The organism is Paenibacillus sp. Leaf72 (assembly GCF_001422685.1).
Lineage (GTDB): Bacteria > Bacillota > Bacilli > Paenibacillales > Paenibacillaceae > Pristimantibacillus.
Genome location: NZ_LMLV01000032.1, coordinates 346,029 through 403,699 on the forward strand (window position 1 = coordinate 346,029; position 57,671 = coordinate 403,699).

At 48.8% G+C, this 57,671-nt stretch carries 52 protein-coding genes (2 of these 52 cut by a window edge); 36 read left to right on the forward strand and 16 right to left on the reverse strand.

What is annotated here, in order from left to right:
• Positions 1 to 149: the 3' end of a DUF6382 domain-containing protein gene (locus ASF12_RS26945; RefSeq protein WP_056041339.1), read on the forward strand. The gene continues 1,477 nt to the left of window position 1, outside the view; the window shows 149 of its 1,626 coding nt (coding positions 1,478-1,626); its start codon lies off the left edge, out of view; its stop codon occupies positions 147 to 149.
• 14 nt (positions 150 to 163) lie between these two features.
• Here ASF12_RS26945 and ASF12_RS26950 read toward each other — a convergent pair whose 3' ends face one another.
• The 3 genes from ASF12_RS26950 to ASF12_RS26960 form a co-directional block, all read right to left on the reverse strand.
• Entirely contained in the window at positions 164 to 1,069 is a 906-nt protein-coding gene (locus tag ASF12_RS26950; protein WP_056041340.1) for a TIGR01777 family oxidoreductase, read from the reverse strand.
• 18 nt (positions 1,070 to 1,087) lie between these two features.
• Complete coding sequence (locus ASF12_RS26955) at positions 1,088 to 1,579, reverse strand: hypothetical protein (protein WP_056041342.1); 492 nt, start codon at positions 1,577 to 1,579, stop codon at positions 1,088 to 1,090.
• Between the two features lie 268 nt (positions 1,580 to 1,847).
• The gene (locus ASF12_RS26960) at positions 1,848 to 2,285 is read right to left on the reverse strand and encodes a DUF2621 family protein (RefSeq protein WP_056041344.1); all 438 of its coding nucleotides are present in this window, start codon (positions 2,283 to 2,285) and stop codon (positions 1,848 to 1,850) included.
• A 102-nt stretch (positions 2,286 to 2,387) separates the two neighbouring features.
• Between ASF12_RS26960 and ASF12_RS26965 the strand changes: the two genes are divergently transcribed.
• The 10 genes from ASF12_RS26965 to ASF12_RS27010 all read left to right on the forward strand — a co-directional run bounded on the left by ASF12_RS26965 (position 2,388) and on the right by ASF12_RS27010 (position 15,603).
• Positions 2,388 to 3,506, forward strand: coding sequence for a deoxyribonuclease IV (locus tag ASF12_RS26965; protein ID WP_056041346.1), 1,119 nt, complete (start codon positions 2,388 to 2,390; stop codon positions 3,504 to 3,506).
• 65 nt (positions 3,507 to 3,571) lie between these two features.
• Positions 3,572 to 4,462 (forward strand): formyltetrahydrofolate deformylase, encoded by an 891-nt coding sequence (gene purU / locus ASF12_RS26970; RefSeq protein WP_056041348.1) that lies wholly within the window; start codon positions 3,572 to 3,574, stop codon positions 4,460 to 4,462.
• Between the two features lie 415 nt (positions 4,463 to 4,877).
• Positions 4,878 to 6,896 (forward strand): transketolase, encoded by a 2,019-nt coding sequence (tkt, locus tag ASF12_RS26975; RefSeq protein WP_056041349.1) that lies wholly within the window; start codon positions 4,878 to 4,880, stop codon positions 6,894 to 6,896.
• Positions 6,897 to 6,926: 30 nt separating this feature from the next.
• Positions 6,927 to 7,244, forward strand: a complete 318-nt coding sequence (ppnP, locus tag ASF12_RS26980; RefSeq protein WP_046233271.1) for a pyrimidine/purine nucleoside phosphorylase — start codon at positions 6,927 to 6,929, stop codon at positions 7,242 to 7,244.
• 321 nt (positions 7,245 to 7,565) lie between these two features.
• Entirely contained in the window at positions 7,566 to 8,495 is a 930-nt protein-coding gene (locus tag ASF12_RS26985) for an ABC transporter permease (RefSeq protein WP_056041351.1), read from the forward strand.
• 12 nt (positions 8,496 to 8,507) lie between these two features.
• Positions 8,508 to 9,389, forward strand: coding sequence for a carbohydrate ABC transporter permease (locus ASF12_RS26990; protein WP_056041352.1), 882 nt, complete (start codon positions 8,508 to 8,510; stop codon positions 9,387 to 9,389).
• 24 nt (positions 9,390 to 9,413) lie between these two features.
• Positions 9,414 to 11,117 carry an extracellular solute-binding protein gene (locus tag ASF12_RS26995; protein WP_056041353.1) on the forward strand — a complete coding sequence of 568 codons (1,704 nt, stop codon included), beginning with the start codon at positions 9,414 to 9,416 and terminating at the stop codon, positions 11,115 to 11,117.
• A gap of 98 nt (positions 11,118 to 11,215) precedes the next feature.
• Positions 11,216 to 12,985, forward strand: a complete 1,770-nt coding sequence (locus ASF12_RS27000) for a sensor histidine kinase (protein WP_056041355.1) — start codon at positions 11,216 to 11,218, stop codon at positions 12,983 to 12,985.
• Positions 12,986 to 13,048: 63 nt separating this feature from the next.
• Entirely contained in the window at positions 13,049 to 14,677 is a 1,629-nt protein-coding gene (locus ASF12_RS27005) for a response regulator (protein ID WP_056041357.1), read from the forward strand.
• A 368-nt stretch (positions 14,678 to 15,045) separates the two neighbouring features.
• On the forward strand, positions 15,046 to 15,603 hold the full coding sequence (locus ASF12_RS27010; protein WP_056041359.1) for a DUF420 domain-containing protein: 558 nt from the start codon (positions 15,046 to 15,048) through the stop codon (positions 15,601 to 15,603).
• 127 nt (positions 15,604 to 15,730) lie between these two features.
• On the opposite strand, the gene ASF12_RS27015 is transcribed toward ASF12_RS27010, so the two are convergent.
• Positions 15,731 to 16,627 carry an NAD(P)-dependent oxidoreductase gene (locus tag ASF12_RS27015; RefSeq protein WP_056041361.1) on the reverse strand — a complete coding sequence of 299 codons (897 nt, stop codon included), beginning with the start codon at positions 16,625 to 16,627 and terminating at the stop codon, positions 15,731 to 15,733.
• Positions 16,628 to 16,852: 225 nt separating this feature from the next.
• On the opposite strand from ASF12_RS27015, the gene ASF12_RS27020 reads away from it, so the two are divergent.
• Entirely contained in the window at positions 16,853 to 18,202 is a 1,350-nt protein-coding gene (locus tag ASF12_RS27020) for a glucose-6-phosphate isomerase (protein WP_056041363.1), read from the forward strand.
• 24 nt (positions 18,203 to 18,226) lie between these two features.
• A complete protein-coding gene (locus ASF12_RS27025; protein WP_056041365.1) occupies positions 18,227 to 18,862 on the forward strand; it encodes a YigZ family protein in 636 nt (211 codons plus the stop codon).
• A 199-nt stretch (positions 18,863 to 19,061) separates the two neighbouring features.
• On the opposite strand, the gene ASF12_RS27030 is transcribed toward ASF12_RS27025, so the two are convergent.
• Positions 19,062 to 20,420 (reverse strand): DJ-1/PfpI family protein, encoded by a 1,359-nt coding sequence (locus tag ASF12_RS27030; RefSeq protein ID WP_056041367.1) that lies wholly within the window; start codon positions 20,418 to 20,420, stop codon positions 19,062 to 19,064.
• A gap of 517 nt (positions 20,421 to 20,937) precedes the next feature.
• On the opposite strand from ASF12_RS27030, the gene cysT reads away from it, so the two are divergent.
• Genes cysT through ASF12_RS27050 form a run of 4 tightly spaced genes read left to right on the forward strand, consistent with a single transcriptional unit; the run spans position 20,938 to position 24,728 of the window.
• Entirely contained in the window at positions 20,938 to 21,753 is an 816-nt protein-coding gene (gene cysT, locus ASF12_RS27035) for a sulfate ABC transporter permease subunit CysT (protein WP_442952559.1), read from the forward strand.
• Positions 21,750 to 22,547 carry a sulfate ABC transporter permease subunit gene (locus tag ASF12_RS27040; protein WP_056041368.1) on the forward strand — a complete coding sequence of 266 codons (798 nt, stop codon included), beginning with the start codon at positions 21,750 to 21,752 and terminating at the stop codon, positions 22,545 to 22,547. The genes cysT and ASF12_RS27040 overlap by 4 nt, the downstream gene beginning before the upstream one ends.
• 3 nt (positions 22,548 to 22,550) lie before the next feature.
• Positions 22,551 to 23,615, forward strand: coding sequence for a sulfate/molybdate ABC transporter ATP-binding protein (locus ASF12_RS27045; protein WP_056041370.1), 1,065 nt, complete (start codon positions 22,551 to 22,553; stop codon positions 23,613 to 23,615).
• 45 nt (positions 23,616 to 23,660) lie between these two features.
• Positions 23,661 to 24,728 carry a sulfate ABC transporter substrate-binding protein gene (locus ASF12_RS27050; RefSeq protein WP_056041372.1) on the forward strand — a complete coding sequence of 356 codons (1,068 nt, stop codon included), beginning with the start codon at positions 23,661 to 23,663 and terminating at the stop codon, positions 24,726 to 24,728.
• 326 nt (positions 24,729 to 25,054) lie between these two features.
• On the opposite strand, the gene ASF12_RS27055 is transcribed toward ASF12_RS27050, so the two are convergent.
• Positions 25,055 to 25,852, reverse strand: coding sequence for a Cof-type HAD-IIB family hydrolase (locus ASF12_RS27055; RefSeq protein WP_056041373.1), 798 nt, complete (start codon positions 25,850 to 25,852; stop codon positions 25,055 to 25,057).
• 153 nt (positions 25,853 to 26,005) lie between these two features.
• Between ASF12_RS27055 and ASF12_RS27060 the strand changes: the two genes are divergently transcribed.
• The 4 genes from ASF12_RS27060 (at position 26,006) to ASF12_RS27075 (ending at position 29,437) form a co-directional block, all read left to right on the forward strand.
• Positions 26,006 to 26,992: a Gfo/Idh/MocA family protein gene (locus tag ASF12_RS27060; RefSeq protein ID WP_056041375.1), complete on the forward strand. Its 987-nt coding sequence runs from the start codon at positions 26,006 to 26,008 to the stop codon at positions 26,990 to 26,992.
• A gap of 74 nt (positions 26,993 to 27,066) precedes the next feature.
• Entirely contained in the window at positions 27,067 to 28,482 is a 1,416-nt protein-coding gene (locus ASF12_RS27065; protein ID WP_056041376.1) for a S41 family peptidase, read from the forward strand.
• A gap of 139 nt (positions 28,483 to 28,621) precedes the next feature.
• A complete protein-coding gene (locus ASF12_RS27070) occupies positions 28,622 to 28,852 on the forward strand; it encodes a DUF1450 domain-containing protein (protein ID WP_056041378.1) in 231 nt (76 codons plus the stop codon).
• A gap of 81 nt (positions 28,853 to 28,933) precedes the next feature.
• Complete coding sequence (locus ASF12_RS27075; RefSeq protein ID WP_056041379.1) at positions 28,934 to 29,437, forward strand: ferritin; 504 nt, start codon at positions 28,934 to 28,936, stop codon at positions 29,435 to 29,437.
• A 181-nt stretch (positions 29,438 to 29,618) separates the two neighbouring features.
• Here ASF12_RS27075 and ASF12_RS27080 read toward each other — a convergent pair whose 3' ends face one another.
• Together ASF12_RS27080 and ASF12_RS27085 are read right to left on the reverse strand one after the other, a co-directional pair.
• Entirely contained in the window at positions 29,619 to 30,623 is a 1,005-nt protein-coding gene (locus tag ASF12_RS27080) for an HD-GYP domain-containing protein (protein WP_056041381.1), read from the reverse strand.
• Between the two features lie 56 nt (positions 30,624 to 30,679).
• On the reverse strand, positions 30,680 to 32,743 hold the full coding sequence (locus ASF12_RS27085) for an ATP-dependent helicase (RefSeq protein WP_056041383.1): 2,064 nt from the start codon (positions 32,741 to 32,743) through the stop codon (positions 30,680 to 30,682).
• A gap of 85 nt (positions 32,744 to 32,828) precedes the next feature.
• Between ASF12_RS27085 and ASF12_RS27090 the strand changes: the two genes are divergently transcribed.
• The 3 genes from ASF12_RS27090 to ASF12_RS27100 all read left to right on the forward strand — a co-directional run bounded on the left by ASF12_RS27090 (position 32,829) and on the right by ASF12_RS27100 (position 34,579).
• Positions 32,829 to 33,392 carry a GNAT family N-acetyltransferase gene (locus ASF12_RS27090; protein ID WP_056041385.1) on the forward strand — a complete coding sequence of 188 codons (564 nt, stop codon included), beginning with the start codon at positions 32,829 to 32,831 and terminating at the stop codon, positions 33,390 to 33,392.
• Positions 33,393 to 33,489: 97 nt separating this feature from the next.
• Positions 33,490 to 33,954, forward strand: a complete 465-nt coding sequence (locus ASF12_RS27095; protein WP_056041387.1) for a GNAT family N-acetyltransferase — start codon at positions 33,490 to 33,492, stop codon at positions 33,952 to 33,954.
• A 13-nt stretch (positions 33,955 to 33,967) separates the two neighbouring features.
• Positions 33,968 to 34,579 (forward strand): DUF1349 domain-containing protein, encoded by a 612-nt coding sequence (locus tag ASF12_RS27100; RefSeq protein WP_235533292.1) that lies wholly within the window; start codon positions 33,968 to 33,970, stop codon positions 34,577 to 34,579.
• A 32-nt stretch (positions 34,580 to 34,611) separates the two neighbouring features.
• Here the strand turns inward: ASF12_RS27100 and ASF12_RS27105 are convergent, their stop codons facing one another.
• Genes ASF12_RS27105 through ASF12_RS27120 form a run of 4 tightly spaced genes read right to left on the reverse strand, consistent with a single transcriptional unit; the run spans position 34,612 to position 38,775 of the window.
• Entirely contained in the window at positions 34,612 to 34,827 is a 216-nt protein-coding gene (locus ASF12_RS27105; protein WP_056041389.1) for a hypothetical protein, read from the reverse strand.
• Positions 34,828 to 34,856: 29 nt separating this feature from the next.
• Positions 34,857 to 36,077 carry a Ger(x)C family spore germination protein gene (locus ASF12_RS27110; protein ID WP_056041391.1) on the reverse strand — a complete coding sequence of 407 codons (1,221 nt, stop codon included), beginning with the start codon at positions 36,075 to 36,077 and terminating at the stop codon, positions 34,857 to 34,859.
• Positions 36,074 to 37,180: a GerAB/ArcD/ProY family transporter gene (locus ASF12_RS27115; protein WP_056041393.1), complete on the reverse strand. Its 1,107-nt coding sequence runs from the start codon at positions 37,178 to 37,180 to the stop codon at positions 36,074 to 36,076. The genes ASF12_RS27110 and ASF12_RS27115 overlap by 4 nt, the downstream gene beginning before the upstream one ends.
• A gap of 53 nt (positions 37,181 to 37,233) precedes the next feature.
• Entirely contained in the window at positions 37,234 to 38,775 is a 1,542-nt protein-coding gene (locus tag ASF12_RS27120; protein WP_081419074.1) for a spore germination protein, read from the reverse strand.
• A gap of 216 nt (positions 38,776 to 38,991) precedes the next feature.
• Here ASF12_RS27120 and ASF12_RS27125 point away from each other — a divergent pair, with 216 nt between their 5' ends.
• Positions 38,992 to 39,411, forward strand: coding sequence for a helix-turn-helix domain-containing protein (locus tag ASF12_RS27125; protein ID WP_162241938.1), 420 nt, complete (start codon positions 38,992 to 38,994; stop codon positions 39,409 to 39,411).
• 160 nt (positions 39,412 to 39,571) lie between these two features.
• Positions 39,572 to 40,354 carry an SDR family NAD(P)-dependent oxidoreductase gene (locus ASF12_RS27130; protein ID WP_056041396.1) on the forward strand — a complete coding sequence of 261 codons (783 nt, stop codon included), beginning with the start codon at positions 39,572 to 39,574 and terminating at the stop codon, positions 40,352 to 40,354.
• 98 nt (positions 40,355 to 40,452) lie between these two features.
• On the opposite strand, the gene ASF12_RS27135 is transcribed toward ASF12_RS27130, so the two are convergent.
• Positions 40,453 to 42,054, reverse strand: coding sequence for a sensor domain-containing diguanylate cyclase (locus ASF12_RS27135; RefSeq protein WP_056041398.1), 1,602 nt, complete (start codon positions 42,052 to 42,054; stop codon positions 40,453 to 40,455).
• A gap of 587 nt (positions 42,055 to 42,641) precedes the next feature.
• On the opposite strand from ASF12_RS27135, the gene fur reads away from it, so the two are divergent.
• The 4 genes from fur to ASF12_RS27155 all read left to right on the forward strand — a co-directional run bounded on the left by fur (position 42,642) and on the right by ASF12_RS27155 (position 49,185).
• Complete coding sequence (gene fur / locus ASF12_RS27140; RefSeq protein ID WP_056041400.1) at positions 42,642 to 43,124, forward strand: ferric iron uptake transcriptional regulator; 483 nt, start codon at positions 42,642 to 42,644, stop codon at positions 43,122 to 43,124.
• A 196-nt stretch (positions 43,125 to 43,320) separates the two neighbouring features.
• The gene (locus ASF12_RS27145) at positions 43,321 to 44,472 is read left to right on the forward strand and encodes a response regulator (RefSeq protein WP_056041403.1); all 1,152 of its coding nucleotides are present in this window, start codon (positions 43,321 to 43,323) and stop codon (positions 44,470 to 44,472) included.
• 113 nt (positions 44,473 to 44,585) lie between these two features.
• A complete protein-coding gene (locus ASF12_RS27150) occupies positions 44,586 to 47,054 on the forward strand; it encodes a bifunctional diguanylate cyclase/phosphodiesterase (protein ID WP_056041404.1) in 2,469 nt (822 codons plus the stop codon).
• Positions 47,055 to 47,079: 25 nt separating this feature from the next.
• Positions 47,080 to 49,185, forward strand: coding sequence for a putative bifunctional diguanylate cyclase/phosphodiesterase (locus tag ASF12_RS27155; protein WP_056041406.1), 2,106 nt, complete (start codon positions 47,080 to 47,082; stop codon positions 49,183 to 49,185).
• A gap of 23 nt (positions 49,186 to 49,208) precedes the next feature.
• On the opposite strand, the gene ASF12_RS34070 is transcribed toward ASF12_RS27155, so the two are convergent.
• The 3 genes from ASF12_RS34070 to ASF12_RS27160 form a co-directional block, all read right to left on the reverse strand.
• A complete protein-coding gene (locus tag ASF12_RS34070) occupies positions 49,209 to 49,517 on the reverse strand; it encodes a cysteine-rich CWC family protein (RefSeq protein WP_327204952.1) in 309 nt (102 codons plus the stop codon).
• A gap of 8 nt (positions 49,518 to 49,525) precedes the next feature.
• A complete protein-coding gene (locus ASF12_RS34075; protein ID WP_074905010.1) occupies positions 49,526 to 49,678 on the reverse strand; it encodes a DUF1540 domain-containing protein in 153 nt (50 codons plus the stop codon).
• A gap of 162 nt (positions 49,679 to 49,840) precedes the next feature.
• Positions 49,841 to 50,176 (reverse strand): DUF1904 family protein, encoded by a 336-nt coding sequence (locus ASF12_RS27160; protein ID WP_056041408.1) that lies wholly within the window; start codon positions 50,174 to 50,176, stop codon positions 49,841 to 49,843.
• A gap of 132 nt (positions 50,177 to 50,308) precedes the next feature.
• On the opposite strand from ASF12_RS27160, the gene ASF12_RS27165 reads away from it, so the two are divergent.
• The 6 genes from ASF12_RS27165 to ASF12_RS27190 form a co-directional block, all read left to right on the forward strand.
• Complete coding sequence (locus ASF12_RS27165) at positions 50,309 to 51,682, forward strand: aldehyde dehydrogenase (protein WP_056041410.1); 1,374 nt, start codon at positions 50,309 to 50,311, stop codon at positions 51,680 to 51,682.
• A 375-nt stretch (positions 51,683 to 52,057) separates the two neighbouring features.
• Positions 52,058 to 53,839 carry a cache domain-containing sensor histidine kinase gene (locus ASF12_RS27170; protein ID WP_056041412.1) on the forward strand — a complete coding sequence of 594 codons (1,782 nt, stop codon included), beginning with the start codon at positions 52,058 to 52,060 and terminating at the stop codon, positions 53,837 to 53,839.
• Positions 53,814 to 54,602 (forward strand): response regulator transcription factor, encoded by a 789-nt coding sequence (locus ASF12_RS27175; RefSeq protein ID WP_056041414.1) that lies wholly within the window; start codon positions 53,814 to 53,816, stop codon positions 54,600 to 54,602. The genes ASF12_RS27170 and ASF12_RS27175 overlap by 26 nt, the downstream gene beginning before the upstream one ends.
• Positions 54,603 to 54,712: 110 nt before the next feature.
• Positions 54,713 to 56,038, forward strand: a complete 1,326-nt coding sequence (locus ASF12_RS27180; protein ID WP_056041415.1) for an ABC transporter substrate-binding protein — start codon at positions 54,713 to 54,715, stop codon at positions 56,036 to 56,038.
• Positions 56,039 to 56,133: 95 nt separating this feature from the next.
• Positions 56,134 to 57,015 (forward strand): carbohydrate ABC transporter permease, encoded by an 882-nt coding sequence (locus ASF12_RS27185; protein WP_056041507.1) that lies wholly within the window; start codon positions 56,134 to 56,136, stop codon positions 57,013 to 57,015.
• Between the two features lie 13 nt (positions 57,016 to 57,028).
• Positions 57,029 to 57,671: the 5' portion of a carbohydrate ABC transporter permease gene (locus ASF12_RS27190; protein ID WP_056041416.1), read on the forward strand. The gene runs 239 nt beyond the window's last position; the window shows 643 of its 882 coding nt (coding positions 1-643); it begins with the start codon at positions 57,029 to 57,031; its stop codon lies beyond the right edge, outside the window.

Consider the following 57,671-nt stretch of genomic DNA (forward strand, 5'->3'; position numbering starts at 1 on the left):
GCTTCATCAAAGATCTTGGCTCTCGGAATGGAAGCATGCTGAACGGGCAAACGATGATTGCTTACAAAACCTATCCTTTTTCAGTAGGGGACATCGTCCAGCTAGCTGGGGTAAATGGTCCTAAATATGAATTGAAGCAAGGCAACTGATGGAAGGCGCAGGCTTAGGACTTTTTATACATATGCTCCATGGCGCTCTCAACAGTCGGATAACGGAAAACAAATCCATTGTCCAAGGCGACACGTGGAAGTGCCCGCTGTCCATCAAGGAGCAGTGTTGCAAGCTCGCCGACCGCAGCCTTCATGACGAAAGCGGGAACCGGGAACCAGTGGGGCCGATGCATCGCTTTGCCAATCGCTCTTCCAAAGCTGTCATTCGTAACAGGCTCTGGAGCAGAAGCATTAACTGGGCCGTTCACATTTGGCTGATCTACGCAAAAGATGATGAGGCGGACAATGTCCTCCAGATGAATCCAAGATATCCATTGCTGCCCGCTGCCCATTCGTCCACCGCCAAATAACTTATAAGGCAGTGCCATTAATGGGAAAGCACCGCCGGTTTTGTTCAGGACGACGCCTACTCTTAGCTTAATGAGACGTTCTACCTTAATCGCATCAGCAGCTTTTTCCCATTGCTTGACCACTTCAGACAAAAAGTCTGTTACGGCAGTCGGACTGTACTCATCAAAGGTTTCGGTAGTTGACAGCCCATAGGCTGAAATGCCTGAAGCATTAACGACAACCTTCGGTTTGCCTTTTAGAGCTTGGACGATTTGGGCGATGCGTGCGGTAGCAGTTAGTCTGGAGCTTAGAATCCGCTGCTTAGCCTGGGCGGTCCATCTTTGATTAATGGATTCGCCAGCAAGGTTAATGATGGCGTCAATTCCCTCCAGCTTTTGAGGATGTTCGGCAAGTTCGCTCCATGTTACATAGTGTAGGCCTTTTCCTACAGGCGAGTTTTGGCTTCGTCCAGAGCGCGAAATGATCCATACTTCATCACGCCGCTCCAGAAGAGCCTTGACCAATGCTTGTCCGACAAAACCAGTACCACCAGCTACCGCGATCCGCATGCATCCACCAGCTTTCGATTATTGTTTCTCGATTTTCTCCGCCCACATTTGTGTGAAGCCGTCTAAATCTTTTTCAACATATTGGTATTTAATTTTACTTTTCTCTGGCAGCGAATTAATGACATCAAGCAGCTCATCATTAATTTGCAAAACGATGGTGCCGTTTGGCGTATCTACTTCAATGGAGTGGGTGTCGATAAGACCATTGAACACACCCTCACCGGTTTTCAAATCCGGGTTGGCGGTCGGTGTGTCTGTACCTGAGCTGCTTTCTGGCGACGCTTCGCCAGGCTCTGTTACGCTACCGCCATCACTCGGTGATGGTGCCGCGCTTTCCTCTGGTGTTGGGGATACAGTAGCTGGCTGCTCGTCTGTGGCAACCGGGCTGCTGGATGCAGCGGGAGCATTATTGCTATTGCTTGAGCAAGCGGCGGTTGCGAGCATAATTGCTACTAATAGGGAGCTCGTCACCATCAAGCTGCTTTTTTTGGTTTTATTATTTTTTGTCATTGTGAAGCACCTCCTGGCAATATAAACGAAATCTGATCGCAATAGGTTCCAAAAAAAAGAGATCAGAGCGAGCCGTCGCCGTGCTCGTACATGTTCTTACACGGACGAAAGACTCGTTAAACAGCCAGCGCCAGGCTAATCGTTTAATGATAGAACTAAGAGACTGCGACGAAATAAAGTACCGCTAATTTGTTGACAAAACTCCCAAAACCGTTGAGATTTTGTCAACAAAAGCGGGTACTAATTTCCCCGCAGCTCCTAAGAAACGCTATTTGTTGAGCAAATGCTTGAAAGGGCTGTAATCAATGCCTTGCTTCTCGAGAAAGGTAACGAGTACTTTGTAGTCTCTTTTGGGTGTAGCTCGTATGTATCCTTCTACACAATGTGCCCTTGTGACCTCTTTGGCTTCGTATTCAATAGCCACTTGACCGATTTTTGCAGCTATGGAGTGTTTCGCTATATCTCGGAACGCAGATGGGACAGGCGCGACCAGCTCATCAAGAAAAAGCTTCGACTCCTGGGTCCACATGCTGCGGCTTCTGTCCACCCAATAATTTTGCCAATCGAGCTTTGACTTGCCATCCCGCTGAGGGAGCACCTTCAAAAACTTGCGGAACATAAAGAAACCGCCAATTGCCATGAATACGACCATGACGATTGCCCAGAAAATGATGAAATACATAAACCAATCAGGAGCTGATTTCATATCCAATTTTCACCTCATGGATGAATTATAGCGTATTCCTAGATTTATTTCGACATTCCTTGTAAAATAGGTGTGATAAACCGAAAGGGGCGTTATATAACGATGTTGAAAATCGGTTCCCATGTTTCATTTTCGGACAAAGGGCTGCAGACCGCAGCAACGGAGGCCATTTCTTATGGCTCCAGCACATTCATGATTTATACCGGCGCACCGCAGAATACGCGAAGAAAGCCGATTGACACGCTATATATTGAAGAAGGCAAAGCTTTGATGCAAACAGCAGGTATTGATGAGATCGTTGTTCATGCACCGTATATCGTCAATCTCGGCTCCTACAAGGACAGCACTTATAATCTGGCTGTTGAATTTTTGCAGGAGGAAATCCGCCGTACCGCTGCCATTGGTGTGCAAAACATCGTGCTGCACCCAGGCGCTTATACCGACAAGGATGCTGAATATGGCATTGGCCGTATCGCCGAAGGGCTGAATGCGGTGCTGGAAGGCACGAAGGAAACGAATGTCAATATTGCGCTTGAGACGATGGCCGGCAAAGGCACGGAAATCGGCCGCAGCTTTGAAGAGCTGGCAGCGATTATTGATAAGGTGCAAAGCAACAACCGCTTGACCATTTGTATGGATACATGCCATATGCATGATGCGGGCTACGATCTTGTTGATGATTTGGACGGCGTGCTGGACAAGTTTGACAAGCTGGTAGGGCTTAACCGAGTTGCAGTAGTCCACGTGAATGACAGCAAAAATCCGCGTGGAGCGGCTAAGGACCGCCATACGCCGATAGGCTCGGGATATTTGGGCTATGATGCCATCCAATCCATTGTCCATCATGAGGCACTTAAAGGGCTTCCATTCGTATTGGAGACGCCATGGATTGGCAAGGATGCGAAAACGGAGCGTCCGATGTACGAAGTAGAAATCGCCTTGCTGCGCGGAGAAGTCCAGCAGCGGTTTGGCGACAGTTTTCTGGAGGATGTTGCGAAGCTCCAGCAGTTTTTTGCTCCGCAAGGCATTGACCGTGCATTCGTGCTATCGACATGGGAACTGCTCAAGGCGGATGCCAAAGCGAGAAAAGCTGATCCGCGCGAGCCAATGGAGCGGATTTACGACCTCATTATTGAAGGCGGCGTATTGTCGTCAGCACTGACGGAAGAGCAAATAAATCAACGGATTACAGCATGGTTTGCAGGCAAAGCTGTGCTCTAAATATAAAGATTTATAAATGATGAATAGTATGAAGATAATAGTTGAAGGAAGGAAGTTTGAAATACATGTCATCACCATCTATATCGCAGCAGCCGTCCGCCAAGAGCGGACGGGCTCGCATGCTCATTTCCTGCCCAGACCGTTCCGGAATCGTAGCAGCTGTTTCCCATTTTCTATATGAGCATGGAGCGAATATTGTGCAGTCCGACCAGTACACAATGAACCCGGAGGGCGGAATGTTTTTTATCCGCTTTGAGTTCGATTTGGCTGACCTCGACAAGGAGCTGCCCGTATTAGTAGAGGATTTTGCCCGCGTTGCCGACCGTTTCGATATGAAATGGCATACGTTCCGTGCAAGCCGCAAAAAGCGCCTGGCGATTTTCGTTTCCAAAGAAGATCATTGCCTGATGGAACTGCTGTGGCAGTGGAAAGCCGGCGATCTTGACGCCGATATTGCCATGGTTGTCAGCAATCATCCGGATATGCGCGAAATGGTTGAAGGCTTCGGCATTCCTTACCATCACATCCCAGTCACTGCGGATACGAAAGCCGAAGCGGAGCGCAAGCAGATGGAGGTCGTTGCGGATAAAGCAGACATTATTGTGCTTGCCCGTTACATGCAAATTATTTCGCCGAAATTTATCGAGCAATTTCCGAATCGCATTATTAATATCCATCATTCCTTTTTGCCTGCTTTCGTTGGCGGCAAGCCGTATGCGCAAGCTTACCAGCGCGGCGTGAAAATTATCGGCGCTACGGCGCATTATGTAACAGAGGAGCTGGATGGCGGTCCGATTATCGAGCAGGATGTGCAGCGGGTTAGCCACAGGGACAATGTGGACGACTTGAAGCGGATTGGCCGCACGATTGAGCGTGTCGTTCTTGCCCGTGCAGTAAAATGGCATATTGAGGACCGAATTATCGTTCATCATAATAAGACTGTCGTATTTAATTAGGTTTTTCGCGGTTATTTATCAATATTTTTTAATAGGCAAACTGCTCTGGCGGGTGTTACAATGTTCAAAGCCATTGTGTTCAATTGCGCACCACCTATAAGCATGTTGAAAAATGCAGGCTTTCCGCAGGAAAGTAGCTTTTTCAAAATATAAGAATTTATAAGTTTCACACTTATAAATGGGCTTATATTTCACCCTCGAAACGGAAGCTTTGCCGCCAGAGGGCGGCAAAGCCGTTTCACCTTGAAATATAGGAAAGGATATGATTTTCTCATCCTTTCTCTATATTTCTCGGAATGAAACGCGCCGCGCCGTCAGAGGACGGCGAAAGCCGTTTCACCTTGCCATGCTTCTAAAGAGAGAGAAACACTTAAAACAAGAAGACCAGAATGGATTTTTAGGAGGAAACAAGCTAATGACAGTTACTCAAAAATCAGTTGACCAGCTTTCGATTGATACGATCCGTACGCTTGCGATCGATGCGATTGAGAAAGCAAAATCTGGACACCCAGGCATGCCTATGGGTGCAGCTCCAATGGGTTATCAGCTTTTCGCTAAAAACATGGTTCACAATCCGGCTAACCCGACTTGGGTAAACCGCGACCGTTTCGTACTTTCCGCCGGACACGGCTCCATGCTGCTTTACAGCCTGCTGCACCTGTCGGGATATGATCTTCCAATTGAGGAACTGAAAAACTTCCGTCAATGGGGCTCCCTGACTCCGGGTCACCCTGAGTTTGGCCACACAGCTGGCGTTGACGCAACGACTGGTCCACTGGGACAAGGCGTGGCTATGGGCGTTGGTATGGCGCTTGCAGAAGCACAGCTTGCTGCTACTTACAATAAAGAAGGCTTTAACGTAATCGACCATTATACTTATGCCATTTGTGGCGACGGCGATTTGATGGAAGGTATTTCGCATGAAGCGGCTTCCATGGCTGGTCACATGCAGCTGGGCAAACTGGTTGTCCTATATGATTCAAATGATATTTCCCTTGATGGCGAACTGAGCCTGTCCTTCTCGGAGAGCGTTCAGAAGCGTTTTGAAGGTTACGGCTGGCAAGTGCTGCGCGTAGAAGACGGCAACGATCTGGATGCATTGTCCAAAGCGGTTGCAGAAGCGCAAACAGACCATGCTAAACCGACTTTGATCGAAGTTAAGACCGTTATCGGTTACGGCAGCCCGAACAAAGGCGGCAAAGGCGGACACGCAGGTCCTCACGGATCGCCGCTGGGTGCTGAAGAAACGAAGCTGACTAAGCAGTTCTACGGATGGGAAGAAGACAATCAATTTTTCGTACCAGACGAGGTTCGCGCACACTTCGCAGAAGTGAAGAAGCAAGGCGAAGAGTCCAATGCAAAATGGGATGCTTTGTTTGCTGAATACAAAAAAGCGAATCCTGAGCTTGCTGCTCAATTCGAAATCGCAACTTCCGGTTCTTTGCCAGCTGGCTGGGATGCAGACCTTCCGGTTTACACAACAGAAGACAAGCCTGTATCGACTCGCGTAGCTTCTGGTAATGCCCTGAACGGCCTAGCGAAAAATGTTCCTAGCCTTGTTGGCGGCTCCGCTGACCTTGAAAGCTCGACAATGACTCACCTGAAAGGCTTGCCAGTGTTCAAGCCAGGCAGCTACGATGGCCGCAATATTTATTTCGGCGTTCGTGAGTTTGGTATGGCTGCTGCAATGAACGGTATTGCCCTTCATACAGGTCTGAAAGTATTCGGCGGTACGTTCTTCGTATTTACCGACTACCTGCGTCCAGCTATTCGTCTGGCAGCTCTGATGAAGCTTCCTGTTGTATACGTACTGACGCATGACAGTATTGCTGTCGGCGAAGACGGTCCTACACATGAGCCAATCGAGCAGCTTGCTTCGATCCGCATCATTCCTGACCTGACGGTTATTCGTCCAGCTGACGGCAACGAAACTTCCGCAGCATGGGCTTATGCGCTGGAGAACACAAGCAATCCAGTAGCGCTTGTTCTGACTCGCCAAAACCTGCCGATTCTTGAAGGTTCTGTAGATAACGCTCGCGATGGCATTCGCCGCGGCGGATACGTTGTATCCGATGCAAAAGACGGCAAGCCACAAGCGCAAATCATTGCTACAGGCTCCGAGGTTCAACTGGCTGTTGCTGCTCAGAAAGCTCTTGCAGAAGAAGGCATTCAAGTTCGCGTTGTCAGCCTTCCGAGCTGGGATCTGTTCGAGAAGCAGGACAAAGCTTACAGAGATTCTGTATTGCTTCCTGAAGTTAAAGCTCGCGTTGCTATCGAAATGGCTTCCCCATTCGGCTGGGAGCGTTATGTTGGCGATCAAGGCACGATTATCGGTATCGACCGTTTCGGCGCTTCGGCACCTGGCGACCGCGTCATTGCTGAATATGGCTTCACGGTTGAGAACGTTGTAAGCAAAGTGAAATCCGTACTTTAATTTTCGAAATAGAAGGAGATTATACCCGCCATGTCTCAATTTGAAAATGTAACGGTCGTCAAAGAAGCTAACGTTTATTTTGACGGTAAAGTAACAAGCCGCGCTGTATTGTTCGCGGACGGAACGAAAAAAACGCTCGGTATTATGCTGCCAGGCGACTACGAGTTCGGTACGGACTGCGTAGAAATTATGGAAATTCTTGCTGGTGATTTGAAAGTGCTGCTTCCAGGCGAGACGGAGTGGCTGCACATTCAAGGCAAAGGCGAGTTCACTGTGCCTGCCAACACGAAATTCAAGCTTCAAGTTGCGACGGTAGCGGACTACTGCTGCTCGTACATTTACGAATAAGAATCACAAATCAAGGAAAGGGCTGCTTCGCATATGCGGAGCAGCCCTTTTCGTCGTACATTTTTCTTTATAGTCATTTATAGTCGTTCAAGGTCATTTATCGTCTTTCATGGACATTCATCGTCGTCGTTCATGATTGTCCATCACCGTTCCTCCATCCTCCTCCATCCTTTTCATTCCATCTTGCTCCTCATTATTATCCTCACTGGACGTTTCTTTAACTATGCAACATGAATCCTAAAACATTGTTATATCTCCGCGTTGCTCCAGAAAGCTACAATAGCTTCTGTAACCGCTAACAATAAACAAGAAGAAGGTTAAATGGAGGGGAAGCTATTGAAACAAAGAGCGATGCGGAGGTGGAATTTCAAGCTTGTTTGGCCGTTGCACGTCATGCTCATTCCGGGAATTGTCCTTGTTCTGATCTTTTCCTATTTGCCGATGCTCGGACTCGTTATGGCCTTTCAGGAATATAAGCCCCAGCTTGGATTTTTGGATTCCGAATGGATCGGCATGGAAAATTTCAAGCTGATGTTTGAATATCCGGATGCAAGGCAAGTGATATGGAATACGCTGCTGATCGCGGGCATCAAAATTGTAGCGCATCTCATTGTTCCATTCGTTTTTGCGCTGCTGCTCAATGAAGTGCGTAAAATGCTGTTTAAACGGTTTGTGCAAACGCTCGTCTATTTGCCCCACTTTTTATCCTGGGTCATTCTTGGGGGCATTTTGCTCGATATGCTCTCTACAGATGGCGGGCTTGTCAATCAGCTGCTTGCGGTGTTTGGGATCGAGCCGATTTTTTTCCTTGGAGATGGTAATTGGTTTAGATTTACGGTTATTGTCAGCGATGTATGGAAGGATTTCGGTTTCTCGACCATTATCTTTCTAGCGGCGCTTGCGGGTGTTAATCCCGAATATTATGAAGCGGCGCTTATAGATGGAGCGAATCGCTGGCGTCAGACCCTTTCGATAACGATCCCGTCTATTTTGCCCATTACGATTGTGGTTGGGATCTTATCGCTCGGTAACATTTTGAATGCCGGCTTCGATCAGATTTTTAATCTATACAACCCGCTTGTTTATGAAAAAGGAGATATTATCGACACCTATGTTTACAGAGTAGGCTTGCTAGGCGGCGATTTTGGCTTCGGCACAGCGGTAGGCGTGTTCAAGTCGCTAGTGAGTTTTATTTTGATTATTATTTCATACAGGCTTGCCTACAAGCTGGCCAATTATCGTATTTTTTAAGGGGGGAGCGGCATGTTTCATCGTTCAATTTCGTATCGTGTTTTCTCTACATTCAACGTTGCTTTTCTAGCCCTGTTGTCCTTCATGTGTATAGCCCCGCTCCTTCATGTGCTTGCGGTATCGTTCAGTACCGCGGCGGCAGCCGATGCCAATTTGGTAAAACTGTGGCCGATCGGTTTTTCCCTAGATGCTTATAAGTCTACATTGACGAATGTTTTTTTTATCGGCTCTTTTGGAAATTCAATCATCCGAACGGTGCTTGGCACAGCGATTGCGCTCTCCTTGTCGATTCTGATTGGCTACGCCTTGTCTAAAGAGAGCTCTGAATTCAGGGGCAGAAATATATATGCCTGGTTTTTCGTATTTACAATGCTGTTTAGCGGCGGATTGATTCCCGGTTATATCGTCGTACAAAAGCTGGGGCTGCTCAATACGGTATGGGCACTTGTGCTTCCGGGAGCCGTTAGCGTTTATAATACGATTTTATTGATGAATTTTTTCCGCACATCGGTGCCGAAAGCGCTGGAGGAAGCGGCGTTTATCGATGGAGCGGGCCACTTTCGCGCATTATGGCAAATTTATTTGCCGATATCGCTCCCATCACTGGCAACGATTGGCCTCTTTACAATGGTCGGTCACTGGAATGCTTGGTTTGATGGACTTATTTACATGACTCATGCCGAAAAGTATCCTATGTCTACGCTTTTGCAGACGATTGTAGTCCAGCGGGACTTAAGCAGCATGAGTGTCAATGCGGATGAAATGAAGGAGCTGTCGAACCGGACGGTGAAAACGGCGCAAATTTTTATTGCTACGCTGCCCATTATTATCGTATATCCGTTTCTGCAAAAATTTTTCGTTAAAGGGATTGTGCTCGGTTCCGTGAAGGAATAGAGCCATTAAATAGGGGGAGTATCTATGATGAATAAAAGCTGGAGAAAAACGACCGCCTTATTGAGCGCTTTAATGCTGGGTATGACTGCTTTGACCGCCTGCTCATCGGCAGTAAATGAGGAAGCGTCAAATAACGCATCGCAGCCGCAAGCTGTGGAAGCCGCAGCTGAAGCGATGAAAGCGGGCAAATACGAGGAGCCGCTTAAAATCAATATCGTTCGCCAGATGACCACTGATGTGAAGTTTCGCGCCGGGGAGGACATCAACAATAATCCTCATGTCCAGTGGGCCAAGGATACGTTCAATATCGATCTCAATTATTTATGGACGGCTGACAGCAGTGCGATTGATACGAAAATCCGCTTGATTTTGTCCGCAAACGAGGATCTTCCAGATATTATTCAATACCGGGGCTCCCAGGATGTTATTGACGCCTTAATTGATTCCGGCAAGTTCGCTGACGTTGGCGACCTGTTTGACAAGTATGCGGGCGATGCCTACAAATCAGCGATGGCGGAAGACGAAACAGTCTGGTATCCTTATGTTCGTGATGGCAAACGGTACGCAATTCCGATTCTCGATTACTCCAACAATAATGATACCGTTTTATGGATCAGGGATGATTGGATGAAAAAGCTTAATTTGAAGGCGCCGCAAACGATCGAAGAGATGGAAAAAATGATGGAGCTGTTCACGAATGCCGATCCAGACGGCAATGGCAAGAAGGACACCGTAGGGCTGGCTGTTGGCTTGAAAAATGGCATGAACACATGGGGACTCGCTGATGCGGATTTCCTGTTCGGAGCTTACGGTGCGATGCCGGGGCAGTGGAATTTGGACGCCGCGACAGGCAAGCTTGCATACGGCTCGATTGCGCCCGAAGTGAAGACGGTGCTTGCGAAGCTGAAGGAGTGGATGGAGAAGGGCTACATCCACAAGGAAGCGGGATTGCACGATGAGGGCAAGGCGGCTGAATTATTTTCATCAGGCAAGGCGGGAATCGTTGCTGCTCCGTATTGGGCAGGAGGCTGGCCGCTGCCAGCAGTTAAAGAGGTGGATAAAAATGCCGACTACAGCGCATATCCGCTGCCTGCGGGACCGGATGGGAAAATTGGCCGCAGCAAATCGGGTACGGGCAATGGCGTTATTTTAATTAATAAGGACTTCAAGCATCCGGAAGCTTTTTTTATGTATGCCAATCTGTTATATGAACAGCAGGGCAATCCGCAGCCGGGAAGTCCGTTTGAATACGGCTTTAAAGAAGGCTATGATTATATGCTTCAGGATGGGCAGCCAGTCTGGGATGAAGCTAAGTTTCCGGCAGACAAGCCGCTTATGAATGTTGAAAAGTATACCCTGCTGTTTGATGGGGCCCGCATCCCTTCTCTGGTTATGGAGACGATGAACGATTTGGCAAGCGGCAAGGAGCCGGTTACAGCGTTCGAGCAGAAGCAGTCCAGAGGGCTGGATAAAAACATTACCGCGGGTGCTGTCAACTACAGCCAGCGGGAATATGCGATGCCTAATCTGTACATTGGCTCTCCGACCAAAACCTACAAGAAGCGCTGGGATTTCCTGAGCAAAAGCGAGAAGGAAACGTTTAATAAAATCATTTATGGCGGCAGTCCGATTGATTCCTTTGACACGTTCGTCACACAGTGGAAGGCTTCTGCTGGGGACACCATTACCGAAGAGGTTAATGAATGGTATGCCGCTGTTCAAAAATAAGTCATCCAACAATCTAACATCAGGCAAACAACAGAAGCGTCCGTTCCCTTAAGGAGGGGAATAGGGCGCTTTTCTTGCTCAGGGAGGAAGGCTCCGTAATGGAGAAATCAAATATTTTCAAAAAAATATTAGCCATTATGGGGCTGCTGCTCATCCCTATTGTCGGTTTGTATTCCTATTCGAACCAAATAAGCATTCATGTTGTAGAAGAGCAGATCAGGCAAAACAGCGGGGACAAGCTTTCTTTTTTTGTACAGCAGATTGATGCTGAATTCGATCAATATATGATCTCCGTCAATAATTTAGGAATTGAGCCGCTAGTACGCACCTTTATATCGCTGACCCCCTCCAGCACGGATTCCGAGCTGTTTGAGGCAAAGCTGAGCGTGCAGGAGGATTTGGAGATTAAAGGGAAGGCAGGCATCCTGGAGCGTGCTTATACGTTATTTGCGCCCCTTTCAGGAGAAGTAGTCAGTACGCATAACTCGATTTCCTACAAGCAAAAATTCGTCAATATGGTGCACAGAGGCGGGCTCAAGCCTTTCATCTGGACTTATTCCGCAGAGGATAATAGCCGAATACCGAACGCTTTCGTTTATCGAATTGTGGAGCCGCTGTTCGTTTATGAGGATTTGGAGCAAGCTGATCTGGTAGGCGAGATTCGGGTCGATACGAGAGATATTACGGATATGCTGACCCGGTTTAAGGCGGACAGCCCCGGCGACCCGTTTTTATATCATGAAAATGAAGCACCCATCGTTGCGCGTACAGCGGACATGAAGCGAATTAATGAACTGCTGCCTCTGTTTGAGAAAAATAAGGAGGATGTCAAGCAAGGGACTTTTCTAGCCTCGCTGCAAAACGAACAGTATATGATTCTTTATGCCAAGTCGGAGGCTACAGGCTGGTATTTAATCGAATACATGCCGCTGGAGAACATTCTAACCCCGATAACCTCTAGCCGAAATTGGTTTTGGCTATCGCTGAGTTTAATCTTGCTTATTAGCGTGTTATCCGCGTTTTTGCTTTATCGTAATGTGCAGGTTCCGATCCGGGAGCTGTATTTGGCCGCCAAGCGACTGCGCAGGGGCGATTATTCCGTACGTGTTGGCAGCCGCAAGCATGATGAATTCGGTTATTTATTTGAACAGTTCAATTTGATGAGCGAGCAAATCCAGCATTTAATCAACAGCATCTATGCGGAGAAGCTGCATGCCAGAGAAGCTACGCTGAAGCAGCTGCAATCGCAAATTAATCCGCATTTTCTATACAATTGTTTATTTTTTATTAAAAATATGACGCGCATTGGCGAGCGGGACGCGGTAATGGCAATGGCGGTCAAGCTTGGCGACTATTACCGCTATACAACGCATGTAGATCAGCAGGAAACGACGCTGCGCGAGGAAATCAAGCTGATCCACAACTATTTGTCGATTCAAAATATGAGAATGGACCGCATCCATTTTCAAATAAAAATTCCGGATGCGATGCTGGAGCTCAATTTGCCGAGGCTAATCGTGCAGCCGATTATTGAGAATGCCATTATTCATGGCATAGAGCCGAGAGAAGGGGCAGGCATGATTAGGGTATTTGGCTTAATCGGCGAGCAGGGATATGAAATCGTATGTGAAGATGATGGTGTGGGTCTCAGTGAGCAGGAGCTGCGGCTGCTGCGGCAGAAAATCAGCTCTAATGCGGTGCTGGACGAGAGCTGCGGCCTGCGCAACGTCCACCAGCGGCTTGTTCATAAATACGGCGGAACGTCGGGCCTCACGCTGGAGCAGTCCGCTGAAGGGGGCCTTCGCGCAACGATACGGTGGGAGTGCCCTTCCAAGCGAACGCGAGTGAGAGCGAGCGGGAGTGTATGAGTGAGCGAATGAAGGCTGCACAGGACGCTGTAAGTATGTCGGGAGAAAAAAGGAGATTCGGCCATGTACCAGCTTTTGATCGTTGATGATGAGCGTTCCGTAGTTGAAGGAGTTGCGGCAACACTGCTTGAATACGGTATGGCCGACATTGAGATTCATAAAGCTTTTTCAGCTTCGGATGCGCTGGCCATTATGCGCAAATGCTCCATTGATCTGATGATTACGGATATACGGATGCCGGGCATTTCCGGCTTAGAACTGATGGAGCGCGTGCGCAAATCGTCAGGCTCGACCGCTGTCATTTTGCTGACAGGCTATGCCGAATTTGAATATGCAAAGCAAGCGCTGACTAGCGGCGCCTCTAATTATTTGCTCAAGCCGGTCAATGACGAGGATTTGATTAGCGCAGTTAAGAAGGTGCTGCTGGCTGTACAGAAGGAAAAGGAAGCAGCCATTTCGCGTGATAACACACAGCGGGCATTACGGGAAAATTTGCCGCTGCTGCAGCGGAATTTGCTGATTGATTTGCTCGAAAATCGGGCGATCACACCAGTTGCTTTAGAAAAGAGGCTCCAGAAGCTCGCGCTTCCTTTCTCGCTGGAGCATGCTGCCAGTTTGCTGCTCATCCGTTTGGAGGAGCCTTTTTTCCAATATGGGCACAATGATCGGGCTTTGCTCGAATATGCGGTCGGCAATATTGCCGAGGAGGTGCTCAGCGATTTTTATCAAATATGGATGTGCAGCGATTCACGTGACTATTTGGCCGTCGTGGTGCAGGCTTTGGATGGAAGCAGCAGCATCGCTGGCGCAATGGCGGAGCAGGAGCTTATGCGTCGCTGCCTATATTTACAGGAGCAGGTGCAGCGATATTTGAAGGGGTCAATCTCGATTGTCATTAGTGCTTGGGGGCCGTTTCCCGAGCATTTGTCATCCTCCTATCATCTGGCGCTGACGGCTTATCTCAAGCATATTGGCGCTGGCAGGGGATTGTTTCTCTCGCTCGGCGAGCAGCGTGTGCTGGCGCCGGTCCGTACATTCAAGCATTTGTATGAGCCGCCGCTGCTGCCAGATCTGCTGGAGTCGGGGAGATGGGATTCCTTTATGGAGAAGCTGGGCTTGATTTTCGATGAGCTTGAGACCGAGTTTGATGGCTCTGCGGAGCATTCATTGGAGGTTTATTGTGCCGTTACAGGCACACTTAGCTTTATTGCGCATAAAAGCGGGTATGGCTTGTTTGACTTTTTGGAAATAGAGGAACAGCACATGATGGCATTCGAGTCTTTAAGACAGCAGCGGATGCTGCGGGATAAGCTGCTGAGATTGGCGGAAAACATGCGCAGCGCGCTTGAGACTGAGGCAATGGGCAGCCAATCCAGGCTCATTAAGAAGGTGCAGCGATTCATTGACGAGCAGCTTGCACATACGATTTCCCTGACGATGATCGCAGAGCATGTTTTTTTGCATCCCGTGTATCTCTCTCAAGTGTATAAGGCGGCAACCGATGAAAGCTTGAGCGATTATATTCAGCGAATACGCATGGAGAAATCAGCCTATTGGCTCCGCAACTCAAAGCTGAAAATCTATGAAATCGGCAGTAAAGTCGGCTACCAGAATGCGCCTTATTTTATCAAAGTATTCAAGAAGGTGTACGGCATGACCCCGCAGGATTATCGGGAGCTTCATTCGGTATAAGCTGCGTTGTCCCCGGATCGAGCTTCATATGTGTCAACTTTTCTAATTCATGCCCAGAATTCGATTTTTTGTGACATAAACGTCTGAAAAATCTTCCTTTGGCATGGCATAATCGGAAAGGAAGCTGTTGTTTTCCGCTTGAAATATAGGAAAGTATATGATTTCACCATACTTTCTCTATATTTCGCGGACTGAAACGCGCTACGCCGCCAGAGGACAGCGATAGCCGTTTCACCTTGAAATATAGGAAAGTATATGATTTTTCATCCTTTCTCTATATTTCGCGGACTGAAGCGCGCTACGCCGCCAGAGGACGGCGATAGCCGTTTCACCTTGAAGATGAAGCATATTTGTAGGAGGAAGAAGCGATGAATAAAAGGGAACAGGAGCAGTCGCTTAAACTGCTGCCGGACAAAAACTATACGCCGCTGATTGCGATTTTGACCGTTGTGATCGTAGGGCTTGTGACGGTGCTGTTTTTTCTGCCGGCCTATGACGGGGAGCTTGGCTTCAATGTGAAGCTGCTGCCGCTGCTCAATGCGATTTTTAACTGCTTTACGTTTATTGCTCTGGTCGTCGCTTTAGTTGCGATAATCAAAAAGAACATCAAGCTGCATCGCCGTTTTATTGGAGCGGCATTCGTCTCGACGACCTTGTTTCTGGTGTCCTATGTGACCTACCACTACCTGACGGAATCGACGAAATACGGCGGTGAAGGGGCGTTGAAAAACATTTATTTCTTCGTGCTGATCACGCATATTTTACTGGCAATCGTCGTTGTGCCGCTGGCGCTCATATCTGTAGCCAGAGGCCTCTCGATGCAGGTGGAGCGCCACCGCAAAATCGCGAGATGGACGATGCCCATCTGGCTCTACGTCAGCTTTACGGGTGTTGTCGTGTATTTGATGATATCGCCATATTATTAAGGAGGAGCGAATGACCGCTTCGCCTTGCAAAAATAAAACCGGGTACGGCATGTCTCTTTAGAAGGACAAGCCGTACCCGGTTTTATAATCAAAGGAATATATAAGGCAAGCCTGGCACGCAAGAGGCCTACAGGCTGCCGCCGCCGAGCTTGCGCCCGATATACTGCTCGTAAGCTTGCGCTACGGCGCACATATCCAGCTCGCTCAGCCCCATCGATTCGCCGACCTGGAACATGCTCTTCGCCGACTCAAGCAGCGGGGTAGGCACACGCAGGCTGTCTGACAGCACGGAGGACAGCTTGAGATCCTTGAGCATCAGCTCCAGTGAAAATTGCACATCGTAGTTGGCATTGATCAGCTTAGGGCCTTTCAGCTCAGCGGATTTGCTCGATGCGCTGCCGGCCTGCACCAGCTCTAGAAACGCATTGCTGTCGAGCCCGCCGCTTGCTGCAATCGCCATGCCTTCTGTCAGGGCCACAACGTTGATGCCGACAATTGTATTATGCGCCAGCTTGGCGATGGAGCCGCTGCCGTTTAATCCCATATAGATGAGCTTGCCGCCCATTGCCAGCAAAATGTCGTCATTGGCGTCGAGCACCGCCTTGCTGCCGCCAATCATAAATACAAGCGTTCCCGCATCGGCTGCCGGCTTGCTGCCTGTAACCGGAGCATCGAGGAACGAGGCGCCTTTCTGCTCGGCGGTTGCCGCTAGCTCGCGCGCCAGGCTTGGCGAGATGGTGCTGCTGTCGATAAGTACAGTTCCGGAACGGACGGCGCTGAAAATCCCATTTTCACCATAATAAACGTCCCGCACTGCTTGATCATTGCTGATCATCGTAATGACAACGTCATTGCCAGCGGCTGCTTCAGCTGGAGTCAAGGCTTCTGTGGCGCCAAGCTCGATAAGCGCTGCCGCTTTTCCGGGTGTACGGTTGTACACGGTGACACTGTAGCCTTTGCGCAGCAGGTTCGCCGCCATTCCCATACCCATTACACCAAGTCCGATAAATGCTGCTGTTTTCATCAAAAGGTTCCTCCCATGGCTAGCGTTTTCCTTTCATTATACGGTTTCTTCACCAAGATTTCATTGTTATAAGCTTGTTTTTATAGTTTAAATCCGATATTGTAGATTTTGACGCTATATATGATGTTGATTATCAGTGGGGGAGCTTGAGCCTCGCCGTTAGTCGTACAATATTTTGAAAACGGCTGAGATGCTGTTTATATTCCTAAGGAGGCTTATTTGTTTATGAGTAAAACGGTACATTTCGATTACAGCAAAGCACTAACTTTTATTGGGCAAAATGAGATCGACAACTTGACGCAGCAAGTTCGCCTTGCGCATGACCAACTACATAACGGCACGGGTACAGGCTCTGACTACCTGGGCTGGATTGACCTTCCTGAAAATTATGACAAAGCAGAATTCGCCCGTATTAAGCAAGCGGCTGAAAAAATCAAATCGGACTCCGAAGTGCTGATCGTCATCGGCATCGGCGGTTCTTACCTGGGCGCGCGTGCAGCGATCGAAATGCTGTCGCATTCCTTCTATAACCTGCTGCCGCATGAGCAGCGCAAGACGCCGCAAGTGCTTTTTGCCGGCAACAACATCAGCTCCACTTACGTGACGCATTTGACGCAGCTGCTTGAAGGCCGCGACTGGTCAATCAACGTTATTTCCAAATCCGGCACAACGACTGAGCCAGCGATCGCTTTCCGTCTGTTCCGTGAACTGCTGGAGAAAAAATACGGCAAGGAAGCTGCCCGCAAGCGTATTTATGCAACGACGGACAAACAGCAAGGCGCGCTCAAGAAGCTCGCATCCGAAGAAGGCTACGAGTCGTTCATCATTCCTGATGACGTTGGCGGCCGTTATTCCGTATTGACAGCTGTAGGCTTGCTGCCAATCGCAGCAGCTGGCGTTGATATTGATGCAATCATGAAAGGTGCGGCTGACGCTGCCAAAGAATACAGCAACCCGAATCTGGCTGAAAATGAAGCCTACCAATACGCGGCTGCCCGCAACTCGCTGTATCGCAAAGGCAAAACAACTGAAATTCTCGTGAACTACGAGCCTTCGCTTCACTTCGTATCGGAGTGGTGGAAGCAGCTGTTTGGCGAGAGCGAAGGTAAAGACTACAAAGGGATTTACCCTTCCTCTGTTGATTTCTCGACAGACCTTCACTCGATGGGCCAGTTCATCCAAGAGGGCAACCGGAACATTTTCGAAACCGTTATTCAAGTGAAAGAAGTGTCCGAGCATATTTCGATCGGCCATGACGATGCGGATCTGGACGGCCTGAACTTCCTGACGGGCAAAACGATGGATTTCGTCAACAAAAAAGCATTTGAAGGCACGCTGCTTGCGCATACTGACGGACAAGTTCCTAACTTTATCGTCAACATTGCGGATTTCTCGCCATACACCTTCGGCTACCTCGTTTATTTCTTTGAGAAGGCTTGCGGCATCAGCGGCTACCTGCTCGGCGTAAATCCGTTTGACCAACCGGGCGTAGAAGCATACAAGAAAAACATGTTCGCGCTGCTGGGCAAACCGGGCTACGAGAAGGAGAAAGCGGAGCTGGAAGCGCGCCTGTAGGCGTCGTTTCAGGCAGCATTCCTGATGAAGCTTGAACGTTACCGAACGGTTAGGCAGCAGGCCCACGCCGAAATTGTCATCAAGCGCTCGCGATTTATTGGCTATGCAAAGCCGGTAGAGACCGAGGAAGAAGCGGTGCAGTTTATTGACGAAATCAAGCGGCTGCACAAAACCGCGACGCATAACTGCTCCGCCTATATGGTGGGGGAGCGCGACCAATTCCAGAAGCAGTCTGACGACGGCGAGCCTAGCGGCACGGCGGGCAAGCCGATTTTGGAGGTCATTAAGCACAAGGGTCTCAAAAATATCGCCGTCGTCGTCACCCGCTATTTTGGCGGGACGATGCTAGGCGCTGGTGGACTCGTCCGTGCTTACACGGACGGCGCAGTTGCCGGAATCGAAGCAGCCGATGAGATCGTCAACGTCCTGCACCGCGAGGTGCGGGTTTCCGTTGACTATACTTGGTATGGCAAGCTGGAGAACGAGCTGCACGGCCGTGGCATACGCGTAGGCGGCACGGCGTTTACCGACCGCGTCATCGTCAGCTGTTTGCCGGTGGAGCCGGAGGCGGAAGCTTTTATCGCGTGGATGACGGATTTGACGCAGGGCCAAGCCGAGATAGAAGCAGGCGATAGCGTCTATTATATTGAGGGCGAATAAAACAAAATCGCCTTGCTTTCAAATTTTTGAAAAAAGCGCCTTATTCATAAACCCATCTGATGGGGATAATGAATAAGGCGTTTTTGCCGTTATCTGAAGCGGTTCAAAGCCGAAATTTTTAGCGCTTAATGAAGTATATAACGAAGGCACAAAGCTTTGTAACAATCATGCTAATGAGATTTATTTCAATAGGGTGGGCTTATTTCTGCTGTCTTGTTTTCTTTGCAAAAAATCGTCTGTCTATATAATAAGCTGCCAGCAAGGAAAGAAGCATAATGAAGGCAGGGACGGCGAATGCCTCAAACGAAAAGGAAGCCCCTTGCAGGTTTAGATGCTCGGTCGCGCGGTATTCCAGACGTTTGGCGGCGAATTGGGCTGTACGCACATCTTCTTGCTTTGCCAAGTCTTCAAAGGCGGACTCCATAGCAAACTGTTCAGCTTTGCCTTCATGCAGCATGAGTAGTGGCGTGTCCTTGTTGCCGGAGCTCCAGAGTTCGATGTCCTGCTCCGCTTCAGTTTGGGCTTCCGATCCGACAACGATCATTTTATCCAGCTTCGGCGCACGATTTATTGCGTTTCTGGCAACCAGAGTCAAATGATGCTTGGAGATGATTGGATCATTAAAGCTGGATACCGTTATCGTCTTCGTCGTCCCGGATGCCGAATAAGTGTCGAATGCCGCTGACAATGCCAATTCATCAACACCGTTGTATAATAGGACGCCCGCTTTAACTTTATTCCACTGATAAGCATTGTTAACTACATATGTTAAATCACTAAGTCCTGTTGAGAAAGGATCCATTTCCGGATTTTGCACATAGGCGTAGGATGGATAATTCATTTCGGCAGCTACCTTTGCGGCTGCGGGCTCTCCCAATTGCTGCGAGATCACATACAACGTTGCATCGATACCGGATGTAAGACCTGCTGAGGACACGATATGATCGACAGGGACATAGCGCTGATCCTTCTTCCAGTCAATATCGGGATACGTCTTAATCAGCCTGCCAATATCACCCCAATGTGTCGTAGCAGATTTGCCACTCAGCAAGCCGGTGTCAGCCAAGTTCTCCGCTCCATTGCAGATGGATAGCAAGATCGTTTGGTCGCTTGCATGCTTTTTTATCCATTCGCGAACCGGGGCATATTTATTTTCGTCCAACATGGGCATGAATGGAATGACAATGATATCCGGACTTCCATTCAGCAAATGGTCCATTTCTTCGAATGAATAATGCGGCACAACATCAAGGCCCCCTGTTAATGATTTGATACCACGGTCGGGTGCAACTCCGTAAACGTTATAGGCTTCCGTCATCGCGAACATTTCATAGGGCACTAGGAAATCAAAAACCTCGGTAACTTCCGCAGCGAGAAGAACGGCTACTGTAGGCTTGCCCGAATCGTAAGGGAGGGCCTGAACATTTTGCAGAGAAGGAGTATTTTTATCGTAAAGCGACATGACATCATTCATTGTATACACATAGCCGGCAGCACCGGCAACTCCTACAGGTACAACTAACAAGCACAAGCAAACGATAATTCTCAGAACGACTATAGTCCAGACATCAAAATTGGCAATAACTCGAAGGAGCTATTTTCGGAGGAATCCTTTTGAGACATCGGAATCGAAGAAATCAAAGGGAACAGCGATCATAAGCCAAGCCTTTCACGCAGCGCAGACCCCATTTCCAGCAATCCATTGAACTCCACAAATAAAAGGCCAATTTAGCATTGACTTGGACTAATATGATCTGCTAAATTGATAATACCAAGTTTGTTAATAGGGATTATCTTTTTTTGAAATATAAGCATTTATAAGTTTCACAATTATAATGAGCTTATATTTCATCGTGAAACGGTAGCTTTGCCGCCAAAGGATGGCGATAGCCGTTTCACCTTGAAATATAGGAAAGGATGTCGTAACGCTATCCTTTCTCTATATTTCTCGGAATGAAACGCGCCGCGCCACCAAAGGATGGCGATAACCGTTTCACCTTGCAATTTTTACTTTTCGCTTTTCGTCTGTGGTTTCACCTACGACACGAGTCGATGGTCTGGAGGGTAATGTCAACGTGAATGCTATGTTTCGAAACAAATGGTGGAGCTTCGGCTTCCGAAGTACGGTTATGCTTTATTTTATTATCCTGATTATTATTCCGATATTCGGCATTTACACGCAATCGCTGTCGCTTGGCTGGCAGCCATTCTGGGATAGCGTAAGCGATCCTCTCGCGTGGAAAGCGGTGCTGCTCACCGTCAGGCTTGCCGTTATTGCGACGATAATCAACATTTTTCTCGGAACGATGATTGGCTGGGTGCTTATTCGCTACAAATTTCCCGGGAAAAGATTTCTCAACTCGCTCGTCGATTTGCCTTTTGCTTTGCCGACGGCGGTTGCTGGACTGATGATTTTGCTGCTGCTGGGCCCTCGCAGCTTTGTTGGAGGACTGGCGACGAAGCTGGGCTTCGATATCGTCTTTCATGAACCAGCGATTATTATCGCGATGGTGTTCGTCACCTTCCCATTCGTCATCCGCGCCGTACAGCCTTTGCTGGAGGAGCTGGATCGCTCGGAGGAAGAAGCGGCTTATACGATGGGAGCATCGAAGGCGCTGACGTTTTTTCGCATTATTTTACCATCGATGCTTCCGGGTATTATTAGCGGAGCGATGCTGGCGTTCTCGCGCGGCATAGCCGAGTTTGGGGCAGTTGTGCTTGTAGCGGGCAACATTCCTGGCAAAACGCTCATTGCATCGGTTTATATTTTTGGGGAAATCGAAAGCGATAATCCGCAAGGAGCGGCGGCGGTTTCCGTAATTTTGCTCACCTTGTCCTTCGTCATTTTGTGGACGGTTAACCTGATTCAATCCAGGAGGCCGGGCCAATGAGAAAACTTTGGATTACGCTCACTTATGTCGTATTTATACTTCTACTCATCATACCGCTTGTCGAAATTGTGCGCGGGTCCTGGGCAGAGGGTTGGAGCGGCTTTACTGAAGGGCTGCTAAGGCAGCAATCGCTTCATGCCCTTAAGATGACCGCATTAATCGTCGTTATTGTAACCGCATTAAATACGCTGTTTGGCGTTATGCTTGCGCTTTATCTGGTACGGGCAAAATGGATTGGGCCGCGCATCAAACGGCTGCTGAACAGCTTGGTCGATCTCCCTTTTGCGGTATCGCCTGTTATCGGCGGTTTAATGATTGTCCTTATTCTTGGGCCAAGTACAGTTATCGGAACTTTTTTTGAAGCGTCGGGCTTTAAAATCGTCTACGCCTTGCCAGGCATGGTGCTTGCAACGCTGTTCGTGACTTTCCCGCTCATGGTACGCGAGGTTCTGCCCGTATTGCAAGAAATTGGAGCTCAGCAGGAAGAGGCGGCGTCTACGCTTGGCGCATACTCGTGGTATACATTTTGGCAGGTGACATGGCCGTCGATTCGTTGGGGAGTCATTTACGGTGTTGTGCTTACCGTTGCCCGCTCGCTTGGCGAATTTGGCGCCGTACTCGTCGTATCCGGCAATATTATGAATAAGACGCAGACGGCAACGACGCTCGTGTATCAGGATGTGGAAAATTTTAATGTTGTAGCTGCGAACGGGGTTGCGCTCGTGCTTGCGGCGTTCTCGGTTGGATTGCTGCTATTAATGGAATGGGCCAAGAAACGAAAGGAAGTGCATTAAGCCATGCATATTGAAGTCCGTAATTTAAACAAAAGCTTCGGGGATTTTCATGCGGTGCAGGATGTCAGCTTCGATATTAAGAAAGGCCAGCTCATTGGCCTGCTCGGGCCGAGCGGCGGCGGCAAAACGTCGATTCTCCGCATGCTGGCAGGGCTTGAGTCGCCTTCCTCTGGCGATATCGTGTTCCATGGCAAGCGCGTCAATGATTTGCCGCCACAGGAGCGCGGAATCGGTTTTGTATTCCAGAATTATGCGTTGTTCAAGCATATGACCGTGTATGATAATATCGCTTTCGGGCTGAAGGTCAAAAAGCAAACCAAAGAACAAATCCGCGAGCGTGTTATGACGCTTGTTGAGCTTACAGGGCTGAAGGGCTTTGAGCACCGTTATGCTCATCAGCTATCGGGAGGTCAGCGCCAGCGTGTTGCTTTCGCTAGAGCGCTCGCGCCTGAGCCGCAGCTGCTGCTGCTCGACGAGCCATTCGCGGCGATTGATGCGAAAATCCGTACAGAGCTGCGCACTTGGCTCAAAGAAATGATTGAGCGCGTCGGCATTACGTCGATTTTCGTCACGCATGACCAGGATGAGGCGATTGAGGTTGCCGATGAAATTATGATTATCAGCAAGGGCAGGCTGGAGCAGAAAGGTTCGCCTTGGGCGATTTACAAGGACCCGCAGACGCCGTTTGTAGCGAGCTTTATCGGGGAATCGACAATTGTCGAGGATGTTGGCGCACTGAAGGGCTTTGACTCTGCCGCTGGCAAACCTGGTACGAAGGCTCTTATCCGTCCCGAATATATCGAAATCGGCAAGCCGGGAGAAATTCGCCTTGCATCTGCCGCGCTGGAAGCAAGCGTCAAGCATATTCATTTCCGCGGCAGCGAGTGGCTGGTCGAGCTAGAGGTAGGCTCGGTTAAGCTCGTCACCTACCGTTCGCTGGAGAAGGATGTGCTGCAGCCGGGCGACCGCGTACAAGTGCTGGTGCATCGGGCTTATTTGTTCAATGATCAAGAAAGCTGGATTCAGGAAAACAGCCTGAAGGAAGATCCAATGCCAATTCATATCTAATAGCTTGGGTTAGAAAACATCGAGCAGAAAGAGTTGTATGCCATTATGAATGCTATTCAGACAACAAGCCGCCGTTTGCTCGCCCTGCTGCTTGCCATCTCCCTGCTGCTTGTAGCTGCGGGCTGTGGCGACGCGCAGGACAGTGATCCGGCGGTGGAATCTTCCGTTCCAAACGGCGATGTCACGCTTGTCATTGGTGCATACTCCATAGTGAAGGATGCTTTCGCCGAAATTTTGCCGCAGTTCCAGGCTTACTGGCTGCAGCAAACGGGACAAAAGGTTGTATTTCAGGAATCCTATGAAGCCTCTGGAACGCAAGCGCGGGCCATTATAGGCGGATTTAATGCTGACGTTGCCGTGCTGGCGATGGAAGGCGACGTTAACAAAATCGCCGATGCAGGACTTATCAACCCGAATTGGAAGGAGCAAGCGGACGGCGAATTTGTGACCAAGTCGATTGTGGTGCTTGGCACACGTGAGGGCAATCCGCTGAACATTCAGGATTGGTCCGATCTCACTCGCAGCGGAGTGAAGGTCGTCTATCCGAACCCGAAAACATCTGGCGGCGCTCAATGGGACATTAATGCGATTTATGGAGCGGGATTAAAGCAGTCAGAGGTAGAGACAGGCACCAAGGACCCGGCCTATGCCAAAAACTTCCTCAAGGCTGTCCATGCCAACGTGGAATCGCTCGATAAAAGCGGCCGTGCTTCTATGGCGGCGTTCGAATACGGCGTAGGCGACGTTATCGTGACGTATGAGAACGAGCTGCTGGCCCGCATTAAGCAGGGCAAGGACTATCATATCGTCGTGCCGAAAAGCACAATCTTGATTGAAAACCCGGCAACGGTTGTAGACACAAATGTAGACAAGCACGGCACCCGCGAGGTGGCCGAAGCGTTCATCCATTATTTGCACAGCGATGAAGCCCAGCGTGTTCTTGTCGATTACGGCTTCCGTCCCGTAAATGAGACGGTAGCCAAGGAGTCAGCGAGTAAATACGTAGTTCCTGAGCAGTTGTTCGACATCAGCTACCTCGGCGGCTGGCCTGAGGTAAAGAAGACGCTCTATTCCAAAAAGGGCATCTGGTACCAAGTGCTCGCGGGTATTTAATTCCAATCAAAAGCTCAGTTGCACTTAACAATGGAATTAGACATTGTAATAAATCTTGTAACAACAAACAAACCGTGGATTTGGCTATTGAATGAGCCAGATTCACGGTTTGTTTTATTGCCCCAAAAAATCGGTAAACGCTTTAAGGTTGTATAGGTGAGCGGGTCGAAGCGGAGTGAAAAGGTGGGGGTGGAGAAACGGAGTGCTCGCTTTTGCTGTGGAATTTCAGCCGTTCACGGCTAATTCGAAGAAATTCAACTGCAATGGCGATCGTAACCCCCACCTTTTCACGCAGCGAAGAATCCCATTTCACCTATATCTATCCCTTACGAGTTTAAAACGAATTTTTCAAATACGTGACGAACACCCTCATCATTATTACTAAGCGTCACATAATTCGCAACCTCTTTCAGCGCCGGAATCGCATTAGCCATCGCTACGCCAAGTCCAGCCGCTTCGATCATCTCGTGATCATTCCACGCATCGCCGATTGCAATCGTTTGATCCATCGTGCAGCCAAGATGCTCAGCCATAAAGCGCAGCGCATGTCCTTTTGTTCCTTCTTTATGCATAAACTCTAAATAATGAGCTTTGGATTTCGTAATATGCACGCGGTCGCCGATAAGCGCCTTGAGCTGCTCAGCAATTTCATCGAGATAGTCCGGCTCATCGATAATCAGCATTTTCGTATTCGGCTGCTCCAGCAGCTCCTCGAAATCTGGTGCTACCGTATAAGGGATTTTGGATAGGCGCGAATACATTAGCGCCTTCTCATTTGCTTCCTTCACAAACAGCTGGTCATCGACATAAAGCTGCAAATGCAGGCCATGTTTTTCAGTAAAAGCATACAGCTCCTTGGCTGCATCGGTAGGCACGCTGCGCTCATACAGCACCTTGCCGTCCAGCAGCGTTTTTACAAGCGACCCCTGATACGTAATGATAGGCACATTGAGCTGGATTTGCTCAGCAATTTGTCTGGCGGAAGCGTACATTCTTCCGGTAGCCAGCGTCACCGTTACGCCTTTCGCGATAGCTTCCTCCATGGCGCGTTTCGTTCCTTCAGTCACAATGAGTTCATCGTTCAACAGCGTATCATCTACATCAATTGCAATTAATTTATACATAATGGCAATATGTTCCCCTCTCCAAGCCTCTTTATCGTGTACATAAGCTAGGTTGATTGTAGCGAAAAATCGCCATTCGTACAAGCGATCTACCGCTTTTCTTGTATAATAGAAAGGGCTGTTAAAGAATGGACAGGGAGAGGATGGGCAAGGATGAAGCTAAGATGGGGGATTTTAAGCGGTGCGAGCATTGCTATACATACGATGATTCCAGCCATTCAGCAGGCGGAGCGAGGCGAGGCAGTGGCGATTGCAAGCCGCAGCTTGGAACGGGCTGTTGAAGCAGCAGAGCGGTTAGGCATTGAAAAAGCGTACGGCTCCTACGAGGAGCTGCTCGCTGATCCAGATATCGATGCGGTCTACATTCCGCTGCCGAATCATTTACATAAGGAATGGGCCATTAAAGCGGCTAGAGCTGGCAAGCATGTGCTTTGCGAGAAGCCATTTGCGGTCACGGCAGCGGATGCCCGGGAAATGGCGGAGGCAGCCCAGACGGCAGGCATCGTTATGGCGGAAGCTTTCATGTATCGCCATCATCCGCGCTATGAGCAGATTAAGGCGATTATCGCGTCTGGCGAAATTGGCGAGCTTCGCGTCATGACAGGCTCGTTCACCTTCAATAATGCAGCAGACACAGGCAATGTTCGCTACAACGCGGAATGGGGCGGCGGCTCCTTGTATGACATCGGCTGCTACCTCATAAGTGCAGCGCGGCTTATTTTGGACGGTGAGCCGGTAGCAGCCAGCGTCCATGGTTTATTTTCCAAGGAGCATGGCGGGGTAGATATGATGGCTTCTGGCGTTTTGGAGTTCGGAAACGATGTAAGCCTCGTATTCGACTGCGGCATGTGGGCGGCTTACCGCAACCGCTTGGAAATTCTCGGAACGAAGGGGCGGATTGAGCTGCCGAACGCTTTTGGGCCGGGGGAAGAGGATTATTTTATCGTACATACGGAGGATGGCCAGCGTAAGGAAGGGCCTTTCAACCTGAACACTTATGTGATGCAAATCAACAGAATCGCACAGATTGCCGCGGGCGAGGCACAGCCGCTGTTTGGTCCTGAGGATGCGATAGCAGGAACAGCGGTTATTGAGGCCTGTCTCACCTCGGCACGTGAGAAGCGGCGGGTTCTTTTTTGAAAATTTGCTCCATCCCCCTTCAATAAGATACAGTAAAGAAAGCGGATGAGAGTTGAACCTGGGGAGATGACGAGTTGAGGTATTTTACACATGCTGCTGCACGGCGCAGAGTGCTGTTAATTGGCCTAGTTGGGGCTATTTTATTTATGGTTGCCGGGTTCGCAGTGGGATGGCTCTGGATGGGGCATCGGTATCCGATGCTGAAGGAGCCGGCATTTCAGAACTTTGCGGTATCCTACAATACCATTATGGATAAATATTTAAATGGAGCGGATGGCGAGGATTTGATCAATGGCGCCTCTGAGGGAATGGTAGCATCGCTGGAAGATCCGTACTCCCGCTATTTGATCGAGGAGCAGGGCGATGCCTATACGCAAGGGTATGAAGGCGAATTTTCCGGAATAGGGGCCGAGGTGCGCGAGCAGGATGGCCAATTCGTTATTTCTGGGCTGACGCCGGGTGCGCCAGCAGAGCGCGGAGGCGTCAAGTCTGGTGATATCATTATGGCGGTTGACGGCAAGGAATCGAAGGATTCTAAATTTCAGGATCTTATCGGGCTTATGCGCGGCAAGACGGGTACCGAGGTGACGCTGACGCTGCAGCGCCCGGGCCAGACGGAGCCTATCGAGATTACGCTTAAGCGTGAAGCGATTCCGGTTTACACCGTAACCTCGGAGATGCTGGAGGCTGGTATCGGCCATATTACGATTAGCCGCTTCGCCCAGAAGACGGCTACGGAGTTTGATGAAGCGGTAAAGAAGCTGAAGGCACAGGGCATGACGAAGCTGCTGCTGGATCTTCGTTCCAACCCGGGCGGCCTGCTGCAGCCGACGATTGCGATTGGCAGCAAGCTCATTCCGAAGGGGAAAGTGATTCTAGAGGTCGTATATAAGGAAGAAAGCAACCCGATTGTTTATAAATCGACGCAAAAAGAAGAGTGGACGATCCCTATCGTTGTGCTGGTGAACGGCCAGTCGGCAAGCGCCAGCGAGGTGTTGACCGCCGCGCTTAAGGAGTCGGCGGGAGCAACGGTCGTTGGCGAGAAAACGTATGGCAAAGGCGTCGTACAAGCATTTGAGCAATTTAGAGACGGCTCAGTGCTCAGCTTGACCGAGGCGCAGTGGAAAACGCCTGCTGGCACGTGGATTCACAAAGTTGGCGTCATGCCAAATGAGGTTGTCAGCCTGCCTGCATTTGCAAGCTTGCGTCCGCTTCCGGTCGGCAGCGAGCTGAAAAACGGCAGCTACGGCGAAGACGTCAAGACGCTGCAATCGATGCTGAAGGAGCTCGGCTATGCGCCCGTCGGCAAAGACGGCCTGTTCGATGATGAGACGGAGGCGGCGATGCGCGCTTTTCAGAAGGCAGAGAAGCTGGACGTTACCGGCTCGCTCAATGACAAGACGGCGTATCAAATCGTCGAGCTGCTCAAGGAAAAGCTGGAGAAGGAAGATACCCAGCTGCAGCGAGGCGTACAATTATTGAAAAAATAAGCTTGGCCGCCGCCCCGCGGCTATTGACAACGGTAATGATTATTACTATCATTTGATAGGGAGCCTTTTGGATTGAGCAGACGATTGCGTGTGTACACAAAAGTGCCAACCGTAATCATACGGCCATTGCGGCAGCGGGGTGACACACCTATTGAAGATCAAATATTGCACCAAAAATTTCAAAAACGGGACGAAGCCAGTTTACAAGGCGATGAAGGATAAGTTTCCCGACATCAAGATGAAGAAGTCCGATTGTCTCGGAAATTGCAAAACATGCAGGCATGAATGTTTTGCCGTGGTGAAGTCTAAGGTGGTCAGCGCTCCGTCAGCCGAGAAGCTTTATAAGGAATTGAAAAAATTAATTGGATAAATATAGGGAGGGCGGCTTTTGCCGCCCTCCTTTTTTGTGTTAAGATAGAGGCAACTCCGAAAAAGAAGAGGTGCATAAGTGATGAATGATCAATTAGCTGAAGCTTTAAACGAACAAATGAACTTTGAATTTTATTCGGCGCATGTGTATCTTGCAATGGCAGCCTACTGTTCTGGCGAAAGTCTGGACGGGTTTGCGAATTTCTTTATTATCCAGGCTGAGGAAGAGCGTTTCCATGGCATGAAAATATATAAATTCCTGAACGACCGCAACCGTCGTGCTACTTTGTCTGCTCTGCACGAGCCTAAGAACGAATATGCGTCGATGCTCGATGCATTCGAGCGTGCTTATGCGCATGAACAACAAAACACACGCAAGTTTTACAACCTTGCTGACCTTGCGCTCAGCGAGCGCGAGCATGCGACGATCTACTTCCTGAAATGGTTCATCGATGAGCAGGTAGAAGAGGAGTCCTTGTTCGACGGCATCATTTCGAAGCTGAAGCGCATTGATAAAGACAGCAACGCGTTTTATATGCTGGATGCTGAATTTGCGCAGCGCACGTTCACGCCTCCTGCGGAATAAGCGAAGCATGCTGCACGGTTAAAGGTTTCTAGCATTGTCCGCTGCACACCGTTTATAACGTACTGCACATGAAGAAGAGGGATTGGCACTTACGCCAATCCCTCTTTTTGCTGAAATATAGGAAAGGATATGATGATTTCATCCATTCTCTATATTTCTCGGAATGAAACGCGCCACGCCGTTAAAGGACGTCGACAGCCGTTTCACCTTGCCCAAACAGCTGAATAAATGAATCGACTAAGTCCGGGTCAAACTGGGTGCCGTGCATCTCTTTAATGTAAGCGAGCGCTTGCTCCACCGACCATTTTTCCTTGTAGGGGCGTTTGCTGGTAAGGGCGTCGAACACATCAACGATGCTTACGATGCGCGCTTCAATGGGAATAGCTTCTCCCGCAAGCTTATGCGGATAGCCCTGGCCATCCCACCGTTCATGATGGTACAAAATAATATGCTTGCTCGCCGTCAGCTCGCTAGTAAACAGCTCGTCATTAAACTCGTTGAAAATCTTCTCAATAATGTCGACACCAATAAACGTATGCATCTCAATAATGGTGCGTTCATAGTCAGCGAGCGGACCGGGCTTATATAAAATCCCCTCGGGAATGCCCGATTTTCCGATATCATGCAAAATGCTCGCCGAGGCGATGCGGCTGAGCCGTTCTTCGTTCCAGCCTAGCTGCATCCGCTCATTATGATAACGCACAAGCTCCTCCGTAAGATCTCTTACCCGCACAAGATGCGATTCAATGCCAGGATCGCGAATTTCGCAGGAAATGGCAAGCACCTTGAGCAGCGAGCTTTGAATATGCCCAATCCGTTCCTGAGGCATATAGAAGCCGCTAGGGAGCTGCTCCAATTCACGGAAAATACCGATATAATACCAGCTCTCCTCCATATATAAAGGTGTAATGGTAATGGAGGAATGCCAGAGCTGTCCATCCTTGCGGCGGTTAATGAATACGCCAGACCATGGCCGCTTTACCTTTAACGCGTCCTTCATGCTTTCATGAATATGCACGGGGGTAAGGCTGGTGCGAACAATACCGGCCTTTTTACCTAATATTTCTCTGCGGTTGTAGCCGGTTATCGCTTCATAGCTCGTATTGATTTCTAATATCTGATGCTGATCATCCGTAATAATAACGGCATCACCTAATTGTAAAAAGGTTCTAAGCTGATCGTTCATCCGGTAGACACCCCATTTATAGGCATATATTTATTTGAAATATTTATCTAAGGTATTTATTTAAAAGCATTGAGCAAAAAAGAAGATACGGGCGCCGGTTTGCCGCGATAATAGCCGGGCGAGCTGATGTACAGCTCTTCCTTGGCCCGCGTGACGGCGACATAAGCGAGCCGCCGCTCTTCCTCCAGCGCAGCCTCGGCGACGTCATCCCCGGTCTGGATGGCGCTCCGGTCGCTATTTTTGCTCGCGGACAGCGCGGAGCTGTGCGGCAAAATGCCATCGGATGCTCCGCTGACGAACACGACGGGAAATTCCAGCCCCTTTGATTTGTGGATCGTCATAAAATGAACGGCGTCAGCGCCGCGGCTCGCCAGCTTGAGCTGCCTCATCTCCTGCAGCTTCAGTGCGATTTCGTCCACGAATGCCAAAAACTCGGTGATCGTCGCAAAACGTTTGGCGGCGGTTTCGAGCTCGTCGAGCGTTTCCTTCAAAGCGTCCTTATGCTCGGTAAGCGTCTGGCTTTTATCGGCTTGAATGTAATTGTCATAAAAGCCGTCGCGCAGCAGGCGAATCGCCTGCTCGGGCTTTAGCTTAGGCAAGGAGCGAATGAGCCGCAGCCGCTCTTTGATTTTTTCCTGGTGAAACTCCTTAATGCCAGGGAAGCGGACGAGATGGATCAGCGGCCATTTTTTGGCTTGCTGCTTCTCTTCGTTCCAGATGAAAGCCATCGCCTGCTCCGGCTTGACATAAAGCGTTGCCAGAATGTTTTGCATCGCGTCAAAATGGCGCCGATCGATCGCCAGCCGCAAATGGGCAATGATTGGCTTCACAACCCACTGCTCATAAAAGGACTCGCCCCCGCCGTAATCAATAAACGGAATTTGGCGTATGACCAGTTGGTCGAAGATGGCGCGGCTGCTGCTCGCCGTACGAAACAGAATCGCGAAATCCTCATAGCTGCGTTTTCCTTGGCTCTGCGCTTCCGTAATTTTATTAACAATCAGCTGCGCTTCATCGTCGGTATTGCCCGGCCTTGCAAATGTTGGGGAGAGGCTTTGCGTCTTGGCTACTTTGAGCGATTTGGGACGGCGCTGCTTGTTGCTGCTAATAATCGCATTGCCCAGCCCGACAATGGCAGCTCCGGAGCGGTAGTTAATATCGAGCACGACATTTTTGCTGGTCGGAAATTGCTGCTCGAAATTTAATATATAATCGTTGCGCGCCCCGTTAAATGAATAGATCGTCTGGTCATCATCGCCAACGACCATCAAGTTGCCATGCTGCGAGACAAGCAGCTTAATCAGCTCATACTGCACCTTATTCGTATCCTGAAACTCATCGATCATGACGTAGCGGAAGCGGCGCTGGAGCATTTCGAGCAGATTCTGATCGGTCGTGAGCAGCCGATAAGCGGCAAGCAGCATATCATCATAGTCGATCAGCTGCTGCTCCGACTTCCACTGCTCGTAGCATTCAAAAAGAATTTTCAGCTGCTTGTCCTCTTCTGTTTTGGCCGGCAGCTCATGAAGCTCCAGCATTTCCAGCTTGTAGGCTGAAAATAACGTAATGAGCGTCTCCGGCTGATACGTCTCATGCAAATTCCGTTCGCGCAGCAGCCGTTTGAAAAAAATTTGCTTCCGGCCGCTATCGCCTAATATCGCCTGCCTCATGCCCCGCCTGCGCAGCAGCTGCAAGCAGAACGAATGGAACGTTCTGGCTTCTACCGCAGCTGCAGCACCAACAGATATGCCGGGCAGCGTGGCAATGCGGGACTTCATTTCCTCTGCCGCTTTTTTGGAAAATGTCATGAGCAGCAGTTGGGATGCCATTACGCTGCGGACAGACAGCAAATAAGCCGTTCGGCAGACGAGAACGGAGGTTTTGCCGGAGCCGGCTCCAGCGAGCGTGAGCAGCGGTCCCTCGGTATGGCGGACAGCGGCAATTTGCGCCTCATTGAGCTGAATGCCGTGCTGCTCCAGCGAGCGAAAAAAAACGGCATCGCTTTCGCCGCGTCCGACAAGCTGCTTGCTCGTATCAGCTGCCGCCTGATTGGCCCGTGGCATTATGTTTGTTGTTACGCCGTAAGGTCTGGGATAATATTTTGTACGTGTTTGTTCCATATGTATAATCACCTGTGCTTGATTATAGCATGGCTTAATGGATTAGGATAAACTAATTAAAGAATAACGATAGGAGTTGAGCTAGATGATTGTGCCAGCGAGAAAAGAAGATGTACAGCAAATTATGCCGCTTCTGCATGCAGCAATTGGCGATATCGCCTGTACGCTGACGGGCGCTAAAGACGAGCAGGAGGCGATGAATAGATTAGCGGATTTTTATGTGGAAAAAGGAAACAGAATCAGCTACGAGCATGTGCTTGTCGCCTGGGAGGGGGATGCCATCGCGGGCATGGCGCTCGGTTACGGCGGTGATGCAGCTGCGAAGCTTGATGCTCCGCTGCTTTCGCGCATCCGTCAGGAGCCAGCTCATGCCGGCTATCAAATTATGACGGAGGCAAGGCCCGGCGAATATTATTTGGATTCCGTGGCGGTAAATCCCGCCTATCAGGGGAAGGGGATAGCGCGGGCTTTGATCGGCGCGCTGGAGAATAAGGCGAAGGATGCGGGCTGGCCGCGCCTATCGCTCATTGCGCTGGATGATAACGAGAAGGCGACGGCGCTTTATTTTCGGATGGGCTATGCCGAGGATGGAGAGCTGGAGCTGGCAGGGCACCGCTACATTCGAATGGTAAAGCAGCTGACGCAATAATGGATTGCGAAGTAGAGAGCAAACAGGTACGATAGCCATATGGCAAATATTCCATTCATTTACTAACTTGCTAGAAGCAGCTATGGAGGCATAACAAATGAAAGACATCAGCATTCGTATAGTAGAGCCACTGGATGAAACCTTGCACCAACTGATTCAATTGCTAGACGAGGAGCTGCTGGAGCGATATCCGTCGGAAGAGGTGCACGGGCTGGATTTTACCGATCCAGGCATCCAAGACACTGTATTTATTGTCGCTTTTTCCGGGGACGAACCGGTCGGGTGCGGTGCCATCCGGCCGCTGGATGCCCAATATACGGAGCTGAAACGCTTTTTCGTGCATAAAGAAAGCCGGAAGCTCGGCATTGCTGCCGCTATGCTTTCCTTTTTGGAGAATGAGGCGCAGCTGCGCGGCTTTGCCGGCATCCGGCTGGAGACGGGGCCCGAGCAGCCCGAGTCGTTGAAGTTTTATGAAAAGCATGGCTACATATTTATCGGGAAATTTGGCGAATATGTCGATTATGAGCTGAGCATGTGTTATGAGAAGCGCTTCGGCGCATAAAGAAGGGGCGAACATGATGAACGTATTTGAAGGATGCAGCAGGCAAAGCTTAAGCAAGGAGCTGTCCTGGATTAATGAGCCGAAGAGCTGGGAAGTGAATGAGCACCAGCAGTTGGTCGTGCAAGCGCCGCCGATGGGCGATTTTTTCATCGATCCGGCAGGAGGCAACACGAAAAACTCCGCTCCTTTTCTTTACACATTAGTTGAAGGCGATTTCTATGCCGTCACTCGCGTTGCGGTTGATATGAAGCAGACGTACGATTCCGGCTGCTTGATGATTATGGCAGACGAAGATCACTGGGCCAAGCTTTGCTCGGAGTTTTTTGACGATATGCCGTCCATTCTCAGCGTTGTGACACGCGGCGCATCCGATGATTGTGTTTCCAGCGATGCCCAGATCGTTCGGCCTTTTTTGCGTATTGCCCGGGCTGGCAATAGCTTTGCGTTCCATTATTCAGTGGATGGCGTCAAATGGAAAATGGTCCGTTATTTTGGAATGGACATTCCCGCAACGATTAAAGTTGGCGTCGTCGCCCAATCGCCGATTGGAGAAGGCAGTACCGCAACATTTGATTATTTAAAAATCAGCACAAACGTAATTGGCGACATTCGCAGCGTTAATTAACGAATTGCAACTTGAGCAGCAAGCAGGAGGGGTTATTTCATGCCCATGCTGCTGAACAGGAAGGTAATAAGCTCGGTGGGGCCAGGCATGTCGGGGAAAAAAACGAGCAAAATAGCCAAAGCTGCCGTTAATGCTGTTATGGCGATTGCCGTAGTCATTTCCCGGCGCCCGTTGTCCTGCCCGCGAGTTTCTCCATATATAATAATGACGGAGACGAGCAGAATACCTGTAATAAACAGCACCTTCATCGAGAGTCCTCCTGTATGTTTTGTTGCATTTATTCATTGGATTGGCCCGGTATCCCTTGCGGATCACCGGATTTTCCTGTGCGCAAAATGCGAGCCTCTACATGGATTGTCGTTTTTATTTTTGGCAGGTCGCTTTCCCACTGGGCCCTTTTTGCTTTCCATTTGTGTGGGAAATGATTGCGGTACGCATTCGCATAGCCGAAAAAATCGGTTTTCAGCTTTTGCTGGGTTAATTGCAGTGCGGCTTCCGCTCGCTGCTTAAACTGTTCTTCAAACAAAGCCTGAATTTTTTCTACATTCGGCGGTGGCAGCAGCGACAGATCAGTTGTATTCAAGATGACGTCGCCCTTTGTTTTAATGTTGACCTTCATCGTCCAGTTTCCGTCAGCAAAGCCGGGAACAAACTCCGTACGAATGAATTGCGGTTTGATGGTGACAGCTGCTTGCTTGTTGGTTTTATCCGGGTTAACCGTCAAAACGATATTGTCCAGTTGATTCAGCATCATAAGTATGCCTAGGCTCATCGGCTCGGTTACGACGCGAATTTCCCGGTCATCCTTAATTAAGGCCAGTCCAAATACAAAGGGCATCGTAGCTTTCTTATTTTGTCCAGGCGCGGGTGGAGCAATTTTCAGCCTGGATAGTACGGCTGATTTGCTTAGACCTTCCAGCGCTTGGGCTAAATCAAGCACCGTCATTTTGGTACCCAGCTTCATATTGCCCATTTCACGCAAAGCTTCCGCCGAGCTTCGCTCAAGAGGAGGCAGCAGGGAGAGGATATCCTCTGCTTTAGTCTCGCTAATATAAACATAAGCATGTTCACGAAATTGGGAGAAGCGCAGCAAAAAGTCCATGTACTCGCGAATGCCGAGCTTTGCTGTCTTTTCTCCTATGACAATGGCCTCGCAATGTCCCCAGAAAACGTGGCGGGAAATTTTGCGCTGCAGCCGGGTCATTGCGTCTGCAATATTAAGCCCTTCTGCGGTTTGCACCATCGTAACGCCGCTCGGAGATCCTTCACTGCCACCGGTCCCTCCGGTCGCGCTGCTGCCGCTTTGGCGTGGAATGAAAATTTGAATCGAAAGATGGACTTTACCATCCTTGGTTCGGTCAATGCCGGTTGCAAGCACCATTGCCAAGTCATTAATTTCCACACGATCCCAGCAGCCTTGCAAAAGCGCCATGCTGCATGCCGCCAGAAGCAGGAGTGCGATTTTGCGCCGCAGGTTGTGCAGCTTGCTGCTTATCATGAGGATGCCTTCTTTTTGCGGGTCAGCTTGTTTTTAATGAGACTAACCAGCAGCAGCAGCAAGGGCAGGATGAACAGGCTGGCAATCGTATACGTATTGCCAGATACGCTGATCAAATTGGCGATATCCGCTTGGCTTCTGGCCGACCAGTAAGCAAAAACGGTGCAAAGAAAGGCAAGCGGCATAACGACGGAGCGATAGTGCTTTAATTTAAGCCAGTCGGCAACAGTAATCGAATAGACGTACAGAAAGACAGATATTTTCACAAAAATACCCGATATCCAAATAGCGATTACGAGAGCTTCCAAATGCTGCATAAAATCGGCAATGGTTATGTAACGGGCAGCAATCATCACCGGATAAATAAAGCTGGAGGTCAAATCGCCCATTAGGAATAAGCACACCAGATTGGTGACCACCATCGTGATGGTGACGAACAGTACCGATAGCATACTTTTTCGCATCGCTTTCTCACGGTCGTTAACGTAGGGGAGCAGAAACGCTATCAAAATATATTCGCTGAACCAGGCAGCCGGCGCGAGCGCGCCTTTAATAGAAGGGCCAATTCCATTCTCGGCAATGGGCAGCAGCTCGGAAGGATGGAGCTGGCCGATCAGCAGAACAAATATAAAGGCTGCGAGAAAAATAAAAACGGCTGTAAAAATCTGCGCGCTTCTCCCAATAACCTCGATGCCGAGGCGGGCATTGATTGCACAGACGAGCACCATCGATCCGGTTACAATGAACTGCGGTGTCATCGGCAGCGCATTGCTAATAATAAACTCGCCATATTGGCGAATAATGATGCCTGTTAAATGGGGCAAATAAAAAATATAAAACAAGCCTACCAGAAAACCCGGAACAGCTCCAAGCAGGCTGAAGCTCGTTCGAATCAGGGTGCTGTCTGGTTTCAGCCGATTGAGCTTGACCGCCACCCATACGGTCAGCATGCCAAACAAGCCTGCCCAAATCGGGGAGATCCACATGTCCTGATGGGCATGGGTCATCGTAATGCTGGGAACAGACAATATGGATGTGGCGAGAATCGACGGATAGAGCAAAATAGCCATCTGTGACGATGATATTTTTCCAGTTTCAAGCATGGGAGCTTCAGCCTCCTCCGTTATAATGTAGGGCAGGTTTTGGCCACTGCCGGCTATTTTTTGTTCCCGCTTGGGCTGCTGCGCCCGGAATGCCGTTCTTTTCGGGCTTCGTTCATCCAGGCAGGAGCACGCCAGATGACATCGCGAATAGTCCCCATCGAAGCTGGCGTTACAGGTGACAAGTAGGGAACGCCGAAGGAACGCAAACTTGATAAATGGATGACGATCAAAATCAGTCCAAGCATCATGCCGATCAGTCCCAGCGTTCCTGCCAGCAGCATGATTGGAAACCGCAGCAAACGGGAGGAAATGCCAGCCGCATAACGCGGAATCATAAACGATGCAATACCGGTTGTGGCCACGACAATAACCATTGGCGCAGAGACGATGCCTGCCGACGTGGCAGCTTGTCCGATGATGAGCGCGCCCACGATGCTGACAGCTGATCCGACCTGTCTTGGGAGCCTGACCCCAGCCTCGCGCAGCGCTTCGAAGGCGATTTCCATAATCAGCGCTTCAACTAGCGCTGGAAAAGGGATTTCTTCCCTTGCCTTGGCGATGCTGAGCAGCAGCACCGTCGGAATCATTTCCTGATGGTAGGTTGTAATCGCCACATAAGCTGATGGAAGAAGCAGGGACAGCAGAAAAAAAACATAACGCAGCCAGCGTACAAAGGTGCTCATAATAAAATGCTGATAGTAGTCCTCGACAGACTGCAGCATGGAAAATAAGGTCACGGGAGCGATGAGGGCAAACGGCGTCCCATCAATTAGAATAGCGAAGCGCCCTTCCAGCAAATTTGCGCAGACGACGTCCGGCCTTTCGGTTGCAATCATTTGTGGAAACGGCGAATAAGGCGAGTCGGCAATCCATTCCTCAATATATTCGCTTTCCAAAATGCCATCGGTGTCAATCGCGGCAAGCCGCTTCAACGCTTCATCGACGGTGGCGGGATTTGCGGCTCCCTCCAAGTAGAGAATAGCGATGTCGGTTCGTGTATACTCGCCGATCGTCATCGTGAGCAGCTTCATTTTCGGGCTTTTCATTTTACGGCGCAGCATTGACAGATTAATGGACAGCACTTCATTAAACGATTCGCGAGGGCCGCGAACGGTAGATTCCGCTGAAGGCTCCTCAATGCTGCGATGCTCGATTTTTTGCAAGCCGAACGATAGCGCCTCCTCGCTGCCATCGATGAAGAGCAGCGGCATGCCATTGCTAATGATATCGATAGCGTCCTCCAGCGTGCGTACTGTATTGGCAGCGGCGATGGGCAGAAGATTTAGCAGCTGTGCAGGGGTCGCAGCAGTCAAGCGGCCGGCATCGCTCGCAAGCGGCCGCAAAATGAACATATTCAGCTGCTCATCATCGCACATACTGATATGAAATACGAGCATGGCTTCAGCAAGCTCCCCGATCCGCAAGGAATGGAAGGAGAGGTCAGCGCAGTCTGCATACACACGCCGCAGCTCTGTTATATTTTCATCCAATCGCTGTGAAAGCGGCTGCTGCTCGTCGGGCTGGCGCTTGTCCGACTGCTGCCAATCGGCCCTCGCTGTTTTGTGATTCCAATTGCTGCGTTTGAATCCGCGCATGACAGTACCTCGCTTCCAGAAGATAGAACAAGTCCGTGCCATTAGCGTTTCCAGCACGTTCCTTTCCTATGTAAGGAAACAAATATTTTCAGAAGTGATGAATTATTATGGCGAGGTGTTGAAAAAAAAGCAGCCTTGAATTATAATTGATAATGATAATCATTATATATGGATGAGCGATCATTCAGCAGTGCCAATAGGCCGGGAAGGTGGGAAATGATAAAGCATATGAGAAACTCGATACGGATGGGCTTCCAAGAAGAGGATACACACTTTAGGCATAACACCGAATCTGTTGCAGGAGGAAGAAGCAAGCTTGGGCAGACGGTTGAATATATGAAACGCCATTATCACAAACCAATTACACGGGACATGCTCGCCAGCATGGTTGGCATTACGCCGGAGCATTACTCCCGCGCCTTCAAGAAGCATATGGGCATCAGCCCGATCGATTATTTAATCGCCATTCGCATTGACCGGGCTAAAGGTCTATTGAAGGAGACGAATGCGACGGTGCGCAGCATCGCTCGTCAGGTCGGCTACGAGGATCCGTATTATTTCAGCCGCCGCTTCAAGCAGGAGGTTGGTGTAGCGCCATCCGCCTACGCGGTGCCTGGATATAGCGCAGGATTATAATTCATAGATGAAACATGCCGGGGCTTAATAGACCCGGCATGTTTTTTTATACAGCCCAGCTTGTATAGTATAATGGAAAATAAGAGACAGCAGGTTTAGACTGAATGGGTTGCGGTAATAAGGATTGAGTTCGATTACTTCATGGACAGGAGGAATTAAGATGGATTTGGGTATGCAAGGGAAACGCGCCATTGTGACGGGGGGAAGCAAAGGAATTGGGCTTGCTACCGCGCTGCGGCTGGCGGCTGAGGGAGCAGAAGTAGCGATAGTTGCCAGACAGGAGGGACCGCTGCAAGAAGCAGCAGAACGGATTAAGCAAGCGACAGGCAGAAAGCCGTTGATCATCTCCGCCGATGTATCAGTTGAGGCTGACGTACAGCGGGCAGTTGCCAAGGTGGTCCAGCAGCTTGGCGGTGTTGATATTCTGGTAAACAATGCTGGAACGTCGGCAGCGCTTCCGTTCGATAAGGTTGTGCCGGATGCGTGGGCAGCTGATCTTGACCTTAAGCTGTATGCGGCCATTCATTTCGCGCGAGCGGCACTTCCTTATCTCCGCGAGGCAGGAGGCGGCGCCATCGTAAATGTGACGGCTATTGGCGGCAAGACGCCAGCAGGCTCCTCGCTGCCTACTTCGGTAAGCCGGGCGGCTGGCCTTGCGCTGACGAAAGCGATGAGCAAGGATTTGGCGGGCGATGGCATCCGTGTGAATGCTGTCTGCATCGGCCTCATCCGCAGCGATCAAATTGAGCGCAAGTGGAAACAGACCGCTCCCGATCTGTCGTGGGAGGAGTTCGCGGCGAGCCCGAAACATGATATTCCGCTTGGACGCATCGGCAATCCGGAGGAAGCCGCGAATGTCATCGCTTTTCTCGTCTCGGAAGCGGCTTCCTTCGTCACGGGAACTTCCGTCAATATTGACGGCGGCAAAGCAGCGGTGCTGTAGCTTCATTTGAAAAATAAACCCGGCATCCGCCATTTTCTTTCCTTTATGTATGCAAGCAGAGGCGTTAGCTGCGACTTGTTTTGTCGCAGCTGACGCCTCTATACCTCTGCTGCCGCTGCAATCGTCTGGTTGCGGCCCGCATTTTTTGCTTGATACAATGCTTGGTCCGCTTTCAGAAGCAGCTCCTCGGGGCTGGTGCCATGAAGCGGATACTGGGCAACCCCCTGTGAAATCGTTACGCGCCCAACGACCGGATCTACTCCTTCCTCCACAGCAATCCGCAGCTGCTCGGCGACTAAATATGCTTCGGGCAGCGCCGTCTGCTGAAGCAAAATAACAAGCTCCTCCCCACCGTAGCGGTAGCCAATATCCTCTGGCCGAATGGCATGAATGACCGTTTGCGCCAGCTGCCTGAGTACCGCATCGCCTGCTTGATGCCCAAATTTATCGTTGACCCGCTTGAAGCGGTCAATGTCGATAATAATAATGGAGAAGGGCAGCTTCTCTTCCATCCACAACGTCAAAAATTTGATTAAGGTGCGCCTATTCATGAGTCCCGTTAGCGGGTCCGTTTCCGCATCTTTCGTTAATTGATGATGCTGAGCCTGAATAAGCGATCCAACATTGATCGTTGATTTAATAAGCAGATCCGTTTCCCGAATCCAGTGGTTTTTGCGCCAGGAGCTAAGCTCGCCTGCGTCCCCGAGCTGGCTGACGAACTGCGAAAGCTTTAGAAACGGCTTGGCAATGCGCCGCGCCAATATAATGACCGCGAATATAAGCAGCAGCAGCGGGATGGCAATTGTGACGGCAGCATTTTTGAAATGGTAAACGAGCTGGTCCTTAATGCTTTGCATAGGAGTGGCTGCCACGATGCCCCAGCCATTTTCCTTAACACTGGCATATCCGACGAGCAGCTTGCTGCCGTTCAAGCTGGTAATCATTTCGCTGCCGCTTTGCCCAGCCATCAGCTTTTTCACTACCATATTTTTGCTTATGTTTTTGCCAATGAGCATGGGGTCGGGGTGAAAGAGCAGGTTGCCCTGCTGATCTACAATATAAAAATAAGACTCCAAAAAATCATTCGTATTTTTCTCAAAAATCGTATTCATAACATTATTTTTCTTCAAATAAATGCTGCCGCCAATAAAACCCTCGTATTGCTGGTTTTTGTCATATAGCGGCTCGCTCACCATAATAAATAAATTGCCTGTCCGTTCATCAAAAAAGGGGTCCGAAATGCTCGATCGCTTTGATGCCAGCGCTTGTTTCAAGGAAGCTGACGTAATCGGCTCATTGATTAAGCTGCTTATTTCCTCCGTAGCTCCTCTTATAATTCCGTGTTTATCCACGACTACGATAGAATTGAAAAAATTGCTGCTATGCTTCATTAAATTTAAATCCTCATTCATCCGCTGAACTTGATCAGGCTCGTCCCACATGCCCTCCTGTTCTATTTGCACACTGTGTTTCAAGCTTAGCCGTATCGTTTTGGTTAGCGCGTCAAGCGTATCGCTCATTTTGCTCGCTTTGGAGAAATTGGTGGATAATGCTGTACGTTCCATTAAAAGCTTGCTGGATTGGAAGGACGAAAGCAGCACGAGGATAATCGTGACCAAGACGCATAAAAAAACGAGACCGCTAAGTACAGTTGCCAAGCTAATTTTGCGCTTTTTGTACGCCGAGAGAGGGGCTTTCATCGTAATGACTTCCTTTCGTTTCGCTGAAGTATGCCAAAGGAAAACGTTGTATAAAGTGATTTTGTTGTATCGTCTGAAAGTCCTTTTAACTTCCTATAAAAGTAATTATATGTAATATCAGGGATAATGAAAGAGGAAAATTTAATAGCGTTATAGCTATGAAATGTCGCTTCTATTGTTATTATCGGTTTTGTGCTAAAATTGGATTTGTGAAATGACTAGCTGATGCTGCTAAATGCACTATTTTGAAAGCATATTAATGAAATGGGAGCATGTATTGAATATATTCTGAATGGAAGTGAAGCTGGAGAAATAAGCTCGTACCGTTGTGGACAAGCTAGGCTGGTGATTTATATTATACAGCGTGAGCTGTGATTCAAACAGTAGCAGTGCTAAAGAAAACGATGCCTGCTGCAACGACTTATTGGCTGTTCAGCATTCCTTTTGGAATCCGGCATGGCAGTGTTTTGGCTGTCCAAAGCTAGTATGCTTGCTTTTTTGATATATCTATAATAAAATTAAGATGATAATGATTACAAATTGAGAAATGACAAGCCGCAGGACGATGCAAAGGAGGCTCATGAGCGATGAGCGAACTGGACATTCAAATGGATAATATTAACCAGCAGCTGAAAGCGAAGGGCTACAAGCTGACGCATCAGCGCGCAATGACTTTAAGAGTGCTGCTGGAGAACGAGCAGGACCATCTCAGCGCAGAGGACGTATATATGCTGGTCAAGAAGTCATACCCGGAAATCGGACTGGCGACCGTTTATCGGACGCTTGAGCTGCTGACCGAGCTGCATATTGTAGAAAAAATGAACTTTGGCGATGGCGTTGCCCGTTTCGACTTGCGTGACGCCAGCCAAGAACATATGCATCACCATCTGATCTGCGCCAAGTGCGGCGTGCTGAAGGAAATTCAGGAGGATTGGCTGCTTGAGCTGGAGCAGCGCGTACAGCGCGAATTCGGCTTCACGGTTACCGACCACCGATTGGATTTTACAGGCATGTTCCAAGGCTGCAACGCCGGCGATTGCAAGCGAGGCAAAGATACGAAAGCGAGTTAATTGCTCATTTTATGGAGAAATGCATGCATAGAAGCCAGCCATTGGGCTGAAAAACGCTGATTCCACCAAATAAAGGTGATTCAGCGTTTTTTTTTTACTGCATATTTTTATTTGGTATTGATAATAAGGCTTAGTAAACCGTTATATAGGTATAGGACTTGCGGCTTAAACTACCAGTTAAGAAGGTGACAAAAACATGAAGACTATATTGGTAGATAACGAGCCTCTTACGCTCAAGCTCCTGGAAGAGGAGTTAGGCAAAATTGGGGGCATTGATGTTGTGGGAAGCTTTTCCAATCCTGAGCTGGCGCTTCAGCATATTTTAGCCGATCCTCCGATCGCTTTATTTTTAGATATCGATATGCAGGAGCATGGCGGGATGCAGCTTGCAGAGCAAGTGATGCAGCAATTTCCAGAAGTTATGCTTATTTTCCTGACTGAGCAAGAGAAATATGCGGTGAAAGCATTCGAGCTTAGCGCTCATGATTATATAATGAAGCCATTCAGCCATGAGCGGTTGTGCATGACGGTTGAACGGCTATTAAAGCGGGCTCGGATTGCTCCTCCTGCTGTGCTGCCGGCTTCTGGACCAGCTAAAATGATTCACTGCTTTAGATCGCTGCGAATCGGGCCGAAGGGCGATGAGAGCGCTACGCTCAAATGGAAAACCTTGAAGGCGCAGGAGCTTTTCGCCTATTTGCTGGAGCATCGCGGGAAGCTGATTCGCAAGCAAGATTTGCTGGATCAGCTGTGGCCGGAAATCGAATGGCGCAGAGGCACCTCCCAGCTGTATACAGCGATTTATCAAATTCGGCGAATCATGCGTGAAGAGGGTGTCGGTATCCGAATCGTTAACCGTGATGAGGGCTACACGCTCGATTTGAATGGCGTACTGCTGGATACGGAGGAGTGGGAACGGAAAATCAAGAGAATCCCTCCGTTAACAGATGAAACATTGGAACAGCATCAGCAGATGCTGGAAATGTATCCTGGCGACTACTTGCTGGAATATTCGTATGAATGGGCCGAAAGGGAGCGTCGGCGGCTTCGCACCGTATGGCTGCGCCATGCCCAGCACATTGCCCAGCATTTTGATTCCATTGGCAATGAGGCAAAGGCGGCCCAGCAATATTTGCTCATTCAAAAACAGCTGCCCTCCGAGGAGCAGATTTATTTTGATCTGATGCGCTTGTATGACCGAATGAATGAGCGGTTTGCTGTGCAGCGGCAATACGAACAGCTGCTGAAGATGCTGAGGCAGGAGTTTGATGCCGAACCGCTGACATTGGTACAGCAATGGTACGAGCAATGGCAATACAAGCATAGCCAGCGTTTGTCGGCGCAATAAGCGAAAGGCCATTGCATAGCTGCTCCGTCTATACGAAGATTTTTAATCTTTCATTATCATGGACTAAATTTACTGAAAATTCAAATATTTACCAACTGAAAAGAGGGAAAGAAATGGGGCATCTCCATGGCACCTATGATAGCTCACTGATTATTTTCTCCTACATTATTGCAGCACTAGCGTCGTTTGCAGCTCTGGATCTGGCCGAGAAGGTCGGTATTTCCGGTGGCCGCAAGCGCTGGCTGGGCATTACGATTGGCGCCGTTATTTTGGGAATGGGCATTTGGTCGATGCATTTCGTCGGCATGATGGCCTTCTCCCTGCCAATCGTCGTAGCCTATGACCTGATCGTCGTACTGCTGTCCCTTCTCGCCGTCATTGTAGCCGCATTCATTGCGCTGTATGTCATTGGAAGGGATGAATTGAAAATCGGCAGGCTGCTGGCAGGAGGTTTGCTGCTGGCCACCGGCGTGTCGGTTATGCATTTTGTAGGCATGGAGGCTATGCTGATTCAGATTCATTATGATCCGCTGCTGTTTCTGCTTTCTATTTTTATTGCGTTTGCCGCATCCGTTACCGCTTTATGGCTCGTATTTTATTTCCGTAAAACGAGCAAGCAGGTCATGCTTTGGAAAAAGCTTAGCGCTGGCATGATTATGGGAGCGGCCATTGCGGGCATGCATTACACAGGGATGATGGCGGCAACGTTCAGCTCGGAAATCAAAACGGCGATCTTTTTTGAAATGGTGCTGGCTACTAAGCTGCTTGCTTATGTCATTATTGCTGGAACGCTGATTACGTGCATGATGTCGCTGGTCGTTCTGTTTATCTCCAAACGGCTGGAGAGCAAGGAAACGCAGCTCGATGAGCATGAGAAGTGGTACAAGTCATTGTTCGACAACAATTTGGATGGCATTATTTCGGTTAATATTCAAGGCCAGATTATTGGCTTCAATCCAATGGCACTCGAAATTACAGGTCTAAAAAGCGAGCAGCTGCTCAATCAGCCTATAAATCTGCTTTTGCCCTATATTACGCAAGACCAGCTTGATCATACAGTAGCGATGTTTACGAAAGCTTTTCAGGGCGAGGCTCAGCGTTATACCTCTGCCATCTTGCGAAATGGAGAGGAGCGCGTAGATATTAGCGTTGTAAGTGCTCCGGTTGTTGTAGGCGATGCAGTTGTAGGTATTTATGTCATCGCCAAAGATATTTCAGAGGAGAAGCAGGCGGAGGAAAAGGTAAGGTATTTGGCGTTTCACGATGAGCTGACAGGCTTGCCGAATCGCAGAATGTTCAATCAAGTGCTGGATGAAGAAATTGAGAGACCGAAGCCGGCAAGCGAGGCAGCAAGGGAAGACGATTCTGTTTTCGCTGTAATGGTGCTTGATATCGATCGATTTAAAATGATTAATGACTCGCTCGGCCATTCTTATGGCGACCTGTTTCTTCAAGAAATGGGCAACCGAATCAGCAGAAGTGTAGAAGGTTATAATGTGATGCTTGCCAGAATGGGCGGTGATGAATTCACCCTGCTGGTGCCTCATTCTGATTCAGGCATTGTGACGGAAATTGCCGAGAAAATTATTCATGCGATCCAGCTTCCCTATCGTCTCAAGGAAAGCGACTTTTATGTATCGGCCAGCATCGGCATCGCCTTATATCCGCAGCATGGGACGGATACGAGCCAATTGCTAAAAAATGCAGATACGGCAATGTACGAAGTGAAGAAAAAAGGAAAAAATGGCTTTCAGTATTATTCGGCCGAACTCAACGACAAGCTGCGCAATAAAATCGAGCTGGAAGGCGACTTGCGAAAAGCGGTGGAGCTGGGCGAGCTTGAGCTGTATTACCAGCCCCAGATAAGAGCCGAGGATGAGCACATGATTGGGGTCGAGGCACTCGTCCGCTGGAACCATCCAACGAAAGGCGTGCTGTCTCCAGGCATATTTATTCCGATTGCGGAGGAGACGGGCATTATTTACGAGCTGGGGACCTGGGTGCTCCGGGAAGCCTGCCGTCAAATGCGCAAATGGCATTTAGCGGGCGGGCCGCTCATCCCAGTCTCGGTCAATTTATCCTCCCAGCAATTCCATCAGCCTTATTTGGCCGAATACGTGAAGGATATTTTGCGGGAGACGGGGCTTGAGCCGCATTTTTTGGAGCTGGAAATTACCGAAAGCATGATGATGGACGCCTCGGTATCGACAGCGATTTTGAACCAGCTCAATGATTTTGGCGTGCGAATTAGTCTCGATGATTTTGGAACGGGCTACAGCTCGCTTAGCTATTTGAAGATGTTCCCGATTCACAAGGTGAAAATCGATCGTTCCTTTATTCGTGATATTACGGAAAATGACAACGATAAGGCGATTGTATCCACCATTATTTCCATGGCCCAGCATTTAAATATGGAGGTTATTGCCGAAGGCATTGAAACGAAAGCCCAGCTGGACATTTTAACTGACAAGGACTGCGAGAAAATACAAGGCTATTATTTCAGCCGTCCTTTGTCCGCTATTGATGTAGAAGAGGAATTTTTCATACCTGGTCGCCAAGAGAAAACAGCATTTCATTCCTGATTCAACAGAGAGCGGAGGTGATAAGGTGGACTATTGGAAGAAATCTTTGCCGAATATGTACAAGCAGTTTCCTGAGCCGATCATTACAATCGGAGAAAATGGCGTCATTCTTCATATGAATGAGGCTGCTAAACAATATCAGCGGGGGGCTATCCGCGATTTGCTTCCGGGAGCCAGATTGTCAGAGCTGAGACGGATAACGAAGGAGGAGGGCGCAAGGCTTGAGCAATTTTTGAGCCGGCCAGATGGCACCTGTTCGGAGCGTCATTTTTTATATTTTGACGATTCGGAAGGGGGAGTTATCAGTTGGGAGCTGTACAAGCTCCCTTATGATGCCAGCAACAGCAGCTTAGGCAGCCATCTTCTCATTCGGGATCGTTCGGAATCGATTAGGCAGCAGATGGAAAGCGAGGCTATTAGGGCGCGTTACAACGAGCTGCTGGACATATACTTAGATCCGATTGTCATTCATCAGGACTCAAAAATTGTTTTCATCAACCATGTGGCTGAGCAGACGATTGGCGGGAGCAGTGAACAGCTGCTTGGCCAGAATATTTTTCGGTTTATTCATCCTAGCGATTGGGACAATGTAGCTAAGCGCATAAAAATGATGTATAAGACGAAGCAGCGTACCAATATTAAAGAAATTCAGCTTATTAGCTTTCGCGATGAGGTTTTTGAGGTTGAAACGATGAGCAAAATGATTGACCATAACGGCCGTCCAGCCGTATTGACGATCATCCGCGATAATAGCGCCCGAAAAAAAGCGGAGCGTGATATGATTCACCAGGCTTTTCATGATTCTTTAAGCGGTTTGCCGAATCGCTCCCATTTCAACCAACAGCTGTCGAAAATGATTGAGCGAAGCAGTGCAAGTCTTAGCGATGGGAGCAAGCAGGTTTCCCGTTTTGCCGTTATGGTACTTGACCTTGACCGTTTCAAAAATATTAACGATTCACTTGGACATGCCTACGGGGATGTGTTCCTGAAGGAGATGGGCTGTCGTATTCAATCTTGTGTAAGAGACAGTGAAACTTTAGTAGCCAGAATGGGAGGAGATGAATTTACGTTATTAATTAATCGCTTTCAGGATGAGCAGCAGCTCGGTCTGCTCGCAGGAAGGATTACCGCTGCTATTCAGCAGCCCTACCGACTGAAGGACAGCGATTTTTATACGACGGTCAGCATTGGAATTGCCGTCTACCCTGACAATGGACAGGATACGGTACAACTGCTCAAAAATGCCGATACCGCGATGTATGAAGTGAAGCGCAACGGTAAAAACGGGTATCAGTTTTATTCGTATGAATTTAATGAGCAGCTTCAGCTCAGGCTGGAACTGGAGAGCGAGCTGCGCAAGGCGATGGAGCGCGAGGAATTTAGATTGTACTACCAGCCGCAAATTAGCTCCATTGACAATAAGATGATTGGCGTCGAAGCACTGATTAGGTGGGAGCATCCAATAAAAGGCATAATCTCGCCTGGTGTATTTATTCCGGTAGCTGAGGAAAGCGACTTGATTTACAGCATTGGCGAGTGGACGATGCGCGAGGCTTGCAGGCAGATGAAGAAGTGGCATGATGAGGGCTTTTTTTTCGCATCGGTATCCGTCAATTTATCGGCAAGACAGTTTCTTCAGCCAAATCTGGTTCAGCAAATTCATGTTATTTTAGAAGAAACGGGGCTTGATCCGAGCTTTCTAGTGCTGGAAATTACCGAGAGCATGATGATGGACGCCTCGCATTCCATTGGAATATTAAATGAATTAAATAGCTGCGGTGTTAAAATCAGCCTCGATGATTTCGGGACGGGCTACAGCTCGCTCAGCTACTTAAAGCATTATCCAATATATAAGCTGAAAATTGACCGTTCCTTCATCATAGATATTACAACGGATGAGAGCGATCAAGCGATTGTCGCCACGATTATTTCCATGGCCAAGCATTTAAAGCTGGAAGTAATCGCGGAAGGGATTGAAACGAAGGAGCAGCTCGATTTTCTAACCAGTCATGACTGCAAGGAAATTCAAGGCTACTATTATTGCCGTCCGCTGCCGGCTCAGGTGCTGGAGGAAAAGTATTTAGCGATCCAAGAGGAAAATGATGGCATATGGGGCGATTTGAAGCATTAACGGCAGTTTGGTTGTGGCAGCGTTTAATCCAATTGAAGGTCGGCTTTAGCTTGTAGGACACAGTTTTGGCAGACGCATGACTGGTTGCGCTGTGCAGGCGGAATTTGTTCAAGCAGACTTTGTGGAACGCGCTCCCGGAAGCACCAGCAGGAGTGGGGCACTTGCCCCGCTTCTATGGCGCAGCCACCCGGTCCGCCGCATAATGGGCATTTTTTCAAGGCGGCAAGCCCCTTTCCTCTAAGGGTAAAAAAAATTTCAATAAAAAACTTGATAATAATAATCATTATTGGTAAAATACATAAAGAAAGAAGGGACCGCAACATCCCTTCCATCAGATCAGTTATTTCGTTTCGAAAGTTCGGCAATCTGTTTCGCTAGCTTCGTGTGCAGCATCTCTGCTATTGCTGACGATATAGATTGATGAAGCGCTGCATTTGTTGTCATCTACCCAATGACGGCAAGAGTCGACTTCGCACAATACGTCTTTAGCCATTACTATCACCTCCCATGGTTAGTAGTCGGTGCACAAATATAAAGCTTATTGACCTCTTATTGGCGTAAGGGGTTATTTGTGCTTTGTAGATAGTTACCCGTCTATCTTACCAAATGAAACCATCATTTACAACCTGTCCACTCCTGCAGCTGGCCTGATTTATCAGGAGCTGAAAGGCTTGCCCTCTATGTAATAAGCATTCTCGCTGTAGGTACGAAAGGCGATTTCTGCTTCCGCCAACTCAAGCCTCTCCATGTAACGGTGAACAATAGCGGCAAAGCGGTCCCGAACCTCCTGTCCGCGTTCAAACCAGCCAATTTCAATAAAAGGAAACGAACAATCATCGGCAAGTCCTCCATAAATGGACGTGGTTGCGAGGCACTCTATAGTGAAATTATCTACTCCGCAATCACAGAGGACAGCGAGCTCTTGAACAAGCTCAGGCGCGATGCTGCGCAAGCTAGGTGCAGGCACACCGCGAAATAATAAATGAGGCATATGAAAGTTCTCCTTCTAGTTCGTCATTTTAAATTGCATAACTTGCAGTCTACTATAAAGCAAGTTATCTTTATCTTAACAGAAATTCCTATTTAGCGGGGGTTCATTGCAAGGAAAGGATGTTGGACAACGATGGCAATAACGGTGGCTGAAGTCGTTGCTAGGCAGCGACAATGGTTCGAGAGCGGCAAGACACGCTCGGTTGAGGCGCGCATTCAGAAGCTCGAAAAGCTGCGCGAGGTGATGCAAAGGCATGAGCAGAAGCTGCTTGCAGCTTTAAAGACGGATTTGAATAAATCGGAGTTTGACGCGTATGCGATGGAGCTTGGCCTCATCTATACGGAGTTTAGGCATACGATTAAGCATATAAGAGGCTGGGCGAAGCCAAAGCGCATTAAGACAGCAATGACGCATATTGGCAGTACGAGCAAAGTCATTTCGGAGCCTTATGGCGTTGCAGCCGTTATTGCGCCATGGAACTATCCGGTCCAGTTGGCGCTTGTTCCGCTTATTGGAGCGATTGCAGCAGGCAATACCGTCATTTTGAAGCCTTCGGAGCTGGCGCCGAATGTTGCGGACTCCCTGGCAGGGATCATAGCAGAAGCCTTTGAGCCGGAGTGGGCTGCGACAGTACTTGGCGATGCCGAGGTTAGCACGGAGCTGCTGGCAGAGAAGCTTGATTATATCTTTTTTACCGGGAGCGTTGGCGTTGGCAAAATCGTAATGACGGCAGCTGCCAAGCATTTGACGCCGGTAACGCTGGAGTTGGGTGGCAAGAGCCCCTGCATCGTGCATAAAGATGCGAATTTGGCGCTTGCAGCGAAGCGGATTGCATTCGGCAAGTTTACAAACGCTGGACAAACCTGCGTTGCACCGGATTACTTATACGTTCATCAAGAAGTAAAGGAACGCTTCGTCAAGCTGCTGAAGGCTGCGATTGAAGAGCTGTATGGCAGCGAGCCGCTCCATAATGACAGCTACACGCATATTATTAGCGATCGGCACTTCGCGAGGCTTGCCAGCTTTATGAACGACGGGCGCATTATAATTGGCGGAGACAAGGATGCTGCGCGCCGGGTCATTGCGCCAACGGTACTGGAAGGTGTGGATTGGCAGGCGCCAGTTATGCAGGAAGAAATTTTTGGCCCCTTGCTTCCGCTTATGACGTTTCATTCGATTGAGGAGGTTATGTCGGCCGTTGCCGCGCGTTCGCATCCGTTAGCGCTGTATTTGTTTACAGAGAGCACGGAGGTGCAGCGCCGGATTACGAGGGAGCTGTCGTTTGGTGGCGGCTGCATCAACGATACCTTAATGCATATGGCATCGCCGCATTTGCCAATTGGCGGAGTGGGGGACAGCGGCATGGGCAGCTATCACGGGGAGAAAACCTTTTATACTTTCTCTCATCAGAAAAGCTTGCTTAAACAAACAACGCGCTTTGATATGCCTTTCCGCTATCCGACGTCCAAGTGGGGCAAGAAGCTGATACGCAAGCTGCTCAGATAATTGCAATCGTAAAGCCTCCTGAATTTTAGGAGGTTTTTTTTAATACTACGAAAACGGTACTGTTCTAAAGCGATTTGCAAAATAATGATTTCTCTAGTCAAAAATGTTAGCGGAAATCGGTTTTAGAAGCTATACAATATTCGGAAAGCAAACAGTAAATTTAAACCTTGTAATTACTGTATAATTACTACCTATATTAAATTTATGGAAAACAAAGTAGAATATACGAACAAACAATAGGATGGAAATGAGGTCGTATCGTGAAGCTAACTCCATAGCATTTTTTGAGAATCAGCTAAAATTGCAGCAAGCCCCTATTAGTGACGGCTTATTCAAGTAGTTTCGATAAAGTGACGATAGAAAGGAATGTATCTCTTGAAGAAGCTAGGACAGTTGAATACGCTGCGCAATCAAATATTAATTGGATTTATGCTTGTAATGGTTATCGTGCTGGCATCGGTCGGCTACTTTACGTATGGTCAGGTATCCGTGCTCTTGCGAAACAGTGCGGAGAAGCATATTCAACAGACCGCGGTTCAAGCTATGGGGAAGCTTGATGTGCTTCTGGGACAAATCGATACGCTTACCGCGCAGGTGGCTACGAATGCGTCTATCCAGCGATTATTGACAGAGGAGATATTTGGCAATACGATCCGCTTTGAAGAGCGTCAGTCGCTGCAGCAGGAAGCGCGGAAATATGAAGCATATGTCACGGGCATCCGAGCGCTTGAAATGTACAGCAGTGATTATAGAAGGCTGTTTCCGCTAGATGACATTAGTCTGGAAAGCCGGGTGCCGAAGGAGTGGATTGACCAAGCAGATAACGGCAAAGGTCGCTTGGTATGGCTTGGCTTTGACCCCCAGGATGCAAACGTTGTCGTTGCTATTCGCCATATTCGCTTAGTGGACCGTTCCTTCATTCATGCTGGCTATTTGGTCGTTCATATTGAAAAAAGCTATTTTGAGCTTACAAATGCCGTAGCGGAAAATGAGAATGAAACGCGGGAGCATATGGCTTTATTTGATGGAGCGGGCCAAGAAATTTTTTCGGATTTAGCTGTGGATGCAAGGGAGGAAAATATTCTTGATCATGGTGGAGAAGCGATTACGGTGGGCGATGAATCGTATATTGTGATTGAGCAGCAATCAAAGGAAACGGGGTGGAAGCTGGCGATATTGACACCTGTAAATTATGCAACGGCAGGTATTTCAGTTCTACGGACTGCTATTCTTGTATCTGGTGCGGTCGGGGGGTTGTTGTTTCTGGTATTGAGCTTTATTTTGTCAACGATGATTACCAGACCGATATTAAACTTGATTAAAGCGATGCGGGGTGCTAGATTTGGCACGTTGAAGGCGAACCCGAATACCTCCTCAACCATGGAGATCAATGAGCTCAACCATACATATAACCAAATGGTCGATTCCTTGAATGAGCTCATTGAGGTCGTCTACCAGAAGGAAATTATACAGAGTCGAACAGAACTGAAAGCGCTGCAAGCCCAAATTAATCCTCATTTTCTGTTTAACACATTGGAAGCGTTCTATTGGGAGCTTGATGATAAAGGGGAAGAGGACCTTGCGAAAGTCGTACTCGCCATGTCAGGCTTGTTTCGTTATGTAATCAACCGAACGGAAGATGATGAGTGGGTTACGATAGGTGATGAATTGGATCATGCGGAGCGTTATTTAAGAATTATGGAGATGCGAATGGTGGACAGACTGTCGTGGCGAATAGAGGCGGCAGAGGCGTGCAGGACTGTACCCGTGCCCAAACTATTAATCCAACCGCTCGTAGAGAACGCTATCTTGCATGGAGTCGAGCAGCGAGTCGGGCCGGGGACGGTCGTCCTTCGTGCCGAGCCTTCAATTCGGGGAGGGTTTATGCGAGTAATGATAACGGACGATGGACCGGGCATGGATGCCGCCGCAGTGGAGTCTCTCCAGGCATTCATGAAGGAAGGTTATGGGAGCAGCAATAAAGGTACAGGTGTTGGCGTGTCAAATGTGGAGCGAAGATTGAGGCTTTATTATCATGCAGCTGGAAGCGGGCTGAGCATTGAGAGCGAGCCTGGTCGCGGAACATCCGTTACGTTTGAAATACCTGATAGATTGGAGGGGAATGGAAAAGATGAAGACCATCTTAGTCGTGGATGATGAACCTAGAACAAGGCAGGGAATTCGTAAAACGCTGGAAGCGTGGTCCTGCGGCCGGCATCGGATCGAAATGGCATCCAGCGGAGTGGAAGCTTTAGCTTGGTTGCAGCAAAATGAAGCTCATCTGCTCGTAACCGATATTAGAATGCCAGAGGTGGGTGGCCTGGAGCTGGTCGAACGATTAGGCGATCTGACACCTCCCCCTGTGGTTATTGTAATTTCCGGGCATCCTGAATTCGATTACGCTCAGAAAGCACTCCAGCTTGGGGTCGTCTCTTATTTGCTAAAGCCATTAGTTAAAGAAAAATTAGTGCAGGCAGTTGAGCTGGCTTTGAAGAGGGAAGAAGAGATAAGCAGGATGGTAAGAATGGAGAAACTTTTTGACCCCAAATTACTGGGGACGGTGCAAGAGGAGAAGCAGTACAGCATTCAGGTGCGTGAAGCGCTGCGCCATATTGACGATCATCTGAGCAAGCAGGTAACCATGCGTGCAGTTGCAGATCATTTGCATATGAATGCCAGCTACTTCAGCGTTCTATTTAAAGAGCAGACAGGTCTAACCTTCAGCGATTATTTGAGTCGCAGACGAGTGCAGCGGGCTAAGGAGCTGCTGGTCAATACGAGAGACTCTATAGCAGAAATTTCAGAGCAGGTGGGCTACCAAACAGCAAAATATTTTGTCAAAGTGTTTCGTTCCATAGAGGGCACTAGTCCAAGGCAGTATCGTCAAAGCGTCTCTAATTCAGAAAAAAGTATCCAATAATTATGGTATTACTCCCAATGCTTATGTCCTTACGGCTTGCGAACAGTGTTGCTACAATCTAATTAAAGCGGATTTAATACGCTTACATTAGAATTAAAGGGGATGTAAACGTGTTCAAGAAAAAAGGATTGATGCTCTTATTGGCGTTTTGTCTGGTTCTGGTAGCAGCTGGCTGCGGCACAAACAGTAATGAAAGCAGCAGCGGCGGTAAGGAGACAGCAGGCGAGAGCGGTGAGCAGGTTACGATTAACTTTATGCATTTATGGCCAGAGGGTGTGTCAGCAGGCCAAAACAAAATCGTAAATCAAATAATTAAAGCCTATCAGGATGAGCATAAGAATGTGACGATCAAGCAAGAAGTGCTGGATAACGAGCAATATAAAAATAAGCTGAAGGTGCTTTCGGCATCCAATAAACTGCCGGATGTCGGTGTAACGTGGGCGGCCGGGTTCTTGCAGCCGTACGTGGAAGGAAAGCTGTTTACACCTGTAGACGACTTGCTAAGCGGCGAGCTGAACGGCAAGTTCGTATCCGGTACGACAGAGGCATATGCGATTGATGGTAAAACGTATGCGCTCCCACTTGAATTCAACATTGCTCCGGTTTACTATAATAAATCCATATTCGAGAAATACAAGCTTGAAATCCCGCAAACCTATGAGGAATTGAAGGCTGTTGCAAAAACACTTTCTGAAAATGGAATCGCGCCGATTGCGCTTGGCAACAAGGACCGTTGGACGGGTTCGCTCTGGTATATGTACCTAGCTGATCGAATCGCCGGGCAGCAGACATTATCCGGTGCGATAAACGGCGAAGGAGCCTTTACAGACGAAGGATTGCTGCAAGCAGCGACTGAAGTACAGACACTGGTAGACAGCCATGCATTCGTGAAGGGTTTCAACGGTTTGTCCAATGAGGAAGCAAAGTCGGAGTTTCTGAATGGCAAAGCTGCTATGTATATGATGGGCACATGGGAGCTGCCAAACTTTACGACAAATGAAGATATCCCGAAAGAATTCCGTGACAGTGTTGGTTTCTTTAAATTCCCGAAAGTTGAGGGCGGAGAAGGTGACATTAACAGCTGGGTAGGCGGTCCGGGTGTCGGTCTATTCGTATCCGAAAATTCTGCGGTAAAAGCGGAAGCGAAAGCATTCATCGAATACTTTGTAACCCAGTGGGGAGAGCAAGCGGTGACGGGTGCAGGCGTTATTCCTGCGACTAAAGTGGATACATCCAGCATGGAGCTGCCGCAGCTTTACATTGATTTATTTAACGAAATGAATCAAGCAAGCAGCATTACCTTGTTTGCAGATGTTCAAATGCAGGCGAGTGCAGCCGAAACTCATCTGAATATGATTCAAGCTCTGTTTGGAAAGGCAGTGACACCTGAGAAATTCTCGGAAGAGCATGATAAAGCCATTTCCGAAGGGAAATAATCGCCCCCTGAGATTGATCGGTGGAAGACATAGCTGTGGGCATGGCTCCAATATGTCTTCCGCTCATTCATTATGAAGGAAAGGAGTCGGCCCATTTGGACAAAGTGCTTTCTAACAAAAAAATAATTGCTTTATATGTGCTGCCGTCTCTGTTATTAATATTAGCTATTGTATACATTCCGATTGTTTTAACCGCTTATTATGGCTTGAATAAATGGAATGGCATTGGTGCGATGACCTTTGTTGGGTTGGATAATTACCTCGCGTTGTTCAAGGATACAACTTTCTGGAACAGCGCGTGGCATTCTCTGCTGCTTGCCGTTTTCTCGGGAATAAGCCTTCTGCTCTACCTTATTGTAGCAATGGTGTTAGCCGCGCGAATTAACGGAGCGAATTTATTTCGCAAAATCTATCTCATCCCTATGCTTCTATCTTCGGTAGCGATTGCGCAGCTTTGGCTCAGAATTTATCATCCAACTAACGGCGTGCTGAACAGCATGCTGGAATCACTTGGTTTTGCCAATCCTCCCGCATGGCTCGCTGAGCCATCGCTCGTATTGTATGCCTTATTTATTCCGATTTTGTGGCAGTATGCGGGTTTTTATATTTTGATTTATTATGCGGCTCTGAAAAACATCCCGGCGTCACTTGAGGAAGCAGCCAAAATTGACGGAGCGAATGCCCTGCAAATTGCTTGGATGATTAAGCTGCCGCTTGTGATGGAAGTAATTAAAGTAACGATTGTACTGGCTGTTGTGGGCTCATTGAAATATTTTGATTTGATCTTTGTTATGACAGATGGAGGTCCCAATGGGGCAAGCGAAGTTATGGCCTCGTACATGTATCATGAAGCGTTTCGAGCCTACGATTTTGGATATGGCAGCGCAATCGGCTTTTTTCTGCTGGTTATTTGTTTGGCTGTCACTTGGGTCATTCGCAAATTAACGGCCTCAAAGGATACGATCCAATACTCGTAAGGAGGAAGACTTCATGGTTACTAGGAATATAAAAATCCGGAATGAGCTGCCGGAATTAAAACCGGGGATCGGCATCAAGCTGGGGTATAGCGTTTTATATGCTGTTTTGATTATAGTAGCCGCGCTGCAGCTATTTCCTCTTGTTTGGCTGTTGTTTTTCTCTCTTAAAAACAATCAGGAGGTATTCAATCTCCCGCCCTTGTCACTGCCGATGAATCCTCGATGGGAGAACTATGAGAAGGTTTGGAGCGCCGGGAACATTGATGTTTATTTTTTTAACAGCGTCTGGATCACCGTTTCAGCTACGGTTATCACTGTGATGCTGGGCAGTTTAGTCACTTATGCCGTCACAAGAATGAAGTGGAAGGGCAGCTCGCTTGTCCTGGGCCTATTCATGGTGGCCATGATGATTCCGGTTCATTCCACGCTAATTCCGCTGTTCAGCCTGTTTAATAAAGCGGGGCTAACGGACCATCCCCTGTCTCTGATTTTATCTTATGTTGCTTTTAACATGCCGATAACGATCATGATTCTGCTGGGGTTCTACTATGCGCTGCCGCGCGAGGTGGAGGAAGCCGCTATCATTGACGGCTGCTCGGTCAACCGGATGTTCTTCCGGATTGTATTCCCGATGACAAGCTCCGTGCTTGCTACAA

What these genes read in the sequence shown, in the direction of transcription:
- ASF12_RS26950 (WP_056041340.1), bottom strand. Translation starts at nt 1,069, where the DNA reads ATGCGGATCGCGGTAGCTGGTGGTACTGGTTTTGTCGGACAAGCATTG.
- ASF12_RS26955 (WP_056041342.1), bottom strand. Translation starts at nt 1,579, where the DNA reads ATGACAAAAAATAATAAAACCAAAAAAAGCAGCTTGATGGTGACGAGC.
- ASF12_RS26960 (WP_056041344.1), bottom strand. Translation starts at nt 2,285, where the DNA reads ATGAAATCAGCTCCTGATTGGTTTATGTATTTCATCATTTTCTGGGCA.
- ASF12_RS26965 (WP_056041346.1), top strand. Translation starts at nt 2,388, where the DNA reads ATGTTGAAAATCGGTTCCCATGTTTCATTTTCGGACAAAGGGCTGCAG.
- purU (WP_056041348.1), top strand. Translation starts at nt 3,572, where the DNA reads ATGTCATCACCATCTATATCGCAGCAGCCGTCCGCCAAGAGCGGACGG.
- tkt (WP_056041349.1), top strand. Translation starts at nt 4,878, where the DNA reads ATGACAGTTACTCAAAAATCAGTTGACCAGCTTTCGATTGATACGATC.
- ppnP (WP_046233271.1), top strand. Translation starts at nt 6,927, where the DNA reads ATGTCTCAATTTGAAAATGTAACGGTCGTCAAAGAAGCTAACGTTTAT.
- ASF12_RS26985 (WP_056041351.1), top strand. Translation starts at nt 7,566, where the DNA reads ATGGAGGGGAAGCTATTGAAACAAAGAGCGATGCGGAGGTGGAATTTC.
- ASF12_RS26990 (WP_056041352.1), top strand. Translation starts at nt 8,508, where the DNA reads ATGTTTCATCGTTCAATTTCGTATCGTGTTTTCTCTACATTCAACGTT.
- ASF12_RS26995 (WP_056041353.1), top strand. Translation starts at nt 9,414, where the DNA reads ATGATGAATAAAAGCTGGAGAAAAACGACCGCCTTATTGAGCGCTTTA.
- ASF12_RS27000 (WP_056041355.1), top strand. Translation starts at nt 11,216, where the DNA reads ATGGAGAAATCAAATATTTTCAAAAAAATATTAGCCATTATGGGGCTG.
- ASF12_RS27005 (WP_056041357.1), top strand. Translation starts at nt 13,049, where the DNA reads ATGTACCAGCTTTTGATCGTTGATGATGAGCGTTCCGTAGTTGAAGGA.
- ASF12_RS27010 (WP_056041359.1), top strand. Translation starts at nt 15,046, where the DNA reads ATGAATAAAAGGGAACAGGAGCAGTCGCTTAAACTGCTGCCGGACAAA.
- ASF12_RS27015 (WP_056041361.1), bottom strand. Translation starts at nt 16,627, where the DNA reads ATGAAAACAGCAGCATTTATCGGACTTGGTGTAATGGGTATGGGAATG.
- ASF12_RS27020 (WP_056041363.1), top strand. Translation starts at nt 16,853, where the DNA reads ATGAGTAAAACGGTACATTTCGATTACAGCAAAGCACTAACTTTTATT.
- ASF12_RS27025 (WP_056041365.1), top strand. Translation starts at nt 18,227, where the DNA reads ATGAAGCTTGAACGTTACCGAACGGTTAGGCAGCAGGCCCACGCCGAA.
- ASF12_RS27040 (WP_056041368.1), top strand. Translation starts at nt 21,750, where the DNA reads ATGAGAAAACTTTGGATTACGCTCACTTATGTCGTATTTATACTTCTA.
- ASF12_RS27045 (WP_056041370.1), top strand. Translation starts at nt 22,551, where the DNA reads ATGCATATTGAAGTCCGTAATTTAAACAAAAGCTTCGGGGATTTTCAT.
- ASF12_RS27050 (WP_056041372.1), top strand. Translation starts at nt 23,661, where the DNA reads ATGAATGCTATTCAGACAACAAGCCGCCGTTTGCTCGCCCTGCTGCTT.
- ASF12_RS27055 (WP_056041373.1), bottom strand. Translation starts at nt 25,852, where the DNA reads ATGTATAAATTAATTGCAATTGATGTAGATGATACGCTGTTGAACGAT.
- ASF12_RS27060 (WP_056041375.1), top strand. Translation starts at nt 26,006, where the DNA reads ATGAAGCTAAGATGGGGGATTTTAAGCGGTGCGAGCATTGCTATACAT.
- ASF12_RS27075 (WP_056041379.1), top strand. Translation starts at nt 28,934, where the DNA reads ATGAATGATCAATTAGCTGAAGCTTTAAACGAACAAATGAACTTTGAA.
- ASF12_RS27080 (WP_056041381.1), bottom strand. Translation starts at nt 30,623, where the DNA reads ATGAACGATCAGCTTAGAACCTTTTTACAATTAGGTGATGCCGTTATT.
- ASF12_RS27085 (WP_056041383.1), bottom strand. Translation starts at nt 32,743, where the DNA reads ATGGAACAAACACGTACAAAATATTATCCCAGACCTTACGGCGTAACA.
- ASF12_RS27090 (WP_056041385.1), top strand. Translation starts at nt 32,829, where the DNA reads ATGATTGTGCCAGCGAGAAAAGAAGATGTACAGCAAATTATGCCGCTT.
- ASF12_RS27095 (WP_056041387.1), top strand. Translation starts at nt 33,490, where the DNA reads ATGAAAGACATCAGCATTCGTATAGTAGAGCCACTGGATGAAACCTTG.
- ASF12_RS27100 (WP_235533292.1), top strand. Translation starts at nt 33,968, where the DNA reads ATGATGAACGTATTTGAAGGATGCAGCAGGCAAAGCTTAAGCAAGGAG.
- ASF12_RS27105 (WP_056041389.1), bottom strand. Translation starts at nt 34,827, where the DNA reads ATGAAGGTGCTGTTTATTACAGGTATTCTGCTCGTCTCCGTCATTATT.
- ASF12_RS27110 (WP_056041391.1), bottom strand. Translation starts at nt 36,077, where the DNA reads ATGATAAGCAGCAAGCTGCACAACCTGCGGCGCAAAATCGCACTCCTG.
- ASF12_RS27115 (WP_056041393.1), bottom strand. Translation starts at nt 37,180, where the DNA reads ATGCTTGAAACTGGAAAAATATCATCGTCACAGATGGCTATTTTGCTC.
- ASF12_RS27120 (WP_081419074.1), bottom strand. Translation starts at nt 38,775, where the DNA reads ATGCGCGGATTCAAACGCAGCAATTGGAATCACAAAACAGCGAGGGCC.
- ASF12_RS27125 (WP_162241938.1), top strand. Translation starts at nt 38,992, where the DNA reads ATGATAAAGCATATGAGAAACTCGATACGGATGGGCTTCCAAGAAGAG.
- ASF12_RS27130 (WP_056041396.1), top strand. Translation starts at nt 39,572, where the DNA reads ATGGATTTGGGTATGCAAGGGAAACGCGCCATTGTGACGGGGGGAAGC.
- ASF12_RS27135 (WP_056041398.1), bottom strand. Translation starts at nt 42,054, where the DNA reads ATGAAAGCCCCTCTCTCGGCGTACAAAAAGCGCAAAATTAGCTTGGCA.
- fur (WP_056041400.1), top strand. Translation starts at nt 42,642, where the DNA reads ATGAGCGAACTGGACATTCAAATGGATAATATTAACCAGCAGCTGAAA.
- ASF12_RS27145 (WP_056041403.1), top strand. Translation starts at nt 43,321, where the DNA reads ATGAAGACTATATTGGTAGATAACGAGCCTCTTACGCTCAAGCTCCTG.
- ASF12_RS27150 (WP_056041404.1), top strand. Translation starts at nt 44,586, where the DNA reads ATGGGGCATCTCCATGGCACCTATGATAGCTCACTGATTATTTTCTCC.
- ASF12_RS34070 (WP_327204952.1), bottom strand. Translation starts at nt 49,517, where the DNA reads ATGGAAGGGATGTTGCGGTCCCTTCTTTCTTTATGTATTTTACCAATA.
- ASF12_RS34075 (WP_074905010.1), bottom strand. Translation starts at nt 49,678, where the DNA reads ATGGCTAAAGACGTATTGTGCGAAGTCGACTCTTGCCGTCATTGGGTA.
- ASF12_RS27160 (WP_056041408.1), bottom strand. Translation starts at nt 50,176, where the DNA reads ATGCCTCATTTATTATTTCGCGGTGTGCCTGCACCTAGCTTGCGCAGC.
- ASF12_RS27165 (WP_056041410.1), top strand. Translation starts at nt 50,309, where the DNA reads ATGGCAATAACGGTGGCTGAAGTCGTTGCTAGGCAGCGACAATGGTTC.
- ASF12_RS27175 (WP_056041414.1), top strand. Translation starts at nt 53,814, where the DNA reads ATGAAGACCATCTTAGTCGTGGATGATGAACCTAGAACAAGGCAGGGA.